This is a genomic window from Streptococcus sp. HN38, assembly GCF_028335765.1.
Taxonomy (GTDB): Bacteria; Bacillota; Bacilli; order Lactobacillales; family Streptococcaceae; genus Streptococcus; species Streptococcus suis_P.
This window is the reverse complement of record NZ_CP116604.1, coordinates 1,837,166-1,894,836: the sequence shown is the minus strand read 5'-3', so window position 1 is coordinate 1,894,836 and position 57,671 is coordinate 1,837,166. Positions and strand designations below refer to the sequence as shown.

Below are 57,671 nucleotides of genomic sequence, written 5' to 3'. Positions count from 1 at the left end.
GCTGGCTATTATTTGACTGGAGTTGGAACCATTCCAAGTCAAGAAGAAAAAGTGACTTTTGAGGTGGACAGTAAAGAGCATCACTTAGTTCTGATTAATGATAAAGTGAAAAATGGTCGCGTAACAAAATTAAAACTCTTGATTACACCACTGGAGAAAGAAGAAACCGATAAGGACTAGGGCAACCTAGTCTTTTAGCTTTTTTCTTGCGGAAGGTGATATAGTCAAGTGAATTAGAAACAGGACACATCTAAGTTTGTCAATTTAAGAACTCTAAAGTTATTTTAGGAGTGGGTTATTAACACTATAACTTAAAACTGTCCTTTTCCTAATTCAAACAGCTATAGTTATGAAAGAAAAAAAGTAAATGATAGAAGCGTTTTCATTTTTGTGGTATACTATTCTTATTAAGTGATGAGGTTGAGATGATGACAGAAATTGATTATCGTAAGGTTACTGGATTGGTTCATTCAACAGAGAGTTTTGGTTCTGTTGATGGACCTGGTGTGCGTTTTGTGATTTTTATGCAAGGTTGCCATATGCGGTGTCAGTATTGCCATAACCCAGATACTTGGGATTTGGTCAATCCTGCTGCAACAGAGAGGACTGCAGAAGATGTGCTCAATGAAGCCCTGCGTTTTCGTATGTTTTGGGGAAAAGAAGGTGGTATTACTGTTTCTGGTGGCGAGGCGACCATTCAGATAGACTTTTTGATTGCTCTCTTTACCTTGGCAAAAGAAAAAGGTATCCATACTACTTTGGATACCTGTGCGTTGACTTTCCGTAAGACAGAGCGTTACTTGGAAAAATATAGTCGGCTTATGGAAGTAACAGACTTGGTGCTCCTTGATATTAAGGAAATGAATCCTGAGCAACACCGCATTGTGACAGGTCATAGTAACAAGACTATTTTAGAATGTGCTCAATATCTATCAGACATTGGTAAGCCTGTTTGGATTCGTCATGTTTTGGTCCCTGGCTTGACAGACCGAGATGAAGACTTGATTGAGCTGGGAAAATTTGTCAAAACCCTTACCAATGTAGAGCGGTTTGAAGTCTTGCCTTATCACAATCTTGGCGAATTTAAGTGGCGTGAATTAGGAAGACCTTACCCACTAGAGGGGACCAAGCCACCGACAAAAGCACGTGTAGAAAATGCAAAAGCATTAATGGAAACGGAGTCCTATCAGGAGTACTTGAATAGAATTAAGGGATAAACGTGAGAGGTCGGAGATTGATGCGAAAAAGATTTAATGTGTTAGGGACAAGTATCGCCTGTCTCTTGTTTATTGGGCTTATGCTAGGCTTGTTCTTTTTGGGAGAGCGAACACAAAAGGAGCAAACCAAAGTTGTAACGACATCGTCTAGCCAAGAAATATCTGCAAGGGACAAAGTGATTGCAAATTATCTAAATCAGATGACCTTAGAAGAAAAGGTTGGACAGATGATTTTTGCTCGAATGCCATCTGCAGGACAAACTGAGGCATTGGAAACCTATCATTTTGGGGGCTATATCTTATTTGCAACTGATTTTGAAGGTAAGACACTGGAGCAGGTTAAAGAAGAAATTGCTTCTTATCAATCACTTTCAAAAGTGCCGCTATTAATGGCTTCAGATGAGGAAGGTGGGATGGTAACTCGGATTAGTCAACTTCTGGAAACACCTTTTGCATCACCTTTGGAATTGTACCAATCTGGCGGCATTGAGGCGATTTTGTCGGACGCCAAGCAGAAGACCAGTCTTTTAAAGGAAGAGGGAATCTGTGCAGGCTTCTACCCAGTTGCTGATTTATCCACCGATCCATCGTCTTTTATCTACGATAGGACCATTGGACAGGATGCGAAAACCACCGCAGACTATATTGGTCAATTGGTTTCATTGTTGAAAGTGGAACAATTTGCTTCGACCTTGAAACATTTCCCGGGTTATGGGGACAATGCAGATTCGCATACGGATTTGGTCTATGACAACCGTAGTTTAGAAGAATTACGGGCTAATGATTTTCTCCCCTTTAAGGCTGGTATTGAAGCAGGAGCTGATTCCATTATGGTCAGTCACAATATCGTACCTGCCATTGATGATGTCCCATCATCCATTTCACCTGAAATCAATAAAATCCTTCGGAATGAGCTTGGTTTTGAGGGTGTCATTATAACGGATGATTTTGATATGCAGGGATTGGTCCAATTTGTAGATCAAGATACAGGTGCCTTGCAGACCATTCAAGCTGGGACAGATATGATTTTGTCTTCAAGCTATGCCAGTCAAATTCCTTATATTATCGAACAAGTAAAGGCTGGAACTATAACAGAGGAGCGGATTGACCAATCCGTCAAACGGATTTTGGGAATGAAATATGATCTTGGCTTAATCAAATAAACAAAGAAAGGGAGCGGGAAAGAACTCGACTGGTCAAAAAAAGAGTTCGTCTTCCCGCCCCCGCACAGTTGATTAGGTTAGATTTGGAGTGTAAAACACGAACAAATCTACCAATCAACCACTGCGCTGAGATGTTGACACGAACCCTGAGAAGCGAGGTTGGTCTTTTTGCCCAGCCTCTTTTCGTATTATTCTAAAACAAGCTTAGTTTTTATACCATCCACATCGACAAAGGCTACGCTATTGTCTAGTCTTTGAAGGTTTAGGTTTGCAGCAATGGCACGATTCAAGGTTGCTTCAAAAGCTTCTTGATTGGAATAGATGACCGTATAGTAGGCAAGGCCTGGCATCCCTTCTGTCCGTGTTTGGAGATGTTTGCCACCCCATTCATTGACAGCCAGGTGGTGATGGTAGTCGCCAGAAGCTAACCAGGCTGCAGATGGGACGGAGAATTTATCCTCGACAGCTAGGACTTCTTGGTAAAATCGGCTTGAAGCAGCGCTTTCTCGGACGGACAGGTGGACATGCCCCATGCGACTGCCAGCAGGCATCTGATAGTCTGCGTCAGCTTTTTTCCCTAAAGCATAGATCGCTTCAGCGTCCATAGGCTCAGTAATGCCGACGATACGGCCGTCCGGGCGGACATCCCAAGAGTCTTGCGGCAGGTCGCGGTAAATTTCGATGCCGTTGCCTTCGGTGTCGGCTAGGTAAATGGCTTCGCTGTAACCGTGGTCGCTGGCCCCTTGGAGGGGAATCTTATTGTCGATAAAGTGGCGGAAAATGGTGCCTAAGTCCTCTCGGCTAGGTAGGACAATGGCCAAGTGGTAGAGTCCGTAGCTGTGGCTGACTTCGCCTTTCTGATCTGTTTGAATCAGGCGGACAAGGGTGGTTTTTCCAACGCCAAGATCAATCTGTTTAGAGTTTTCAGTCAGAACTTGGAGACCCAATACCTGCTGGTAAAACAGGCTTTGGAGTTCCAGATTGCGGACATTGAGGGCAACATGGCCCAGCTCAAATTGGGAATTGTACATAGGAATACCTGACTTTCTGATACAATTTATAGGAATTTTCGAGTTACTTAGTATCTTTTGGTGAAGTAATATGTGACGAATAGACTTTTGAAAATTGATTTTTATCTCATAGCTCTCTCAACAAGTGCGCTATCTACGATTTGGATAAAGTGTGTAATTCTATTTTCAGCATTAAAATCGTAAATATGGACAAAGTCTGCTTGAAAGGATTTCTCAGTAAGGTTGTAGGTTCCCTTGTAGTAGCCATAAACCATGACACGGTTTCCTGAAAAGGCGTAATCAACAGGTGTGGCACTATAATTGGTCCATTCAGAACCTAGTCTTGCATGGACGTTTTCAATCACTGCATCTGGACCGATGTAGGTACCAGCATAGGGAAAACCTGCAGCTTCTGTCCAAGAGATATCAGCAGCCAAATGGCTCTTGAAATCTTCTATTCGACCTTGAGCAGTAGCTAGATAAGTTTCATCTAAAATATTTTTATATAATTGATTGTTTGACATACATTACCCCCATGGTATTTCACCGGTTAAGACTTTAGCACTCAATTCCAAGACTGCCTCGTTACGAAGATTAGGGAATTTTTCTTTCATTTTAGCGATAAAAGTAGCTGAGTCTTTGACTTCTTTTTTTAATTTGATTGCTACTTCAATATAGGCGATTGAAAAATCAAGTGCTTGAGAATCAAATGAACTTTCACTATCTGCATGACCTGGAATAATGAGAGAGGCATCCAGTGCCTTCATATCTTTTAATCGATCTTGCCAGGCTTTCAATTGCTCGGTAGTTTGTGAATCTGCTAAGAAGAGATGAATTTGATTAAAGGTATTGATACCGCCAATAATGGTTTTGGTTTCTGCATTCCAAAGATTGATTTGACTTGGTTCACTACCGAAAAATTCCCATTTATCACCTTCAAATTCTAATGTAGACTCTTGAATGAGTGCTGGTAAAATAATATTTTTAGGAGCTTGGTCACCTAAAGAGCCTCCCCATACCTGTAATTTTTTTGATACAGTTTTTAAAATATGGTCGATAACATAAGACGTTGCATAGACAATGACTTCTGGGAATGATTTTTTGATAGGCTCAAGAGCAAAATAATAGTCTGGATCCCCTTGAATGATAAAGATTTTTTCTAATGTCAGTTGCGCGTCTTGTAAATAGCGAACAATTCGCTCTCCTTCTGATTGTTTAAACCCTGAACCTACAAGGAGAGCCTTGCCATTTTTAATGATTAAGGTCGCCGTAACCATAAAACTTGATTCGTCATTTGTAAAGATGTGTAATTCTGTTTCATTTTGTAGCTTATAATGTTTTTCCATAAATAGTTGCCCCTTCTATTGCGTAATAGCTGCTTGGAAATTTTTTTCCAAATCGTCTACTGTGCGAACTTTATTGATAAGATTAAAGAAGTTTCCGTCTTTTTCGAGTAACAAGGTTGGGAAAGAGGTTACCCCCATTTCATAAGCCTTGATAAAGTCTGGGTGTAGATTTTCTGGTTGATTCAAGATGCTTGATAGTTCTTCCATAGCCTTTGTAGGTAACTGATAGCTACCGATTAGGCTGATGTAACTGTCTGCTTGACTGAGATCTAACCCATCTTCAAAAAATAAGGCTTGAATATCTAATGTCAGCTGAGCAAGCTGGTGTGGTTCAACGTAGTTTTTCAAAACGGAGTAAGCCCTAGCAGGACCAAGGGAATCCATGATAAAGTCCTTCTCCTTAAACAATTGATTGTAGTTATCGCCAAAAGACATTTGGTAATAGCTTTCGATTTGTTTGTTGATGGTCTGTGCCTGCTGGAAATCAGCCATTTTCTTTTTATTATCTCCGACAAACAATCCTCCGTTAATGACCTCTATTTCTATGTCAGAATGGTCTTGCATGAATTTTGTGAAAATGTGGTTAAAGCCGTAGGTCCAACCACAATAAGCATCGATGATGTAATATAGTTTCATATTAAATTTCTTTCATTTCGATTTCTTGGTTTTTGATTAGAATTTACCATTGCTATTGGTAGCTTTGGAATCTTCCTCGATTGGTACAACAACATCCCAGAGTTCTGCAATTTTATCATCTTCAACTCGATAAAGATCTGTATTGACCTGTAGAGTCTAAGCTTCTAACAAAGCTTGAGCTTGAGCTTGCAGACCAGCGATGGCTTCCTCTGACAATACCAACTGTCCAGTTCCCCATGCTTCTGGATTGACAGTTGTACCTGTAAACTCACCAACGACTTGCATACGAACAAATGGTAGGAGTGTATGGTAGCTAGCGAACATTGGCTCGTGTCCAGCATTTGCTACAGATGATACAGTAACAATTTTATCTTGTAGTGCAGATGGGCCACGTGTTTCTGACAAGTCTAGGGCACGGCTGAGCCAGTCAATCAAGTTCTTCACAGTACCTGGAATAGCAAAGTTGTAAACTGGTGAGAAAATCCAGATAGCATCTGCAGCCATAATCGCATCGCGAGTAGCTTGGACAACTGGCAAGACTGGTGTTTCAAGATCTTGGTTCATAAGCGGGATTTCTTTATAGTTAAGATAAGATACAGTTGCTTGACCTTCTAAGATGCTTTCAGCTTGCTTTGCCATTTGGTGATTAAATGAACCTTCACGTAGTGAACCGACGATAAATAGAATGTTTTTCATGTTTTTTTCTTCCTTTTTTGTAAATATATTTTTGAAAACTGAGATTAGTGACATAGGGACTCCTTTGTATTATTTAGTGCAATTGATGTTCATTGTATCACTCCTTTTGAGAAAATACTTTCCTGCTCTCGCAGTTTATGGTATTATTGTATCAGGTACTAAAAATAAAACAAGTACGTTTTTTTTGAATAGTCACTATCTTTTTGTGAAGTAATGTGTAATATCAAGGGAAAATAAAGGAGAAATTATGGCAACTTTCACACAACATACGGTTCCGGAATGTCCTTTTGTGACCACTCAGAGTGTCTTATCTGGGAAATGGAGTATCTTATTACTACATCATATCGAAGAAGGTCCCATTCGGTTTAATGAAATGCACCGTCGATTGACCGGGATTTCCCAAGCAACCCTGACCAAGCAGCTGCGCCAGTTGGAAGAGGACGGCCTGATTGTCCGCAAGGTTTATGCACAGGTTCCGCCAAAAGTAGAATATGAACTGAGCGAGATTGGTCAGGAATTTAAATTGGTTTTGGAGCAAATTGAAGTTTTTGGGGATAAGTACATCGAATTTGTCAAAGCAAAAAAATCTGAATGAGTTTGAATCTCATTCAGATTTTTGTCTGTTATAGTTCGTCATCCTTAACTGCATTTAACCAATCGGCAGCAGCCTTGGCGGTGCTTTCGAGGGCACCTTCTTTGAACGGTGATTGGAGGTTTGCGGCTTCAACCACTTGCAAGAAGGACTTGGTGCCACCCAAATCACAGATGCGGATGTAGTCTTCCCAAGCATTTTCATCGTGATCCACCTGCGTGCGTTTCCAGAATTGGAGGGCGCAGACTTGAGCCAAGGTATAGTCGATGTAGTAGAATGGACTGGCAAATATATGACCTTGACGGTACCAGAAGATACCACGGTTGAGGGCTACTGACTCGGAATAGTCACGGTCTGGCAAGTAGAGGTCTTGGAGTTTTTTCCAAGTTGCCTTGCGTTCTGCTGGTGTCATCTCTGGGCGTTCATAGACTTCGTGCTGGAAGTGGTCTACCAAGACACCGTAAGGCAAGAAGAGAAGGGCACTTGCCAAGTGGGTAAACTTGTACTTATCCACCTGTTCCTTGAAGAAACGGTCCATCCATGGCCAGGTCATAAATTCCATAGACATGGAGTGGATTTCACAGGTTTCGTAGGTTGGCCAAACAACTTCTGGACTTTGAATCCAACGCGAACGATAGACTTGGAAGGCGTGACCTGCTTCGTGGGTCAAGACATCAATATCACCGCTGGTTCCGTTGAAGTTGGAGAAGATGAATGGGCTCTTGAAGTCAGGGATATAGGTGCAGTAGCCACCGCTGTTTTTGCCTGGTTTTGCAACCAAGTCCAAGAGTTCATGCTCAATCATGAAATCGAAGAATTCGCCTGTTTCTGCGGACAATTCACGGTACATGTCTTGGGCCTGGCTGACGATAAAGTCAGGGTCACCTTGAGGGACTGCGTTTCCGTCCAAAAACTCAAGATTGAGGTCGTAGTGTTTGAGGCTTGGCACCTGCAAGCGTTTGGCTTGGCGTTGACGCAGAGTTTGTACAATTGGTACGATATGTTTGAGGATTTCTTCACGGTATACCTTGACCATGTCACGATTGTAGTCGAAACGGTTCATCTTGAGGTAGCCGTATTCCACATAGTCCTTGAAGCCAAGTTTGTGGGCGATTTCTGTGCGGACTTTTACTAATTCATCGTAAACACGGTCAAAGTCGGCTTCCTTGCTTTCAAAGAAGGCAGTTGTGGCAGCAGAAGCAGCCTTGCGGACGTCACGGTCGGTTGATTGACCGAATGGCCCCATTTGTGCTAAGTTGTAAGTCTGTCCTTGGAAATCAATCTCTGCACCAGCAATCAGTTTGCTGTACTCATCGGTCAATTCATTTTCCTTTTGGAATAAGGGAATCACATCAGATGAGAAGGTCTTGAGCTTGTTTTCTGCCTGCATGAAGAAGGTTTTAGGCAAGATGTCTGATAACTCTTCCTTGTAAGGGGTCTGAACAATGACACGGTAGTAGTTGGTGGTCAATTCTTCAAAAAGTGGCGAATATTCATTCCAAAACTTGGTTTCTTCATTGTAAAACTCATCGTTCATGTCGATAGTATGACGGATCATCCAGAGGTTGTACTGGGTATCGATCAGGTTGAGTAATTTGGTAACGGCTGCCACAAGTGTACGAGTTGTTTCCAAGTCACTTGCTTGAGCCAACTGGTCGGTCAGGTCAGTAAATTGAGCCTTAATGGCTTCATAATCGGGACGGACATAGGTATAGTCTGAAAATTTCATATGTTTCTCCTTTTGCATTGTTACCTACTATCTTACTCTTTTTGAAAACGTTTGGCAAATCTGGACTCGTCCATGTTCACAAGTCTTTCTATTTATGGTAAAATGTAGGAGATTATTAGAAAAATGAGGTTTTAGAAATGTCAAAATTCTTAGTTTTTGGTCACCAAAATCCTGACACGGATGCTATCGCATCTTCATACGGTTGGGCCTACTTGGAGCGTGAGGCTTTCGGTCGCGATGCGGAAGCAGTTGCCCTTGGCACTCCTAATGAAGAAACAGCCTTTGCACTTGATTACTTTGGTGTGACAGCACCGCGTGTGGTTGAATCAGCTAAGGCAGAAGGCGTTAGCCAAGTTATCTTGACTGACCACAACGAATTCCAACAATCAATTGCAGACATCAAGGATGTGGAAGTGGCAGCTGTCATTGACCACCACCGTGTCGCAAACTTCGAAACGGCAAATCCATTGTACATGCGTTTGGAGCCAGTAGGTTCAGCATCATCAATCGTTTACCGTGCCTTTAAAGAAAACGGAGTAACACCTCCAAAAGAAGTAGCTGGACTTCTCCTATCAGGTTTGATTTCAGACACACTCTTGCTCAAATCACCAACCACTCACGCAACAGATCCACAGGTTGCGGCTGAATTGGCTGAAATTGCTGGTGTAAACTTGGAGGAATACGGCTTGGCACTCTTGAAAGCTGGTACCAACCTTGCCAGCAAGTCAGCAGAAGAATTGATTGACATTGATGCCAAAACATTTGGCTTGAATGGCAATGACGTGCGTGTAGCCCAAGTCAACACAGTGGATATTGCGGAAGTCTTGGAACGCCAAGCAGAAATCGAAGCAGCTATGACAGCAGCATCAGCAGCAAATGGCTACTCTGACTTTGTTTTGATGATTACAGACATCGTTAACTCAAATTCTGAAATCCTTGCGCTTGGTAGCAACATGGACAAGGTGGAAGCGGCCTTTAACTTCAAGTTGGAAAACAATCATGCCTTCCTTGCTGGTGCCGTTTCACGTAAGAAACAAGTGGTGCCACAATTGACAGATGCTTTCAACGCCTAATAAATTTTTCTACCGACCTCGAACCTGGAGTCGGTAGGAAGGCCTTATCTAGCACCTTCGGGTGCTTTCTTTATTGAAAGGAAAATCATGTCTTATACAGTAAATTTCAAAGAAGTCGAAACGACAGGCTTGGAAACTAGTCCAGTCGCAGAAGTCTTGGCCGGTCTGCGTGCCAATGAAGCCCGCTATTTCTGGAACAAATACAAGCAGGAGTTTGTGGTCTATACTCCAGAAGAGAAGCCTGAAATCCTGCCCTTCATCGAGAAGGTCTTGGCAGAGCGGGACATGTTTTTCTCTTATACGCCCCTCAACGTAGCCCAGCTTGAGGTAGACGGTATTCTCTGGTCATTTGTTTTTTATGACAATGGCCTGGCTGTCAATGTCCTCTATACGCTAGAAGAAGGAGGCAAACGAGCTGTCGGTTTCAAATTGTCAGACGGCATTGACATTCCCAAAGAATTTGAAGGCAAATTCAAGTTTGCCCGCCAACGCTCCAAACTGGCAGGCGAAATCCGTGGCAGCTTCTTTGTTGTCAAGGGCGAGTATTTATAGGATGGCAAATCTGGGGAAACCCAGATTTTTTATATAATGACTTGACTTAGAGTTGACTTCAAGGTGTATAATAAGCGAAAACAAAGAAAGGAGCCTGGAATGAATATCAAAGAAGTTAGTGATGTAACAGGCCTATCAGCAGATACCATTCGCTACTATGAGCGGATAGGACTTATTCCCAAAATTGCAAGAAAATCTTCTGGAGTAAGGAATTTTTCGGAAAGTGATGTAGCCATTTTGGAATTTATCCGCTGTTTTAGGAGTGCTGGTATGTCTATTGAGCGCTTGATTGAGTATATGGGCTTGGTGCAGGCAGGAGATAGTACAGTGGAAGCTCGGATTGATTTACTAAAAGAAGAGCAGGAAGAACTGCGGTCACGCTTGTCGGAAATTCAGCAAGCTCTAGATCGTTTAGATTATAAAATAGAAAATTACCAGACTATATTAAGAGGTGCAGAGAATCAATTGTTCACAGACGGCGGTAGTTCATTCAAAAAAGGCAGAGGATAACTTCTCTGCCTTTATAATTCATTATTCATTTTTTCTTATAACTTGTTTGGGTTTAAATTTCTTCTTTAGCCCAATTTGAACCAAACGTAGTCCAAGAAAACCCGTCGCACTTGCCAATATGATGGCAACAAAAACAGGAATGCCTACGGATAGATAGACATAACTAGCGATGACTGTTATCAAACTAAAAAATGCGATATTAACAAAAAACAACAATTCCTTTAGACGTTCTTTATTGGTATTTTTTGCCTGATAGGTTTGAAAATTAGCCTTTTTCTCTTTCGGGATATACTCTTCGTACCGGTACTCATGGGACTGATAGTGTCTTAATGCCATATCGTCTCCTTCTCTGCTCCCTAAAGAATACCATAACATTGCTGAATTTTTATGTCATTTATATTACAATAATGTTACAAGAGAAAAATTAGAAAAGTCTGAATATTAAAATACAGGTAGTCACTTATCAGATATTTCTCTTTTTGATATAATTATCTTTATGGAAAAAATTATCATTACAGCAACAGCTGAAAGTATTGAGCAGGTCAAAGAACTGCTTGCAGCAGGAGTTGACCGTATTTATGTTGGGGAAGAGGACCATGCCCTTCGCATCCCAACAAATTTTACCTATGATGAACTCAGGGAAATAGCAGAGCTAGTTCATAGCGCTGGGAAGGAATTGACGGTCGCTGCCAATGCCCTCATGCACCAAGATATGATGGACAATATCAAACCGTTTATGGAGCTAATGAGGGAAATCAAGGTTGATTATCTGGTTGTCGGAGATACTGGAATTTTCTATATCAATAAACGTGATGGCTACAATTTCAAGCTAATCTATGATACATCTGTCTTTGTGACTTCCAGCCGTCAGATTAACTTTTGGAAAGATCATGGAGCAGTAGAGGCTGTTTTGGCAAGAGAGATTCCATCAGAAGAACTCTTTGATATTGCTAAGAACTTGGAAATGCCAGCGGAAATCTTGGTCTACGGCGCCTCTGTTATTCACCATTCTAAACGAACCTTGTTACAGAATTACTACAATTTTACAAAGGCTGATGAGACAGATTTGTCACGTGGACGCGGACTTTTCTTAGCTGAGCCGAGCGACCCAGATAGCCACTATTCCATTTTTGAAGATAAGCATGGCACCCATATCTTTATCAACAATGACATTGATATGATGACCAAGCTATCAGAATTAGATGAACATGGTTATCATAATTGGAAACTTGATGGTATCTATTGCCCTGGTCAGAACTTTGTTGAAATTGTTAAGCTTTTTGTTCAAGCAAGAGATTTGATTGAAAAAGGCGACTTCACTTATGATCAGGCCTTCCTTTTGGATGAACAGGTTCGCAAGCTCCATCCAGCTGAACGTGGTTTGGATACAGGCTTCTACGAATTTGACCGTAATAAGGTTAAATAACAATATTTATAGTAGAATTTATTTACTTTAACCTGGCAGAGTTAGCTCTGTCACTTACTATGTAAAGTCAGAGCACGAAAACGCCTTTGGGCGATTTTCTAAACTCTGCACTAGGTTTCCGAGTGTAACAACATCGTTTACAGTATTCTATCCTGGCAGAGTTAGCTCTGTCACTTACTATGTAAGGTCAGAGCGCGAAAACGCCTTTGGGCGATTTTCTAAACTCTGCACTAGGTCTCCACATGAAAAAATATCGTTTCATGTGGAAACCGTCGCAAATAGAGGAGATTTTACATGACGTCAAAAACATTAAAGCGTCCCGAGGTCTTGTCACCTGCTGGGACTTTGGAAAAATTGAAGGTTGCCATTGATTATGGTGCTGATGCGGTCTTTGTTGGCGGTCAGGCCTACGGTCTGCGTAGCCGAGCTGGTAACTTTACCATGGACGAGATGCGGGAAGGGATTGAATATGCCCACGCCCGTGGCGCCAAGGTCTATGTTGCTGCCAACATGGTGACCCACGAAGGCAATGAAGAAGGAGCAGGAGCCTGGTTCCGTGAATTGCGGGACATGGGCTTGGATGCTGTTATCGTATCTGACCCGGCTCTCATCGTTATCTGTGCAACCGAAGCACCAGGCCTTGAAATCCACCTGTCTACTCAGGCTTCATCAACCAACTATGAGACCTTCGAGTTCTGGAAGGAATTGGGCTTGACTCGTGTCGTTCTGGCCCGCGAAGTGACCATGGAAGAAGTGGCTGAAATCCGCAAACGGACAGACGTTGAGATTGAAGCCTTTGTTCACGGAGCCATGTGTATCTCCTACTCAGGTCGCTGCGTCCTCTCCAACCACATGAGCAAACGCGATGCCAACCGTGGCGGATGTTCTCAGTCTTGCCGCTGGAAGTACAACCTCTACGACCTCCCATTTGGCGAAGAACGCCGTTCGATTAAGGGGGAAATACCAGAGGAGTTCTCTATGTCTGCGGTGGATATGTGTATGATCGACCATATCCCAGACATGATTGAAAATGGGGTTGATAGTCTGAAAATCGAAGGTCGAATGAAATCTGTCCACTACGTATCAACCGTAACCAACTGCTACAAGGCAGCGGTAGATGCTTATCTTGAAAGCCCAGAAAAGTTTGAAGCGATCAAACAAGACCTGATTGATGAGATGTGGAAGGTAGCCCAACGAGAATTGGCAACAGGGTTCTACTATAGCCCGCCGAGTGAAAATGAGCAGCTCTTTGGAGCCCGCCGTAAGATTCCAGAATACAAATTCATCGCCGAAGTAGTGGCTTTTGACAAGGAAACCATGACTGCAACCATTCGTCAGCGTAATGTTATCAACGAAGGTGACCAAGTAGAGTTTTACGGACCAGGTTTCCGTCATTTTGAAACCACTATTCAGGACTTGCATGATTCAAATGGAGAAAAGATTGACCGCGCCAACAAGCCAATGGAACTCTTGACGATCAAACTAGACCGTGAAATCTACCCTGGCGACATGATCCGTGCCTGTAAATCTGGCCTCATCAACCTCTACCAAGAGGACGGGCAATCCCTAACTATTCGTGCATAAAATAAAAAGGCCGAAATTTCAGCCTCAGAACGTAGATAAACTCTTAAAAATATAAAAAATTGAAGAAGTTTGCGAAAGATAGCAAGTCATTAAACTCTTAGAAACATTGATATTTCGGTGTTTCTGAGAGTTTTTAATTTTCAATATAAAGAAAAAAGATTGAAGAAAATTGTCCAAAATGGACTTTTTCTTCAATCTGCAAGGCCGAAATTTCAGCCTTTTGTTTGTTGTTGAGAAGTCTTGATGCTATCTGGAACCAAGGTAACTTTTTTTATGTCCTCGATTTTTATAATGCTGGTAACCTGACGTTTGAAATTTTTCATGATAATCCGTTGGCGATCGGTATCATATTTCACAATGTCACCTGTGAAACTACGATCACCATAGATGACATGGACTGCAGCTTTTTTATATAAAGCCAGCTCCAAGTTATTCTTGATATCTTCCTTGCTATCTGGCTCAATAGACTTAGGAGCTTTGCCATGTTCTAAAAAGACGGTAATCTGCTCGAAAATAACTTCTAAAAACTTCTTCATGGCATAATCCTTTCAAACTTGATATAATTATATTATCTAATTTTTATAAAAATGACAAGCTTTTTCGAATAGATAAGTGAGGAGGTAACAAATGGCAGAATTTACATTTGAAATTGAAGAAAAATTATTGGTCTTATCTGAAAATGATAAGGGCTGGACCAAGGAACTCAATCGTGTATCATTTAATGGTGCACCAGCCAAGTATGATATCCGTACCTGGAGTCCTGACCATACCAAGATGGGCAAGGGGATCACGCTCAGCAATGAAGAATTCCAAGTTCTCTTGGATGCCTTTGCTAATAAATAAATGAAAGAAGCCTAGGAGAAAAAGGCTTCTTTTTTGGTGATAGGTTGCAATAGGCGGTGGCATAGAGTAACAATGAAAATTTTGACCAAGTCTGGTAGGATAAATGGAAGGACTGTCCAGGCTAAGGTATCTGACCAGCTCGCTCCTGAAACAAACTTAAAGACCAAACAGCCTAAAAGGAAGCAACTTGCTGTTCCGAGAAGGCAAGCTGAGAAAACAGTCACAGGTGAGGAAGTTGACTTGGTGAGGACAGAAGTAATAGCAGCATAGACTAGGAAGCCCCATAAAAAGCCTGCAGTTGGTCCCACGAGAGCAGCAAATCCACCTGAGAATCCAGCAAAGACGGGAAGGCCGATAGCGCCTAGAGTTAGATAAAGGGCTAAACTTGCAATGGCTTCTTTCGGCTTGTATAAACAAGCTACTAAGCCGATAGCTAGGGTTTGTAATGTAAATGGTACAGGTCCGATAGACAGACTGATTTGTGAAAGGGTGGAAATTAAGGCTGTTCCAATAGCGATATAAACAAGTGATTTGATAGAAGTTGTTTTCATTTGTTACCCTCTTAAAATTTTATGGTTAACAAAAATTATAGTGAGATTGGATAAGAAAGTCAATGCTCTTTCATCGGCTGTAACAACTCTATAGGTGATTTTTATAACAGCTAATAAGAAACTCATATAGTAAAAAACAACAAATTATATGTAAAACAACCTATACCTATGCTAGAATAATAAAAAAAGAAAGTGAGAATTTCTATGACAGAATTACTTGATATTTACCGTACTCTTAAATCTAAAACTTGGGTAGACTTGACTCACCAAATCAATGAAAAGAGCCCGCATTTCCCTGCGCTACCAGCTCTCGAAAAGAAAGCCCTATTTACTCATAAGGATGGTTTCTTTGTCGAACAATTTACGGTTGTGGGGCAGTACGGAACCCATATTGATCCTCCGATTCATTTTGTAGAAGGAGCTCGTTATCTTGATGAGATTGATTTGAAAGATTTACTCCTACCACTCTACGTTATTGATAAATCATCTGCTGTTATAGCAAATAATGACTATGAGATAACTAAGCAGGATATTTTAGACTTTGAGGCTGAATATGGTCCGATAGCGCCAGAATCTTTTGTTGCCTTTCGTTCGGATTGGTCAAAGCGCTGGCCCAGTCAAGATGCCATTCGTAATCTAGACGAAGATGGAGTTCAACGTACACCAGGATGGAGTCATGAAGCTCTAGAATATTTGATTGAAGAACGTCAGGTGAAAGCAGTTGGTCATGAAACATTGGATACCGATTCAGGAGTATCTGCAGCCAAACACGGAGGAAGTTTACCAGAAGAATACTATCTCCTATCAAAAGATATTTATCAGTTGGAGGTATTGGCAAACTTGGATCAGGTACCGCCAACAGGTGCATTGATTTCAATCGCTTTTCCTCATTGGGAGAAGGCTTCGGGTTCACCAGTGCGAGCAATTGCTATATTACCATAAGAAAAAGTCCAGACAGTGCTGACCTTCATGTCTGGACTTTTTCAATTGAGTTAACGCATAGTAACAAATTCTTCAGAACCTGTCGGATGGATGGCGACAACGGCATCAAATTCTTCTTTTGTAGCTCCCATTTTGATAGCAACTGAGAATCCTTGAATCATTTCATCGACACCATAGCCAATGCCGTGCAGTCCAACGACTTTTTCATTTTCTCCTACAGTTACTAATTTAAACTTAGCCATTTGGCGATTGTTTTCTAGGGCAGTGTACATAGAAGTAAAGGCTGAAGTATAGACTTTTACATTGTCCTGACCGTATTGGGCAATCGCTTCGTCCTCAGTTAGACCAACGGTTCCGATAGCGGGGTGAGAAAAGACGACAGTTGGGATGGTTGTGTAATCCATTTTTGCGGTTGGTTTATTGTTAAATAAACGTTCTGCCAAAAGGCGACCTGCCTTGATTGCAACGGGTGTTAATTCTTTTTCACCCGTCACATCACCAAGAGCATAGATGCCAGGGACGCCAGTTTCTTGGTATTCATCCACAGCGATATGGCCAGACGGTGTCAACCGAACACCTGCTGCTTCAAGATTGAGCTGCTCCACATTTGGTTTACGACCAATTGCCCAGAGAACTTTTTGGGCAAGATGGCTACTTCCATCTTCAAAGTTAATTTGAATGAGGCCGTCCTCTGTTTTTTCAAGACTGACAGGAGTTTTCCCAGTATGGAGTGGAAGGTTGGTTCGTTGCATTTCTTCCATCAAGGCATCAACAATGTAGGTATCAAAGCTACGAAGAGGGCGATTGCCACGAACAAAGAGGTCAGTTTGGACACCGAGTCCATGTAGGAGACCGGCCATTTCCACAGCGATATAACCAGCACCAATCACAGCCACAGAAGAAGGTAATTCCTCCCATGCAAAGACATCGTCAGATACAATCCCTAGCTCACTGCCAGGAATAGCAGGGACTACCGGTTTGGCGCCAGTTGCGATGACAATGTGTTTTGCACGAATCAGTTCACCATTGACTTCAACCGTTTGATTATCCACAAAACGTGCGAAACCCTGGATAACTTCTACTCCGTTATTGTTAAAAGTATTACCGTAGGATGCGCGTGAACGCTCAATATAGGCTTCGCGATTTTTACGCAAGGTGGCAAAATCAAAGGTCACTTCTTGGCTAGTAAATCCATATTCAGGGCCATAGTGGTGAATGGCTTCAGCCACTTGAGAACCGTACCACATGATTTTTTTGGGAACACAACCAAGGTTGACACAGGTTCCGCCAAGGTGGCTTCCTTCGATCACAGCAGCCTTAGCCCCATAGATAGCAGCACGGTTCATAGTAGCAATACCGCCGCTGCCTCCACCAATGGCAATAATATCAAATTCTTTCATGAGTTTTTCTCCTCTAAATGATAATTATCTTCATTCTATCGTTTTTTTACTTATCAATCAAAAATCCGCTACGTTCTCTTACAAAATTGTAAGTAGGAAAAATACCGAACTTTTTGTAAAATGATTAAGAAAACACTTGCAAAAAAACGTGTATTTGTGTATTATAAAGACAATACAAAATAAATATGTTTTGAATTAGAGAAGGAGTATCATATGTTAAAGACAAAGAAGGCTAAAATTGCTTTGTTCAGTGGTCTCAGTGTTGCGGCTGTCGCCTTAATTGGTGGTGCCTTGGTATTTGGAGGCGTATTAGGTGGTTCCTCACCAACTTCTACAGAGCAAGTTGCGACCAGTTTGACCTATACAGTAGCTAAAGAGGGATCGATTGCTTCATCGACCTTATTGACAGGAACGATTTCTGCAGCAGATGAACAATACGTTTACTATGATCCTTCAAAAGGAGATTTGAGCGAGGTCTTGGTTGAGCCAGGAACTCAAGTTGAGGTAGGAACACCTTTGATTCGCTATGATGCTACAGAATTACAGTCTGCTTTGGATACTGCTGTTCGTGGGCGTGATAAGATTGGACGTCAGATTTATGATTTGAGAACCAATGGTCAAACTGTTCAAACAACGGGTGATGCAGAAACAGATGCTGCAGCAACAGCTGCAGCTCAACGTTCAGTCGATTTACAGTTGGCCGATTTGAATGATAGCTACGCAGATGCACAAGCTGCTGTGGATAAAGCTTACACAGCCTTGCAAGAAGCTACAGTTACAAGTACAGTAGCTGGTACGGTTGTTGAAGTGAATAAATCAGTTTCGAAGAGTTCAACTTCTAGTCAGACCGTTGTTCATATCGTCAACCAAGGTAGCCTACAAGTGACAGGAAATTTGACGGAATATGATTTGGCTAATATTGCAGTTGATCAAGAAGTGAAATTAACCAGCAAGGTATACCCAGATAAGTCATGGACTGGTAAGATTACCTATATTTCTAACTATCCATCAACTGAACAAGCAACAAGTGCAGTAGCAGGAGCAGGTGGTGGCTCAGGTGCCAAATATCCTTTCAAGGCTGCTTTGACCAGTGAATTAGGTGAGTTGAAACAAGGTTTCACTGTCAATATTGAAGTGGTTAATACTACCAACCATATTTTGATTCCTGTAACAGCAGTTGTACCAGAAGGCGATAAAAACTTTGTGTGGACCATTGTTGAAGGAAAAGCTAAAAAAGTGGAAGTAACGTTGGGAAATGCTGATGCTCTCAACCAAGAGGTGACAGGAGGTATTGCAGCAGGAGATCAGGTCATCACCATTCCAACTCCAGACCTTGAAGAAGGAAAAGAGGTTGAAGCCTATGAAGAACCAACTTATTAGATTAACCAATATAAACAAATCCTATAAAAACGGTGACCAAGAACTTCGTGTCCTCAAAGATATAGATCTCGAGGTGGAAGAGGGAGAATTTCTTGCTATTATGGGACCCTCTGGTTCAGGGAAATCAACCTTGATGAATATTATCGGGCTATTGGATCGTTCCAGTTCAGGGAACTATTGGTTAGAAGGTGAAGAAGTTAGTCAACTGTCTGAGAAGAAATTAGCCTCCGTCCGCAATGACCAGATTGGCTTTGTTTTCCAACAATTCTTTCTATTATCCAAACTCAATGCCCTTCAAAATGTTGAGTTACCTTTGATTTATGCAGGGGTTCCAGCCAATCAACGAAAAAAATTAGCCAAGCGATACTTAGAAAAAGTCGAATTGGCAGAACGGATGACCCACCTACCGTCAGAATTGTCAGGTGGTCAGAAACAACGGGTTGCCATTGCGCGTGCATTGGTCAATACACCAGCTATTATCTTGGCAGATGAGCCAACAGGTGCCTTGGATACTAAGACAGGCGAGCAGATTATGCAACTTCTGACAGAGTTGAATAATGAAGGAAAGACCATTATCATGGTTACACACGAGCCTGAGATTGCTGCCTATGCCAAACGTAAAATCGTTTTGCGTGACGGTATCATTACCGAAGATAGTAGAAGGGAGGAAGCCTAGATGGAAAATTGGAAATTTGCCCTCAAGTCTATCCTAGCCCATAAGATGCGTTCCCTCTTGACTATGTTAGGTATTATCATCGGTGTTGCCTCTGTTGTGATCATTGTAGCAATGGGAACAGGTATGTCTAAGAGAATTGAAAAGTCTCTGGCTGGTGATCAGAATAATGTACAGGTATACTTTACCTCCTATATTGCTCCAGAAGGTGCAGGAACAACTGGAATCTTCGGTAGTATTGGTGGCGGTGAAATGTCAATGGAAGAAGAGCCAGATTTAACGGATTCTATGTTGAAAGGGCTTTTGGAAATTGATGGCATCAGCAATTATTACGTTAGCATATCTAATATGGCTGAGGTCTCTTCTGGAAGTAAAAAAGCTGAAAATGTTTCTATCAATGGAGTCAGTCAAGCTTACTTTGATGTAAAGAAATTTGAAGTTCTTGCAGGTCGTCAATTTACTGCCAATGATTATAGTCGTTTTTCACGAATCATCATGTTGGATGTTGCACTTGCTGAGAAACTTTTTGGTTCAGCAGAAGCGGCCCTTAACCAAACTGTTAGCGTAAATACAAATTCCTATCTTGTAGTAGGTGTTTACAAAGATCCCAAAGCAGGAACGGCACTTTATGGTATGAATTCAGGTGGAAATGCTGTCATGACCAATACACAATTGGCTGCGGAGACCGGAATGAAAGAAAATAGCGGTCTTTATGTCCATGTGGAAGATGTGAGTAGAGCTGCCGAGGTTGGTCAGGCTGCTGCAGCATACTTGACCAACATTACAGGTCTAAAAGAAGCCCGCTATGATATCTATGACATGTCCGCTATGTTGGATACCTATAGGACTGAAATGGCAGGGGTTACCATGTTTATCGGTTCCGTTGCAGGAATTTCACTTTTTGTTGGTGGTATCGGTGTTATGAACATCATGCTGGTATCTGTGACTGAGCGGACCCGTGAAATCGGTCTTCGTAAAGCTCTGGGAGCTACTCGTGGGAATATCCTTATGCAGTTCTTGATTGAAGCCATGGTATTGACTACTTTAGGTGGAGCAATCGGTTTAGCTATCGCTCAAGCCATTGTGTTTATTCTCAACGCCACAAAGGTTATGGGAGAGATGACAGCTGAAATATCAATACCGGTTGTATTAGGAAGTTTAGCCTTTTCAGCAGCAGTCGGAATTGTCTTCGGCGTTCTTCCTGCTAATAAGGCTTCTAAGCTTGATCCAATTGAGGCATTACGTTACGAATAATATGATGAAACGATTAGGTTTTCCTAGTCGTTTTATTTTGAGCAAATTGATTGACTTTATCACTAGTTAGAGATAAAATAAACACATCAATTAAGAAAGAGTGATTTCAAAGGAGAACACATCATGGTAGAATTAGGTATTTCAACATTTGGCGAAACAACTCCACTAGAAAAAACAGGGGGAACTTACAGCCACGACGAGCGGATTCGTCAGCTAGTCAAAGAAATCGAGCTAGCCGATGCGGTGGGGCTTGATGTTTATGGGATTGGGGAGCATCACCGAGAAGATTTTGCGGTTTCTGCACCTGAGATTGTGCTGGCAGCTGGTGCCGTCAATACCAAGCATATCAAGCTAACATCAGCAGTTTCAATTCTTTCCTCCATGGACCCTGTACGACTTTATCAGCAGTACACCACCATTGATGCTTTGTCAAATGGCAGAGCGGAAATCATGGCGGGTCGTGGTTCCTTTACGGAGTCTTTCCCCTTGTTTGGCTATGATCTCCATGACTATGAAGAACTCTTCGATGAAAAGTTGGACATGCTTCTGGAAATTGACAAGGAAACCAATCTCAAGTGGAATGGGCATTTTACCCAGTCAGTCGATAATAAGCCAGTCTATCCACGTCCTGTTCAGGAAGATTTTCCCATTTGGGTGGCAACAGGGGGCAATGTAGAGTCCACCATCAAGATTGCTAAGAAAGGCCTGCCAATCGTGTATGCAGTCATTGGTGCAGGTGCCCATCGCTTTAAACCTTTAGTCGATGCTTATCGCAAGGTTGCTCGTAACTCAGGTCACGATCCGAAGAAAACAAAGGTTGCAGCCCATTCTTGGGGTTGGATTGCAGACGACCATGACAAGGCTGTGGAAGAATACTATCATCCAACCAAAGTAATTACGGACAATATTGCCAAAGACCGCCCACATTGGAGCGAGATGACCAAGGCGCAATATCTCTACTCTCTGACAGACGAAGGAGCAACCATCGTCGGAGATCCAAAACGAGTCGCTGAAAAAATTATCAAGACTATTGAAACACTTGACTTGGACCGTTTCTTCCTCCATCTCCCAATCGGCTCAATGCCACATGAAGATGTCCTCCGTGCTATCGAACTCTACGGAAAAGAAGTTGCGCCAATTGTCCGAGATTATTTTGCAAAAAAAGAAGAGAATCAGTCCCAAGACTGATGAGATAGTTGATAGGATGAGTTATACTATAGTCAATCCTAAATATTTTTCATAATCTCCTGAAAATCCTGACCATGTGGTTGGGATTTTTTGCATGCAAAAACACTCTTGGAATTTCCAAGAGTGTTTTACGTAACGGTGTTAAATAGTTTGTAATTTTTATTTCATCGTCGGGAGTGAAATAGGTCTGATAGACCTTGTCAGCTTGTCACCTATTTCATTGTAGGGAGTGAAAAGGTCTATCAGACCTTTTCAGCCAATCGCCAAGAAACTGGAAAGTGATTGGAATATCCTAGTGAAGACAATACTAGAAGGTTACTGTTTCTTACTTCATTGTAGGGAACAATAGTACATCCCGAATAGTAGTGGTATCTGTCAAGAGCATGCAGAGGCGGTCGATACCGATTCCAAGTCCACCTGTTGGTGGCATACCGTATTCGAGGGCTTCGATGTAGTCGTAGTCAACGCCTGTCGCTTCGTCGTCACCGAGTTCTTTAGCCTTAGCTTGGGCTTCGAAGCGTTCCAATTGGTCGATTGGGTCGTTCAATTCTGTAAAGGCATTTCCATATTCCTTGGTCATGATGAAGAGCTCGAAGCGGTCTGTGAAGCGTGGGTCTTCATCGTTTTTCTTAGCCAGTGGAGATACGGCTACTGGGTGACCATAGACAAAGGTTGGTTGGATTAGAGTTGCTTCAACGTATTCTTCAAAGAAGCTGTTGATGATTTGACCAACTTCTGTATGGTGTTTTTCCACAGGGACCTTGTGCTCAGCTGCAAGGGCTTTTGCTTCCTCGAAGCTCATCTCTTGCCAGAAGTCCACGCCAGTTTGTTCCTTAATAGCATCGACCATGTGGATACGCTTAAATGGCTCGTGGATGTTGATGACAGTATCCTGATAAGTCACAGGACCGTCACCGACAACAGCCTTGGCAGTGTGCTGGATAATACCTTCGGTCAAGTCCATGATGTCTTGATAGTCTGCATAGGCTTGGTAAACCTCAATCGAAGTGAACTCAGGGTTGTGGGTCGCATCCATACCTTCGTTACGGAAGATACGACCGATTTCATAGACGCGTTCCATACCGCCGACAATCAGGCGTTTGAGGTGGAGTTCTGTCGCGATACGAAGGACCATGTCAATATTTTGGGCATTGTGGTGGGTGATGAATGGACGAGCCGCTGCACCACCAGCTTCGTTGTGAAGGACAGGTGTTTCCACTTCCAAGAAACCAAGTCCGTCAAGGTAACGGCGGATTTCTGAGATAATTTTTGAGCGGGTCACAAAGCGGTCAAAGCTCTCGCGGTTAGTAATCAAGTCCAAATAACGTTTGCGGTAGCGGGTCTCGATGTCTGTCAAACCGTGGAATTTTTCTGGCAATGGGCGGAGCGCTTTAGAAAGGTGAGTCAACTTGCGAGCATGGATAGACAACTCACCAACGTTTGTCTTGAAGACATCTCCCTCGACACCGATAAAGTCACCAAGGTCTGCTTTTTTGAAGATTTCATAATTTTCTTCGCCAACATCATCCTTACGAACGTAGATTTGAATCTGGCCTTCGCGGTCTTGAATGTGAGCAAAACCTGCCTTACCCTTACCACGCTTGGTCATGATACGACCTGCGATGATGGCTGTTTGCCCTAATTCTTCCAAGTCTTCTTTTGATTTGTCTTCGTACTGGGCCTTCAATTCAGCTGAATTTGCAGAACGCTCAAAACGTTTTCCAAATGGGTCAATGCCCTGTTCAGCAAGAGCCGTCATTTTCTCACGACGGACAATCTGTTGGTCATTTAATTCTTCAAAATGTTCAGTTGACATAAAAATTTTATTCCTCCAAAGTCTGTTCCTTCTATTTTATCATAGAATAGGTAAAAAATCAGCAAAAAAGAAAGCAAGAAACTGCTTTCTTAGTGAGATTTGTAGCGGGTATCATTCCAAGCCAGTTCGGTAAAGTGTTCAAAGTCTCTCGTTTCCAAAATGGAAATGGAAGCATTATCCAAACCACCTCGGTGACGCAGTTGGGCAGGTGGAAAACCAAGCAGGCGATGAATAGAGGCAGTTAGAAAGGCACCATGACTGACGATGAGGACTGTTTCCAGGTTTTCTTCTTGAAGAGACTGGATAAAATCGACCATTCTCTGTGTGACCTGATGGACAGATTCGGCATCAAAGACATCGTGTTTAAATCGTGCTAGATTATGTTTGAGTGCACAGGCTTGTTTGGGGTAGATGGCACGAAAAATTGCCATCTTGCTTCCTTCTAGTCTTCCAAAATTCCATTCACGTAATTGTTGTGTGGTTAGAACGGTTTGGCAATGGTGATTGGCTTTTGCAATTTCTACGGCAGTGCTATGTGCGCGCTGCAAATCACTAGAATAAATAGCATCAAAGGGGATTTCAGCAAGGTATTTGCCTAGTTTTTCTAAATCCTGATAAGATTCAGGCAAAAGAGCTGAATCACCAGAATAGCCTTGAAAGCGCCCCTCCAAATTCCATTCGGTTTTACCGTGACGGACAAAGTAGATTTTCAAGTCTAGTCCCTCCCCTCAATCAAATCGGCAAAGTCAGCTTTTACAAAATCAGCTAAAACCTGGCTATCGATTTTAATCGAGCGACCAATTTCACCAGCAGAGACAATCAAGTGACCGAGTTCAAGGGCAGATTGATCAATGTAGATTGGGAAATTATGCTTCTGACGAATGCCGACGGGATTGTTGGCACCATGAACATAGCCAGTTGTCTTTTCCAAGTCTTTTTGTGGAATCATGCTGACTTTTTTATTGCCAGAGATCTTGGCTAATTTTTTCTCAGACAGGTGCTCAGTAATAGGCACAATACCAATGACAGGTCCTGTCTTATCACCTGTTAATGCCAACGTTTTGTATATATCTTTTTCTTCAATTCCTGGTGGTAATTGGCCTTCAAGGGCATTTAAAACAAGGCTATCATGATCGATCTTAGCCTTGTCCAATATTTGGTCCACCAAGGTTTTCTTTATTTTAACCTTTTTTGCCATTATTTATATTTTTCCTCAAGTTTACTCATCCAAAGCCCTAACCATGCTCCTAGTATAAATAGGACAATAGCAGCAATCCATGTAACAAAGTTCGCTCCAGCATAGGAAATTGACTCTTTATTACTTGCTTGTGGAATCAAAATTAGGAGAGTAGAAGATGAAACGATACCAATAATAAAGTGATAAACACGTGAATGGTATACTTTCAGAGCGTGGTCCATTGCTTTTGAAAATGCAACCATTGCAAGAACACCACCAATTGCGATTGGTAGGAAGGTACCGAATAGATCAAGTGACTTGAAACCATTTAGCATTGGCGTGTAGATACCCAAAATCAATAGTAAGTTTGAAGGGCTGAGTCCAGGGACAAGTACCCCTAAAGCAATCAAGGCACCTGCCAATACAAAACTAGCAAAAGTAGCTGGAAGTGTCCCGACAAGATCGCTCAAATTGTAAAGTAGGAAGCCAGAAATAATGAATGTCCCAATCAACCAAGCCAAATCAATGCTATCTCGTTTACTCTTTTGAGTTGATTCTTTAAGTAGGCTAGGAATAGTTCCCACGATTGCTCCCGCAAAGGCCCACAAAACTGGGACTTGGAAATGTTGCAATAAAAATTCTACAGGGAAAGAGAAAAGGGCGATTCCCAAAATTCCACCAATTCCTACAGGAACAAAATAAAGAAAGTTTTCCTTGAAATCTTTTCGAATATTTGCTAAAAATCCAATTAGTCGCTCATAGATTCCGAGGATAGCAGCGAGTACCCCCCCAGAGACACCAGGTAAGATAAAGCCGAGTGCGATAATCATACCTTTAATAATTCTTGAAATCCAAGAAGCCATAATTTCCTCCAAAATGTATTATAACGCTCCTATTATAGCATAAAGCAAGTAAAAATAATTAAAAAGACTGCCTGTTAGATAAAATCCAGCAGGCAGTTTTGGTTAAATATTGTAAAAACCTGGTCTTGCTCTATAGAGTAAAATGAGCAGAATAGAGGCAATTGCAGTGGAAGGAAGAATATAGCTGATATTGTAGGTAAAGGAATAGAGCCAGACAGGCATACCAGGTGTAGCGTAGTCTGCATAGAAGATAATGCCAGATAAGAAGGTGGCTAACAATCGGATGCTTCCTCCTAGAAAACTAGCCAGAGTAATGATGAGAGTAGCATTTTTTAGATTTTTTTGTTTGGATAGGGTGGGTGCCACTAAACCTGCTAAACCAATTCCGGCGTAAGAAAGTGCGTAGTCAAGAAAAACTTGAAAAACGTTTAGGAAGTAGCCACCGTAGAAAAGTTGAATGGTTCCTACAATACCACCAGTAAGAACCCCTACCCCTAGTCCGTGGCGCAGAGCAAGCAGTAAGATTGGAAGCATGACTAAAGACACAGATCCACCTTGGGGCATTGTAAAGAGCGGGATTTTGTCAAAGACGAGGGCAATGGCAGAAAAGATAGCAACTTCGGCTAGGATGGGTAATTTTGATGTGGACATAAAAAGACTCCTTTGTAGATGGTCAACAAAGGAGTGTTTATAGCAGAGTATAGTATCATTCTATAAAGCACACAATTCCTACGCTAGTTTTAACTAGATCAGGTTCGAGGATTTCGCAGTTGCGATCTCAGCCGAAGCACTCCTTTGTGTATATGTAATTGGTGGGATTATAACATTTTATTCAGGTGTTGTAAATAGCTTCTGATAAACTTCATTAGGATCCTTCAGGGTAGTAATAATGTTGAGGTCTAGGTGGTGCTCAAAGCCGTTTACATAACCACGTGAGGTATATTGGTGAAGATCGTAGTCCAAGTCAGTATTTGGAGCGGCATTGTAGTAGCCAGAATCATCACCGTATGTAGGAATCCAAATGGCGTCAAATTTATCTACATTGATGCTGTGGTCTTCCATGAAATAGGTTCCGACGTAAATTCCAATGTTTTTAGCACCGAGAGTTTCTAACTCTTTTCGAAAAGCCTCCACTCCAGCATTCATATCATCCATGGTATATTCTTCAACGTCTAACCAATAGAAGGTTGGCTTGTACTTATTTGCGGCCTTATAAAAGCTTTGAGCTTCCTCCTGCATGCTCTCAATGCTATTTCCTGTGACATAGGCATAGACAGCAACAGGTATATTTCTTGCCTGGAATTCTTTAATATGGGTATCAAAGGATTTATCTAACCCATTTTTATCAGTCGCTGTATTTTCGTTTTTAGTGTGTGAGCCACTTTGAATACGAACGATTGCGCCAGAAATATTTTTGCTAAGTGTATCGTAGTCAATTTCAGACGGTCTCTGCCAAGCAGAAACGTCGACGATAGGTTTCATTTCGAGCGCATTTGCAATGTAATAACTTGAACTAGAATTTGTTGTTTTAGAACTTGTACTGGTGTTTGATTGTGTGACTGCGGGTTCGTTAGCTGCCTCCGTCTTATTTACAGTATTTCCAGTCACCCCAGTGATGAAAATAAGAGCAAAGAAGGATAGGAAAAAAACAACAACAATCATCGGATTTAGTTTCTTTCTCATCTCCTCAATTCTACCGTAAAATCATGAAAAAATCAAAAAAATACGATTCAAGAAATAGTAAAGGGGACCTCTAAAAACTCCCAAAATTGCGAATTTGGAGTTACAAAAACCTTGTTAAATCAACATTTTAAATTTTAGAAAATTAGTTTTTAGAGGTCCCCTAAAAGATTATCTGAACTTGACATAATAAAGGGAATAGGGTAGGCTAAATTGGTATGCATGACAAAAGTGAAAAAGTAAGACGTGTTAGTCAGCTAGTTGTTCTGTCCTCTTTGACGATTGTTTTAAGGGTGGTTTTTGGGCCATTTCCCAATATAAAGCCTCTCACGGCTATTTTCCTCATTGTTCTGTCCTATTTCAGTTTGCTGGAGAGCTGGATATTGATGATACTAGTGATGGTAGGGAGTGGCTTGCTTTTTGGATTTGGCACAGTTGTTTTGTGGCAAGTTCTTAGTTTTGCTTTTATCCAATTTATATGGTGGTTGGCAATCGGTCCTTTTATCAAAAAAGAGAACATTCCCTTGTGGCTACAGAGTCTTCTGGCGGGGATTCTTGTCTTTTTGTATGGGCTAACGATAAGTTTTTTATCTGCTACACAGTTTGGGACTTCCCCTATCGTCTTTTGGCTTAATGGTCTAGTCTTTGATGGTTTACACGCTGCTTCAACAGTTTTGTTTTATCCAATTATTGATTATATTTTTAGGAGATTTTATAAATGAAAAAAATTAGTATTATGTTGATGGTTGTCTTCTCGCTCTTCTTGGCTGCTTGTACAAACACTACTGAGAAACAGAGTGAATCAGCTATCGAAGTCACTTTGCAGATTACAACCAAGGACAAAGAGAATCGTCAGGAAGTCACTGCGGAAGAAGGTGATAGTGTCATGGATGTGCTTAAAGAACACCACGACATTGTAGAAGACAATGGTTTGATAACAGAAATTGATGGTGTTAGCCAAGATGCGAGTACCAATACATACTGGATGTATAAAGTTAATGGCCAAATGGCTGATAAAGGGGCGAAAGACCTTACAGTTGCGAATGGGGATGAAATTGAATTTTATCTTGAAACATTTGAATAGATATGAAAGGCTTCGGCCTTTTTCTTGTCGACAAAAGTTAGTTCCGAATGTTTGCAGAGCAACTTAGAAAGTGATAAGTATTTTTATACAAAGTATGCTATAATAAGAGCTATACTCGAAGAAGGTTGGATAAGCAATGAAGATTGACAAACGCCAGTTGTTGAATTACTCCATACTGATTCCCTATCTCATCTTATCGGTGATTGGGTTGGTCATGGTCTATTCGACAACCAGTGCTACGCAAATTATTAATGGTAGAAATCCATTTAGAACAGTGATTAACCAGGCAGGATTCTGGATTGTCAGCTTGGTAGCAATCTATACGATTTATCGTATGAAATTAAGTTTTTTACGCAAGAAAGCCGTTATCTATTCGGTTATTTTGGTAGAAGTATTTCTGTTAGCTATTTCTCGGTTGTTTACTCCGATTAACGGGGCTCATGGCTGGATTCCTCTGCCAATCGCAGGAACCTTGCAGCCGGCAGAATATTTGAAATTAATTATCATTTGGTATCTGGCACATGAGTTTGCAAAACAACAGGCGGATATTCGGACTTATGACTATGTATCGTTGATTAAAGGAAGTTGGATTCCGAAAGAGTTTACAGATTGGCGGGTGGTCAGTCTGCTCCTCCTAGGTCTAGTTGCGACACTGCCAGACTTGGGAAATGCGACGATTATTGTGCTGATTATGGTCGTGATGATTAGTGTGAGTGGGATTGCCTATCGCTGGTTTTCAACAGCGGTTTTGGGAATTGTAGCCGCCTCAACAGTTATTCTAGGGACGATTCGTATTTTGGGTGTAGAAACGGTGGAAAAAATTCCGCTCTTTGGTTATATTGCTCGTCGTTTTGCTGCCTATTTTGATCCATTTGGTAATGCCACCAATGCAGGTCTTCAATTGACTCATTCTTACTATGCGATGAGTAACGGTGGATGGCTTGGACGTGGCTTGGGAAATTCGATTGAGAAAAAGGGGTATCTACCAGAGGCCCACACCGACTTTGCATTTTCGATTGTCATTGAAGAACTCGGTTTTGTCGGAGCTAGTTTAATTCTAGCCTTATTGTTCTTTTTGATTATTCGAATTATTATTGTAGGCGTCCGTGCTCGTAGTCCATTTAATGCGATGATGGCACTTGGAATGGCAGGTATGCTTCTAATTCAAACATTTGTCAATATCGGAGGAATTTCAGGAATTATTCCTGCAACGGGGGTAACTTTCCCCTTCTTGTCACAGGGTGGATCGAGTCTTTTGATTATTTCCATCGGGATAGGGTTTGTTTTGAATATTGATGCTAGTGAAAAACGTCGATTAATTGAAGAAGAAATAGAGCGTACGCTAATTTAGAGATAGGAAAGAGGTAGGAGATGGCTATTCAAAAATTAGAAAACTATAACAACAAGGAAGCAATCCGTGAAGAAGTAACGATTCTGACATCTATTTTGGAAGAAGTAGCAGCCCAAATGATGCCTGCAGAGACTTTTGCTAAAATTGTAGAATTATCTCAATTGTCTCGTCAGGATGATTATCAGGCATTGATTGCTATTATCAGTCAGTTGAATAATGATGAACTAGCAGTTATTTCTAGATACTTTGCTGTTTTGCCACTTTTGATTAATATATCAGAAGATGTTGACTTGGCCTATGAAATCAACCATCAAAACAATATTGATCAAGATTATCTTGGTAAGATTTCAACAACAATTGATATGGTTTCCAAACAAGAAAATGCAGCTGAAATCCTTGAAAAGTTGAATGTTGTTCCAGTCTTGACAGCCCATCCTACTCAGGTTCAACGCCAGTCTATGCTGGATTTAACCAAGCATATTCATGAGTTGCTTCGTCGTTATCGCGATGTAAAATTGGGCTTGCTCAATAAAAACAAATGGGAAGATGAGCTCCGTTGTTACATTGAAATTATCATGCAGACGGATATGATTCGTGAGAAGAAGTTGAAGGTAACCAACGAAATCACAAACGTTATGGAGTATTACAATTCTTCCTTTATTAAGGCTGTCACTAAGTTGCAGCGGGAATACAAACGTTTGGCCGCTGAGAAAGGAATCGTCTTAAATAATCCTCGTCCAATTACAATGGGTATGTGGATTGGGGGAGACCGTGATGGAAATCCATTTGTTACTGCAGAGACCTTGAAGCTGTCAGCCTTGACTCAGTGTGAAGTCATTATGAATTATTACGATGAGCAACTCTATAAACTCTATCGGAATTTTTCGCTCTCGACTTCCATTGTAAAGGTATCTACAGCGGTTAAGATGCTGGCGGATTTATCTGAAGATAGTTCTGTCTACCGTGAAAATGAGCCTTATCGTCGTGCTTTTCACTATATTCAGATGAAACTTGCAAATACAAGAGATTATCTAGTTCACAATAAGCCGTCAGCTGTCCGCTATAGTAATGTAGCTGAGTTTAAAGCTGATTTATTAGCCATCAAACAATCTTTGGTCGAAAATAAATCTATGGCGCTATTGAAAGGTGATTTTACAGAATTGCTTGAAGCGGTTGAAGCGTTTGGTTTCTACCTAGCTAGTATCGATATGCGCCAAGACTCTTCTATTCATGAAACAAGTGTTGCGGAACTATTGGCTTCTGCCCGTATCGTAGAAGACTACTCCAGTTTATCTGAGGAAGCTAAATGCCATGTTCTTTTGAAACAGTTGGAAACAGATCCACGCATTCTTTCTGCAACGCACATACCAAAGTCAGAACAATTAGAAAAAGAATTGGCTATCTTTGCTGCTGCGCGTGAATTGAAAGATAAGCTAGGTGAGGAAATCATCAAGCAACATATTATTTCACACTCGGAGAGTGTTTCTGATTTGCTGGAATTAGCTGTCCTATTAAAAGAAGTTGGTCTAGTAGATGTCGATAAGGCCCGTGTTCAGATTGTTCCACTTTTTGAGACAATCGAGGACTTAGATAATGCACCTGATACCATGCGTCAATATCTGCAATTAGATTTAGCGAAACGTTGGATTGCAGGCAATAAATATTACCAAGAAATCATGCTTGGCTACTCAGATTCCAACAAGGATGGTGGCTACCTATCCTCCGGCTGGACACTCTACAAAGCACAGAATGAATTGACGCAAATCGGTCAAGACTACGGAGTAAACATCACCTTCTTCCACGGTCGCGGAGGTACTGTTGGTCGTGGTGGTGGTCCTTCCTACGATGCGATTACATCTCAGCCATTTGGTTCTATCAAGGACCGGCTTCGTTTGACAGAACAAGGCGAAGTGATAGGCAATAAATACGGTAACAAAGACGCAGCCTACTATAATTTAGAAATGCTGGTATCTGCAACGCTTGACCGTATGGTTACACAAATGATTACCGATCCAAATGAAATCGATGGCTATCGCGAAACCATGGATGAAATTGTATCAGATAGCTATCGTATTTATAGAGATCTTGTGTTCAACAATCCACATTTTTATGATTATTTCTTTGCCGCTAGTCCAATTCGTGAAGTATCAAGCCTGAACATTGGCTCACGTCCCGCGGCTCGAAAAACCATCACAGAAATCGGTGGTTTGCGTGCGATTCCATGGGTATTCTCCTGGTCACAAAACCGTGTCATGTTGCCAGGTTGGTATGGAGTTGGTTCAAGTTTCAAACGCTTTATTGATAAGCACCCTGATAATTTGTCTAAGTTACAAAAAATGTACGAATCTTGGCCATTCTTCCGTTCACTTCTATCAAACGTGGATATGGTATTGTCTAAATCTAATATGAATATCGCATTTGAATATGCTAAAATGTGTGAAAGCGAAGAGGTACGAAATATCTTCCATGTCATTTTAGATGAATGGCAGTTGACCAAAGAAATCATTTTATCAATCGAGCAAAATGATGAGCTTTTAGCAGAACTACCGTTCCTAAAAGCCAGTCTTGATTATCGCATGCCGTATTTCAACGTACTTAACTATATTCAGATTGAATTAATTCATCGTCTTCGTCGTGGAGAATTGAGCAAAGAACAAGAGAATCTCATTCACATCACCATCAACGGTGTGGCGACAGGTTTGCGCAACTCAGGTTAATGATTAAGAAACAACTTCTTCGGAGGTTGTTTTTTTGAATACTTAAAATGATATAATATTTTTAAAAATGTGTAACCAAACACATTTTCATTCGTTTTATCAGTGAAGGGAGGGGATAAGTATCAAACTAGATCAATATGAAAAAGAAATTATTGGTATTGCAGAGGAGATTTCCTACTATTTGCAAAAATCAGGAGCCGGCCCAGCTGACAGTCAGGATATTGCCCAAGATGTTCTAGTCAAATTGCTTGAATCTGATATTGTCCTTCCTTTCGAAAAACTAAGAGCTTGGCTTTACCGATCTGCAGTTCGGGCTTACATTGACAAATACAGGCGAGACAAGCGCTACCATGAAATTTTACAAAAGGAGTTTTTTACACCTGAAAATTTTTTGGTCTATGACCAAGAAGATTATGAGGAACTCTATCAAGCTGTTGCAGACCTGCCAGAAAAATACCAGCAAGTGATTGACTTATACTACTTCCAAGATATGAGTGTCAAAGAGATTGCGCATATTTTAGGTGCTGGTCAAAGTTGGGTGAAAATCAGCCTTTACCGTGGACGCAAACAGTTGAGGAAAGCACTAGAAGAGAGAGGATATGACTATGAAGACTTTTGAAGAAGTGACAAAAAAGAGTAAGCGGAAGAATTTATGGAAGACCGTTGGGCTTAGTAGTATAGTGGGAATTGTTTTACTATTATCCAGTCTCTATGCCCTCCGTTTGTTTTCTAACTATCGGAGTCAGCAGGCACAGGAGCATTTTAATCGTGTCCTTCAGGTAACCTATCCAAATGTAGATGTGGAACGATTCTATGTTAATGAAATAGGAATTGTTTCAGGCTATGTTGATTATAATTTGTCAAAGGATTTGGCAGGTGTGCCTTTTGCGTTTGGGCATCTGGAAGTAGATTATAACTTATATGGAATCTTTGCTAATTTTGGTCAGTATTTCCCAGAGGGTTCTGAAGAATATTACTACCACCAAGATAGCAACAGCAAGTTACCGATCTTTTACAATACTAAAACAGCTTCTGGCCGTCAGGAATTATCCTATACTAAGGAGATGAAAGGGCAGCTAATAGAAGTGGCCATTACCTTTGATAAGAAATATACATTAGCAGAGATAAGGAACATGGTCCCAAATAACCTCAAAAAGAATTGGTATTGGATTGGGACGGAAAAATCTCAGCTGAGAACAGAATACTTATCCCTAGTCAGTCTATTCGGCATGGATTCCGAACAACTACAAGCAGTGACAGCAGAAGTAGCCACAGATGACCTTGTTCCTTATACAAGCCCCCTTACTGTGATGAAAGAATTGGTGGACTACCAAGGCGATTACGCCCTCTCTCCTGAAATCAAGGGTGATGTACAAGCTTATGTCAACAAATTCGGCGACACCGACTTCACCCAGCAAGCAGAGATTGATAGATTAGAATTCGCAGGCATTATTCTCACAGGCAGAGCAGAAGACTTTGTAGAGCTAGAAAATGCCGACTGGATCTACGCTTCCAGCATCGGAGCCAGTGTCCAAAATCAGCCCTATTATCAGCTAGATGTGGAATAAATCAGAAAAACGGTAGAAAATGCTTGCAATTCTGCTACAATTTGATAGAATAGTAAGGTAAAGTTAGACCGTATTGCCTACTGTCTATCTATAAAATATATTTTATTGGAGGCTTTTACCAAAATGGCAAAAGAAAAATACGATCGTAGTAAACCCCACGTTAACATTGGTACAATTGGACACGTTGACCACGGTAAAACTACTTTGACAGCAGCTATCACAACTGTATTGGCACGTCGCTTGCCTTCATCAGTTAACCAACCTAAAGACTATGCGTCTATCGATGCTGCTCCAGAAGAGCGCGAGCGCGGTATCACTATCAACACTGCACACGTTGAGTACGAAACTGAAAAACGTCACTATGCTCACATCGACGCTCCAGGACACGCGGACTACGTTAAAAACATGATCACTGGTGCTGCTCAGATGGACGGTGCGATTCTTGTAGTAGCTTCAACTGACGGTCCAATGCCACAAACTCGTGAGCACATCCTTCTTTCACGTCAGGTTGGTGTTAAACACCTTATCGTCTTCATGAACAAAGTTGACTTGGTTGACGATGAAGAATTGCTTGAGTTGGTTGAAATGGAAATCCGTGACCTTCTTTCAGAATACGATTTCCCAGGTGATGATCTTCCAGTTATCCAAGGTTCAGCTCTTAAAGCTCTTGAAGGTGACACTAAGTACGAAGACATCGTTATGGAATTGATGAACACTGTTGATGAGTACATTCCAGAACCAGAACGCGACACTGACAAACCATTGTTGCTTCCAGTCGAAGACGTATTCTCAATCACTGGTCGTGGTACTGTAGCATCAGGACGTATCGACCGTGGTACAGTTCGTGTTAACGACGAAATCGAAATCGTTGGTCTTCAAGAAGAAAAATCTAAAGCAGTTGTTACTGGTGTTGAAATGTTCCGTAAACAACTTGACGAAGGTCTTGCCGGCGATAACGTTGGTGTGCTTCTTCGTGGTGTACAACGTGATGAAATCGAACGTGGTCAAGTTATCTCTAAACCAGGTTCTATCAACCCACACACTAAATTCAAAGGTGAAGTTTACATCCTTACTAAAGAAGAAGGTGGACGTCACACTCCATTCTTCGACAACTACCGTCCACAGTTCTACTTCCGTACAACTGACGTAACTGGTTCAATCAAATTGCCAGAAGGTACTGAAATGGTAATGCCTGGTGATAACGTTACTATCGACGTTGAATTGATCCACCCAATCGCCGTTGAACAAGGTACTACTTTCTCTATCCGTGAAGGTGGACGTACTGTTGGTTCAGGTATGGTTACAGAAATCGAAGCTTAATTCGATTGAGTTCCCAGAAATAACAATTATAGTCAGACAACTTAATTGTAACTCTCTACTTTCGGGTAGAGAGTTTTTCTGTAAGTATTCATAAAATGCACAGAAATTCTTTAATCTTAGCTAAGTTTATGCTATAATGTACCTTGTACAATAAATATAGAAGAGGTAAGTGAAATGTCACGTAAACCAATCATTGCCGGTAACTGGAAAATGAACAAAAACCCTCAAGAAGCACAAGCTTTCGTTGAGGCAATTGCAGGAAAATTGCCTGCAGGCGACAAAATTGAAGCAGCTATCGCAGCTCCAGCTGTAGATTTGAACGCTCTCTTATGGTTCGCTAAAGATTCTGAATTGAAAGTTGCTGCTCAAAACTGCTACTTTGAAGATGCTGGTGCCTTCACTGGTGAAACATCTCCAAAAGTATTGGCTGAAATGGGTGTTAACTATGTTGTTATCGGTCACTCAGAGCGTCGTGATTACTTCCACGAAACTGATGAAGATATTAATAAAAAAGCTCATGCAATCTTCCGTAACGGTTTGACTCCAATCATCTGTTGTGGTGAGTCACTTGAAACTTACGAAGCTGGTAAAGCGGTTGAATTCGTAGGTGCTCAAGTTTCTGCAGCTTTGAAAGACTTGACTGCTGAACAAGTAGCATCACTTGTTATTGCTTACGAGCCAATCTGGGCAATCGGTACTGGTAAATCAGCTACTAAAGACGATGCACAAAACATGTGTAAAGCTGTCCGTGACGTTGTTGCTGCTGATTTCGGTCAAGAAGTTGCAGACAAAGTTCGCGTTCAATACGGTGGTTCTGTAAACCCATCAAACGTTGCGGAATACATGGCATGTCCAGACGTTGACGGTGCGCTTGTTGGTGGTGCATCACTTGAAGCAGAAAGCTTCTTGGCTTTGTTGAACTTCTAATATAGTCATTTAGTTTTTCTTTTATTACTTCGACGTAAGAGGAAACTCCGTTTCCTTATTTCCAACTTCAAACACTCCACTGGATTGTTTGAACTCGCTTTGCCGTACTTTGCAGGGGTGACTTGATCCGCAAGTGCTATCTCCAACCTTACACAGTCACTCGACTGTACAAGCTGTCTGCAGCTCGTTGCCTAGTACTAAAAGTAAACTAAAAGACTATAACAAAAAGCATCGGATTTTGAATTCGATGCTTTTTTTGATATTTTAAGAGGCTATTCCAGTACCCATTCTCTAAGAGCGTGGGCGACACCGCTCTCATCATTTGACTTCGTAATGTATTTGGCGATTTTCTTCAATTCAGGATTTCCGTTTTCCATGACAACAGGATTACCAACAACTTCCAACATTGGACGGTCATTTTCTTGGTCACCGATGGCCATAGTTTGATCCATAGTTAGTCCAAGCTTCTCAGCTAGATGAATGATAGCTTGTCCCTTGTTAACAGTTTTAGGGGTGATTTCCAAATAAAATGGTGCTGATTTTGCTACGTTGTACTTCTCAGTCAAGCTGGTCGGTAGAAGTGGAATAGCAGCATCAAGAATTTCTGGCTCATCAACCATCATTGTTTTGATGATTTCCTTGTCAGCCATTTCTTCAGGAGTGCGATAGAAAATGGGTGCACTTACTAGTGTGGATTCGTAAATGGTGTATTTACCGATGTTACGGTTAGCAGTATAGATGCCTTCCTTGGTGCTGGCATGCATTGGGAGCTTGAGTTTACGGGCAGCAGATTCGATGTCGAGATAATCCTCATAAGTCAAGGTATCTTTGACAATATCCTCACCAGTTGCTGCATCTTGGACTAAGCCGCCGTTAAAAGTGATGACGTAGTCACCTGCTTCTGTAAGATTGAGTTCTTCTAAAATTGCTTGAACACCGGAAATGGGGCGACCAGTAGCAATAACAATTTTAACGCCTGCTTTTTTTGCTTCTTGGATTGCTGAGTGTACTTCAGCTGTAATTTGGTGTTGACTATTTAGTAGTGTACCATCAATATCGATGGCGACAAGTTTAATGCTCATTTGATTCTCCAATTATAAAGTGATCGTTATGTATGTGGCTGTTAAAATCAGCTATTTGAGGTGCGAAAATTCCTGTTTCTTCTAACATTTCTTTTGGGAAATAGAAGCGGCTATCGCCATGGATTGTGCCTGATAAGGAATGGACAATTGGTGACAGAGAGGATAGTTCTACCAAGGTTTCATCTTTGCGATAAATCTCAATTTGAGTCCGTTTCTTTTCTGCATTCGGTCGGTAAATGTCATACGGCAAATCAAAGTTGTGGTGAATAGCAGTATAGTATTCTGGGTCGAACCCGACATCTGCGACTAGGCTACGCAGGCGGTCCAAAGCTTCCCCTTCTTCGGCCTTAAAAGTGATGGATTTGAGTACTTTCCTATTGATATAGCGCTGGGCTAAGTCAGATAAAATACGATCTGGTCCATCTATCCATGATTGAAAGTAAGTATTCATAACTCCATCATCAAGACTGAGGTAGTCGGTTAGATGGATACGATGCTCAAAAAAAGGTAATAGCCGAGGTGAAGTTCGTGCAAAAAACTCCTGTTCACTAGTATATAGTAGTTTGGCACGATTGAGTAAATTCTGCAATAGGACTTCCATAGAGCGACTTGCTGGATGAAAATAGACTTGCATGTACATCTGGTAGCGGCTGAGAACGTAGTCTTCTACTGCATGCATACCAGATTCTTTGAAGGCAATTCCATTTTCTGTCGGGCGAATGACACGTAATATCCTAGTTAGGTCAAATTCACCATAGTTCGCACCTGTGAAGTAGGAATCTCGTAATAGATAATCCATCCGGTCAACATCAATCTGACTCGAAATGAGTTGAACGACCTGCTTATTTGGATAGGTGTGTTTGATAACACTAGCAACCTTGTCTGGAAACTCAGGTGAAACTTGTTTCAACAGAGCATTGATTTCCGTTTCTGGACTAGTAATAATAGCACAGGTCATTTCCTCATGGTCTGTATCAAATAGACGCTCGAAGGTATGAGAATAGGCTCCGTGTCCGACATCATGGAGTAACGCAGCAACCATGGTCAGTAGGGACTCGTTTGTATCCCAGATTTGTGGATACTTGTCTTCAAATTTTTGAGTAATCCGTCTGGCAATTTCGTAGGCGCCAAGGCAGTGTGAAAAGCGGCTATGCTCGCCACCATGGAAGGTATAGGAAGTAGTCCCTAGTTGCTTGATGCGGCGTAGTCGCTGAAATTCTTTTGTATTGATAAGTTTATAAATCAGCTCATGATCAACATGAACATAGTTATGGACAGGGTCACGAAAAACTTTTTCTATCATAGTTTCATTATAACAAAAAAGGGAGATAAATTCCTGATTTTTCTAAAACACAAGGATATTGCTATGTACCCAATGGAATCTTTTGGTATAATGGAGAAATGAATAATCAAATTATCTTATTAACTATTCAGGTCTTTATTGTAGCCCTTATTCTTTGGATGCTTTACACAATTTTATCCTATGCTAAAAAGCACGATATTTCTCTAAAAGAGAAATTTTGGACAGGGTTTGGTATCGGTTATGTTACTGATTTGCTAGACACCTTGGGGATTGGAACCTTTGCAACGACAACCACTATGTTTAAACTAACAAAGTTGGTGGAAGACGATCGTAAAATTCCTGCGACCATGACAACGGCGCACATCATACCAGTCTTAGTAGAGGCGCTATTGTTTATTACGATAGTTGAGGTTGATATGGTCACTCTGATTGCTATGGCAGCAGCGGCATTTACGGGTGCCTTTGTTGGTGCCAAGGTAACTCAAAAATGGGATACAAAGAAAGTTCAACGAATTCTTGGGATTTTATTAATTATTGCAGCCTGTTTCATGGTCTATCGCATGATTACTAACCCTGGCGCAGATCTTACCAATGAAGTAAAGGGCTTAACTGGTTGGAAACTGGCTGTTGGTATTGTCTTTGATTTTATGGTGGGGATGCTGATGAGTATGGGACTGGGTAACTATGCTCCTGAGTTAATTTTCTTCTCATTGATGGGAATTAGTCCAGCGGTTGCTCTTCCAGTTATGATGTTGAATGCTGCTATGATTATGACAGCTGGTGCCAAGCAGTTTATCCAATCAGGACGAGTAAACTGGCCAGGAGTTCCAGGAATCATTGTCGGTGGGGTGCTAGGTGTTTTGACAGCTGCTTTCTTCCTATCAAATTTGGATATTAATAATTTGAAAATTTTAGTTGTCTTCGTTGCAGCGTATACAGGCTTTACTCTGCTTCGTTCATCCTTTGTTACTAGGATTAAAAAATAGTAGGAGGAACTATGGATATTCATTTACGAAATGAAATTGATCTGGACGGGCAGATTGAGGTAGTGGATCAGCAATTTCAAGTGGAAATTAAGGAAAAAGATGGGAATCTTTATCTCATTTATAGTAACGATGAAGCTGAAAAAGTTGTCATAAAATGTGACGAAGAAGAGTTAGTGATGACACGTTTTTCCACTCCAAAGTCTATTATGCGATTCATTTCTGGTAAAGAAGCTATTGTGACCATTCCTACACCGTTAGGAATCCAGCATTTTGTGACCGATACAAAACGTTACCAATTAAACCGTTCGGATCAAAGTGTCCAGTTGCAATATGAATTAAAGGGATTGGAAAACCAGCAGCTTTTTGCTTCCTATGATTTGGAAATCTCATGGAAATAATCTCTTATTTCCAGAAAAATATTCTTGAATTTCTCGGGATTTTTGATATAATAGTTAACAAATCGAGGGAGTAGCTAGCGGAAAATTCCGTGATATTGTCGTCAATCCGACTTGTTTCCGGCAATATATTAAATAGCGAGACTTGTTTTAGAACCTGTCTTCGCAAGTAAGGTATTTTTAGATAAGAGATAGTTTTTTGTCTATCAAGGCAGTTTTTTGAAGGAATAATGACTGTATTTCAAAAAAACTAATACTCAATGAAAATCAAAGTCAGGCTAGGCGACGCCGATGCAGATTGAACTAAAGTTCATCAATTCAAGTCAACAACGCCTGAGTTTGATTTTCGAAGAGTATAAAGATGAGTGACAGAAAACTAGCCCTAGATAGAAGTGCCGAGCTGTGAAGAGAGGTTCTCATTAAACAGGTCTCTTTTTTATTTGTTAGGTAAAAAAGGGACCGAGAAGGAGAAGGAAATTGTCAAAAGAACAAAAACGCGATTTGTTTTATACACAAAGCGAAGAGCAAGTATTGTCAAGCATGGAGTCTTCTTTAGACGGTTTGTCTAGTAGTGAAGCTAGCAAACGTCTGGCAGACTATGGTCGTAATGAATTGGATGAGGGTGAAAAACGCACACTCTTAGCTAAATTCTTGGATCAGTTCAAAGACTTGATGATTATTATTTTGATTGCAGCAGCAATCTTGACGGTGATTACAGAAGGTTCACACGGTTTGACAGATGCCATTATCATCTTGGCCGTAGTTATCTTGAATGCTGCCTTTGGTGTTTATCAAGAGGGTCAAGCTGAGGCAGCCATTGAGGCGCTAAAAAACATGTCAAGCCCAGTTGCGCGTGCGCTTCGTGACAATCATGTAGTCGAAGTTGATTCTAAAGACTTGGTACCAGGTGACATCGTCTTGCTTGAAGCAGGTGATGTTGTCCCTGCCGATATGCGTTTGTTGGAAGCTAACTCCCTCAAAATCGAAGAAGCTGCTCTTACAGGTGAGTCTGTACCAGTTGATAAAGATTTGTCAGCAGTTTTGGCTGAAGATGCACCGATCGGTGACCGTGTCAACATGGCCTACCAAAACTCAAACGTTACTTACGGACGTGGTCTTGGTGTGGTTACAAACACAGGTATGTACACAGAAGTCGGTCACATCGCAGGCATGCTTGCTAATGCTGATGAGACTGATACACCATTGAAGCAAAACCTCAACCAATTGTCTAAGGTCTTGACTTATGCAGTTCTTGTAATTGCAGCGGTAACGATGGCTGTTTCAATCTTCGTACGTGGAGAAGGTATCTTGCCTGCTCTTATGACTTCTGTAGCTCTTGCGGTTGCTGCCATTCCAGAAGGTTTGCCTGCAATCGTTACGGTTGTCCTTTCACTTGGAACTCAAGTCTTGGCTAAGCGTAACTCCATCATCCGTAAGTTACCAGCCGTAGAAACACTTGGTTCAACTGAAATCATCGCATCAGATAAAACTGGTACTTTGACTATGAACCAGATGACTGTTGAGAAAGTTTATACAAATGGTCAGCTCGTCGATGCTAAGGAAGCCTTTGACGCAAGCAATTCAACCCTTCGTGTTATGAATTTTGCCAACGATACCAAGGTAGATCCTTCTGGTAAATTGATTGGTGATCCAACAGAAACTGCACTTGTTCAATTTGGTTTGGACCAAAACTTTGATGTTCGTGAAGTCTTGGTTTCTGAGCCTCGTGTGGCTGAACTGCCATTTGACTCAACACGTAAATTGATGTCAACTGTTCACCAACAAGCTGCTGGAAACTTCTTTGTTGCTGTTAAAGGTGCTCCGGACCAGTTGCTCAAACGTGTAACGCAAATTGAAGAAAATGGTACAATCCGTCCGATTACCGATGCGGATAAACAAGCCATTCTTGCCACTAACAAGGACTTGGCTAAGCAAGCCCTTCGTGTCTTGATGATGGCATACAAGTATGTTGATGCTATTCCTGAGTTGGAATCTGACGTTGTTGAAAATGACCTTGTCTTCTCAGGTTTGGTTGGTATGATTGACCCTGAGCGTCCTGAAGCGGCAGAAGCTGTTCGTGTTGCTAAGGAAGCGGGTATCCGTCCAATCATGATTACGGGTGACCACCAAGATACAGCGGAAGCGATTGCCAAACGTCTTGGTATCATCGATCCAAATGATACAGAAGACCATGTATTTACAGGTGCAGAGCTCAACGAATTGACGGATGAAGAGTTCCAGAAAGTCTTCAAGCAATACTCTGTGTATGCGCGTGTATCTCCAGAACATAAGGTTCGTATCGTTAAGGCTTGGCAAAATGATGGTAAGGTTGTTGCCATGACTGGTGACGGTGTTAACGATGCGCCATCACTTAAGACAGCCGACATCGGTATCGGTATGGGTATCACAGGTACGGAAGTTTCGAAAGGTGCCTCTGATATGGTCCTTGCAGATGACAACTTTGCGACTATTATCGTTGCGGTGGAAGAAGGACGTAAGGTCTTCTCAAACATCCAAAAAACCATCCAGTATCTCTTGTCAGCTAACACTGCTGAGGTATTGTGTATCTTCCTTGCAACCCTCTTCGGTTGGGACGTGTTGGAGCCAGTTCATCTTCTTTGGATCAACTTGGTAACAGATACTCTTCCAGCGATTGCCCTTGGTGTTGAACCTGCTGAACCAGGTATTATGACACACAAACCTCGTGGACGCAATTCAAGCTTCTTCTCAGGTGGTGTCCTTAGCTCTATCATCTATCAAGGTATTCTACAGACCGCTTTGGTATTGGGTGTCTATGGATTTGCCCTGCTTTACCCAGAACACAGCATTTATGAAGAAATCCATGCAGATGCTTTGACAATGGCTTACGTGACATTAGGTTTGATCCAACTGGTTCATGCATACAATGTTAAGTCTGTTTATCAGTCCGTTTTCACAGTTGGTTTGTTCAAAAATAAACTCTTCAACTGGTCAATTCCATTTGCTTTCCTTTTGTTAATGGCGACAATCGTTGTTCCAGGATTTAGCAATTTCTTCCATGTATCCGTTCTCTCTCCAACCCAGTGGTTGGTAACCATTATTGGTTCAGGCCTCATGGTTGTCGTTGTAGAAATTGTTAAATTTGTTCAACGTAAAATGGGATTGGATGAAAAAGCTATCTAATATAGTTATTCAGCTTATCTTTTATTACTTCGTTAACTCGCCTTGGGAGTGGGAAAGAACTCAACTAGTCAAAAAAGAGTTCGTCTTCCCACCCCCGCACAGTTGATTAGGTCAGATTTAGAGTGTGAAACACGAACAAATCTGCCAATCAACCACTGCGCTGAGATGTTGACACGAACTCTGAGAAGTGGCTTTGGACTTTTTGCCCAGCCTCCTGCGCCTCGTTGCCTTGTACTAAAAGAATATCATTTGAAAAAGCTCAGATTTAGTGGTCTGAGCTTTTTTCTGTACTGATAATGTATTTTGGGAAGATTGCTTGTCCCAACAAAGTAATGGCTAGTGCTAGTATGAGGAGGATGGTTTTGACAAGAGTTGGTAAGTTAAACAGTAATACTCAACAAAAATCAAAAGCAAACCAGTCAAGTGTTTTTAAACCATTGTCTACTAACAATTGGTTTTAAAATAGACCAATCTAACTCTCGTATTACTTCTTGAAGCTTGTTTATCACATCGTCTAGTGTTTTAAAAGCTTTATTCTTAAACCCTCTCTTTCGAATCTCAGCCCAAACTTGTTCAATTGGATTCATTTCAGGAGTATAGGGAGGAATAAACTCAAAACCAATATTATGTGGTTTCTCTAAGGTACTTGATTTATGCCAAACGGCATTGTCCATCACTAATAAAATATAATCGTCAGGATAAGCTTCAGATAGTTGTTTGAGAAAAACATTCATCCAATCTGTATTACAGCCCCCAGCGATAATGAAGAAGGACTCTCCTGTATGGGCATCAACAGCACCATAGCAATAGCGATACTCACGAATATAGTGACTATGTACATGCGGTCTCACCCCTTTTGGTGCCCAGGCCTTCCCAATTTTACTGATCCGACCGAAACCCGCCTCATCTTGATACATTAGCCTGACTTTATGATAGCGACGACTATTCTTGAAGCGCTTTCCTGTTTTCGTGAATGAAGATTTTATTTTTAGACGCTAGAATCGTTTCGGCGTCTGCTTTTTTAGGGTGTTCTGGTCTTGGCGTCACTTTGCGCCAACCATGGCGTTTAAGAATGGCATAGAATCCTTCCTTGGTCGTAGGGTGTCCAACCCGTTTCTGATAAGCTTCATAGAGAGAGTTTATCGTCACAAATTCGCCATTTAGTGAGGCTGTTAACTGTTCTTTTAGAAACGCTTCCTCTTCTTGAAGGGTTAAATATTGACGGTTCCGTCCACCTCGCGTTTCTCTTACTAGAGCTGAAATCCCCTCAAGTTCGTACTTGCGCTGTAAGGACCAGATTGTATACTTTGAATAGCCGATGAGGTTAGTGATTTCCTTATAGCTAAGACCTTCTGCTCTGAACAAGATAACTTGAAGTCGTCTATGAAATGGAGAATAGGTTTTATCTTTCAAATAAGTTTTTAATTCTTTCGTTTGTTCGATAGTAAGTTTCATAAATCTATTATAGGTTAGTTTTTGTTTTTTGAATAGTATAAGGCGATTGGTACGATAGCCAAGCTGAAATAGTGGAGAGTGAAGTACCTGCTATTTTCCATAGTCATCTGAATTAGCTTTGATACATCGTCACTTTCGCCTTGCCGTACTTCAGTACAGCCTGCGCCTCAGTTCCTTGTCTGAAAGCTAATTCATTCGACTATATTATTTGGACCCTATCGCCGTCTTTAACTTGAATGCTCGATTTTTTATCGCCTCGAATGCTTAGTATAACAGATGGTTGTGTAATTGGTAAGCTTAGAATTTTACCTTGAGTAACTGTCCCAGCAATTTTTCCATCTACCAGAAGCGGAAGTTTTTGGGAGGATAGTTGTTTGATAGTTTTTGGATAATGAATAATAACTCTCATATGAACCTCCTTGTAATCTAGTTTCATTATAGCAAAAAAGAAAAAAATGTAAACGATTTCTGACACTGTTTTCCTCTACAGGCTTGCTTGAAGAATAAGAAACTGCTATAATTTTGAAGAGGTAGGAGTTTATATGAATTATCTTCAGAATTATATTTTAAGTAAAAGCAGTTATTTGCCATCTGATAAGTTATTCATTCTGCAAAAAGAACTAGAAGATTTAGATGATGAGGCTTTAAACGTTCTTATGATGGTTGAGATGCGTCAACCTCTTGTCGCTCTTATTTTGGCTATTTTTTTCGGTGAGTTTGGTGTCGACCGTTTTTATGTTGGGAATAAAGAATTGGGATTTGCCAAGCTGATTGCTTTTGCAGTATCTTTTGTTACGCTATTTATCTTGATTGGGTTCTTGTTATTTTTGGGACTTTATTTGTGGAAGTTTATTGATTGCTTCTTAATCATGCGAGCATGTAAGGAGGCGAACTTTGAGCGTTTGATGCTACAAATCCATCAATATAAGGCTTTTCAGCATAGCAATCAGACATTTTAATAAGATATTTTTGGGAATAAGGGGAGGCTTGGTAGCAATGTCATTAAGTTAACTAACCTATCACATTTTGTGGTGGGTTAGTTTTTATGTTACACTAAAAATAAAAGGGGAAAAGTCATGCTAGATCAGATTAAAGCTCATTTACTTGATAGTATTAACGACATCGTTTCTAGTGCCAATCAGTTTGTGCTTCATCCTGAAAAAGATTTTAGTCGGCAAAGTCAGCTAACGATGAAAACCATGATTCAAGCTATACTGACCATGGGTGGTAATACCTTAGCCAAAGAGCTACTTGATTTAGATTTGCCTGTCTCTCAATCTGCCTTTGTCCAACGGCGGTATCAGATTAAACACCAAGCTTTTAAAGCCCTGTTTACCAATATTACTTCTAAAATTCCAATCTCTGATAATCTCCCTATCCTGGCTGTTGATGGCAGTGATGTGATTCTACCAAGAAATCGTTTTGATAAAACGACCTCTTTTCAAACTGGACCACATCACACTCCTTACAATCTTATTCATATCAATGCTCTTTACAATCTTGAACAAGAAATGTATCATGATTTACGGATCCAAGATAATCGAGAGGTTGATGAACGTGCAGCTTTTATTGACATGATGAAGAACTCTTCTTTCAAACAAGCTCTGGTAATAATGGATAGGGGGTATGAATCCTACAATGTCATGGCTCACTGCCAAGAAAGAAATTGGTCCTATATTATTCGTATTCGTGACGGGAATCATTCTATGAAATCAGGATTTAACCTCCCTGACACCCCTTGTTTTGATGAAAAATTTGACCTAAACATCTGTCGGAAACAGACCAATGAGATGAAGCAACAGTATCAAAATTTTCCTAATCACTATCGCTGTTTACCTAATCACACATCCTTTGACTTTCTACCAAGCTCTAGCCGAAAAAGCGACCCAGTTCAGTTTTACGAACTTCATTTTCGAATGGTGCGTCTCGAAATCAAGCCAGGTTTCTTTGAAACTTTGGTGACAAACACCGATTATTCTCCAGAAAAATTAAAAGATCTCTATGCCTACAGATGGGGCATAGAGACCAGTTTTCGTGACCTAAAATACAGTATCGGTCTGACTCATTTTCATGCAAAAAAGAAGGAAGGGATTCTCCAAGAAATCTACGCTCGCTTTATCAATTTTAATGTTTGTAAATGGCTAACCTCACACGTTGCTATTAAAACATCAAAGTTAAAACAGGCTTATAAAATTTGTTTTTCAGACGCTGTTTATGCCTGTCGAAAATTTCTTAGAAACAAACTCACTTCCTTCCAATTGGAAACCTACATTGCCAAACATTTATCCATCATCCGACCCAATCGAACGTTCCAAAGAAAGATAAAAAGCAAGGCACCTGTAAGCTTCACTTATAGAGTAACATAATAGTTGAAAAATAGGGTTAAGAAACCTCCTTTTTGTGCGCCCTAAATACAAAAACTATTCCCGTTTGGTCATCAATTGCTCGGACGGGAATAGTTCCTTTAATTGTTTAAATGCTTAACTTAATGACATTGGGCTTTTTGCCCAATGTCATTAAGTTAACTAACCTATCACGTTTTGTGGTGGGTTAGTTTTTATGTTACACTAAAAATAAAAAGGGAAAAGTCATGCTAGATCAGATTAAAGCTCATTTACTTGATAGTATTAACGACATCGTTTCTAGTGCCAATCAGTTTGTGCTTCATCCTGAAAAAGATTTTAGTCGGCAAAGTCAGCTAACTATGAAAACCATGATTCAAGCCATACTGACCATGGGAGGCAATACCTTATCTAAAGAGTTACTTGACTTACATTTACCAGTTACCCAATCTGCCTTTGTTCAACGGCGGTATCAGATTAAACACCAAGCTTTTAAAACACTTTTTAGGGATATTACTTCTAAAATTCCAATCTCTGATAATCTCCCTATCCTGGCTGTTGATGGCAGTGATGTGATTCTACCAAGAAATCGTTTTGATAAAACGACCTCTTTTCAAACTGGACCACATCACACTCCTTACAATCTCATTCATATTAATGCTCTCTACAATCTCGAACAAGAGATGTATCATGATTTACGGATCCAAGATAATCGAGAGGTTGATGAACGTGCGGCTTTTATTGATATGATGAAGAACTCTTCTTTCAAACAAGCTCTGGTAATAATGGATAGGGGGTATGAATCCTACAATGTCATGGCTCACTGCCAAGAAAGAAATTGGTCCTATATTATTCGTATTCGTGACGGGAATCATTCTATGAAATCAGGATTTAACCTCCCTGACACCCCTTGTTTTGATGAGGCATTTGACCTAAACATCTGTCGCAAACAAACCAATGACATGAAAGAACTGTATCGAGACTTCCCTAATCAGTATCATTTTTTACCTCATAATGCTTCCTTTGACTTTTTACTAAACTCTAGCCGAAAAAGCGACCCAGTTCAGTTTTACGAACTTCATTTTCGAATGGTGCGTCTCGAAATCAAGCCAGGTTTCTTTGAAACTTTGGTGACAAACACCGATTATTCTCCAGAAAAATTAAAAGATCTCTATGCCTACAGATGGGGCATAGAGACCAGTTTTCGTGACCTAAAATACAGTATCGGTCTGACTCATTTTCATGCAAAAAAGAAGGAAGGGATTCTCCAAGAAATCTACGCTCGCTTTATCAATTTTAATGTTTGTAAATGGCTAACCTCACACGTTGCTATTAAAACATCAAAGTTAAAACAGGCTTATAAAATTTGTTTTTCAGACGCTGTTTATGCCTGTCGAAAATTTCTTAGAAACAAACTCACTTCCTTCCAATTAGAAACCTACATTGCCAAACATTTATCCATCATCCGACCCAATCGAACGTTCCAAAGAAAGATAAAAAGCAAGGCACCTGTAAGCTTCACTTATAGAGTAACATAATAGTTGAAAAATTGGGTTAAAAAACATCCTTTTTGTGCGCCCTAAATACAAAAACTATTCCCGTTTGGTCATCAATTGCTCGGACGGGAATAGTTCCTTTAATTGTTTAAATGCTTAACTTAATGACATTGGGCTTTTTGCCCAGCCTCTTTTATCAATACAGTCTATTCATACAGCCAATATTAACTGCCAGTCTATTTTTTACGCCCAGTTAATTCTTTGGTCCGATGTTGTTTTTTATGCTCTTTGTGTGGGTGACGGTTCTTTTTCGAACGATCTTTCTTTCGTTCTTTGCCTTCATTCTTTTTCTTCTCTTTAGGAACCTTCTCTGTTCGTGGAGCCACTACCTCTAATCCCGCAGCAGAAGCAATTTGGTCACCATAAATATAGTGAGTATACTTATTAAAATTCTTTATCACTGCGATGAGTGAGAAGGTTTTTTCTGATTGTTTTTCTATTTCTGTCTCTAATTTATAAGTAACGGTCTGTACATCTCTGCGGTAGTCTCGAAAGAGAATTTTTGAGAAACGATTTTCTTCCTTCCATTTATTAAATATAGCATTGTCCATAAGCCCAGCAGACCAGCCCCATTGCGCATCAAATTCTCCCTTTCCTTTTTCAAACGCCCTATACTCATCCCCACCAGCACCTTCTGACTTATAGACAATATGTAAAGACCCCCAGTTGAGAATTCGTGGATTTACCTGTACACTAGAATAAAAAAAACAATCAACTTCTAACAGGAATTACCACACTCAATTGGAGGTCTTATATGTTTCATTTTACCACACTTTTCATCGGAATGGATGTTCACAAAGAAAGTTTTTCACTCTGCTATTATGATATGATGGCGAATCAATTCAAACATAGCACTAAAGTTGGTCCAAATGTTAGCTATATTGTGAACTATGTGAATGAGCTTCGTCGTTTATATGGTCAAGATGCAGAAGTGTTATGTGGCTACGAAGCCGGATGTCTTGGATTTACCCTATATCACCAGCTACAAGCTCACGGGATTCCCTGTATCGTGATGGCGCCTACAACGGTGATGAAGGAAGGATCTAAGCGTGTTAAGACTGATAAAAAAGATGCAGCTCAGCTCGCAAAAGCTCTGGCCTTTCGTAGCTATCGGCCTGTTCATATTCCTACTGTTGAGGATGAACAAGTCAAAGAATATATCCGCATGAGAACAGACCACAAAGTGGCTCTGAAGAAAATCAAACAACAAATTCTTGCCTTCTGTCTCCGACATGATTTTCGCTATACCGAGGGAAGCAGTAATTGGACACAGAAACATGTTCGCTGGCTCCGTTCCCTAAATCCTGATGGACTTTACGCAGAGATTTTGACAGAATATCTATTGACCTATGAGAAATTAGTAGATCAAATAGAACGGTATGATGCACGAATTGAGCAACTGGGTCAAAGCGACAGTTATCAAGAGAAGGTCTCACGGCTTTCTTGCTTTATTGGCATTAAAACACTAACTGCTCTTTCCATTGTGACAGAAATCGGTGATTTTAATCGCTTTGCGACAGCTCAACATTTTGCTTCTTATCTTGGGCTAACTCCTAGCGAAAATTCTAGCGGCGACAAGGAGAGAAGAGGTGCTATCACCAAAGCTGGGAATAGCCATGTGAGACGACTTCTGATAGAAGCTGCACAATCATTGGCTAAGGGGACGATTGGGTATAAATCCAAAGAATTGAAAAGGAGACAAAGTGGAAACCGAGTGGAGGTGATTGCTTATGCGGATAAGGCTAATGAACGCTTAAGAAGACGTTATCGCACACTTGTTCTAGGAAAAAATAAGAAACAAAATGTTGCTAAAACAGCTATTGCACGAGAATTGTCTGGTTTTATTTGGGGGATGATGACAGGAAGAATAGCTTGAAGTTAGCGCTTGTTTTCATGTACACTTTTGACCATTAAGTTTTATCATCGCAGAGCGATGAGGAATCCCTATTTCTATCCAAAATCACTGGGTGAATTTGGACAGAAATAAGGATTGAAATCATGTTTGAATGGAAAGTATCTTGAAGGAGTTTAGGACTTCAAGGTTTGAGTCATCTACGAAACGACTAAGTGGCACAATTGTGATCCACGCTTATAGAGAGTAGGACTCGCGGCAGAACCATTGACCTGTAGGTAACCAATCCACGAATATCAGAGTGGCCAATGCCCGAAGCTAAGAACTAGGCTCTTTCTAGATACTTTTCATTTTTTTATCAGTTCGATTGTTTTTACTTGACAAAGGGCTTTACATATCAGTCGATTGAGGAAATCAGTGGAGACTGTATTTTCTAGTTTAGAGCAGTTTGGAATGGAGGCTTTACGTTGTCGAAACATTCAGGCGCTCAAATTTAAGACAGAGGCAATATTACTTATTTATTCTCTTTTGCTTAAAAGCAGTCATACTGAATTTGGTATCAGTTTAAAATACTCCCTTGCTTACGCTTGATTAACTAGCACAACGGGTAGAGAGCATGTAAATCTATCCACTCACTCCTTCCTCCAGTATACTGTTATAAAAAACAAACAGGAGGGATTTCAATTTTTATCCCAAAATAATAAAAATACAAAGGGAAGTGCTTGCTAAAAAGATTTTAGAAGATTTTTTGATTAAAATGGAAAAACAAAAGAATTAACTCTAAGAAAAGTTTTGATAAGTCTAAAAAATGCTGTTAAAAAGTGTATTAAACTTGAAAATAATCAAACAAATTGTACACAAAAGTTTCAGATTCGAAGCTAGCTTTAATTATGTTTTACCCATTTTCTTCAATCCATTCCAGTTTTTGTTTTTGCGATAGTCATGAACTTACTTTGAGAATTTTGGAGAATAATCTTTCTCAGCAAAAACCTTTACATATTTTACAAAGCGTGCTAAAATAGGGTGGTGAGACTAAATTCAAGGTCTTAAGGCCTCAATTTCTAAAAAGTCATTAAAAGTTAGAATAGGAGAAATTAGTGAAAAAGAAATCTTTGTTATTTTTATCTTTGTGCGCTTGGACACTACAAAGTCATCTAGTTCATGCCAATACTTTATCTGAAACTTCTAATCAGGTTTCACAAGGTACGGAATCAGAAAGTCAGTCATCAAACTCTAATACAGCAACAGTCAGCTCAACATCTGTTTCTCCAGCTGTTGCTTCGACTGGAACAGCTCAATCAAATAATGTTGTATCTGATACAGGTTCGGAGGATACCACGACAATTTCAAGTTCAACAGTATCTAATACTTCAGCATCTGTACCTGCTAGCTCAATCAAACCTTCTACAAATGCAGTAGCATCATCAATCAAAAAGACTACTAGTTCCACAAATACTGTAACTTCGGCGACACAAGCGAGAAGTGCATCAATTTCGGCAGCAACTAGTCAGGTAAGTAATACAAATAGTGTTGCAACAGCGTCTACCACCGTAGCACCCTCAGTTGCAACGAATAATTCGACAACAGCATCATCTACTTCTGTAGCATCCTCTGTTGCAACGAATAATTCGACAACAGCATCTACTCAATCAAATTCTTCAACAGTTTCGGATACTACTCCAAACCTAGTTTCAGTTTCAAATATCGACTCACAAAAAGGTACCTATGATGTACGAATTACGAATGTATCATCTTCTAAAGAAATAAAGACAGTTTTCGTACCAACTTGGACCGAAGTAAATGGTCAGGATGATATTATTTGGTACGAAGCGAAGCGTCAACTTGATAATAGTTATAGATTAACGGTTAATAAAGCTCAGCATAACAATATAACTGGTAAATATCATTCCCATGTATATTATTTAGCAAAAGATGGCAGCCTTACAGGAGTTGGTACAACTTCAGCAACATTACAAGCACCGAAACCAACTGGAACTGTTTCGGTTGCTAATGTAAATACGAAAACAGGTACCTATGATGTTGTTGTAAAAAATGTCTATTCACCTACATCTATTGATAAAGTGTTAATTCCAACTTGGACGTCAAACAAAGGTCAAGATGATATCGTTTGGCACGAAGCCAGTCGTCAGGCTGATGGAAGTTACAAATATACAGTTAAGAAAACTGAGCACAAAAATGAGACAGGGACTTATATTTCCCATGTTTATTATAGAGGGAAAGATGGTAAACAAACCTATATTGGTGCAACAACAGCTGATTTATCATCGTCAAGTTCACAATCCAATACCTCTAATAAGCTTTCAGGAACAATTACTATTTCAAACATCAATGCTGAAAATGGTTCTTTTGTAGTAAAAATTACAAATGTATCTTCACCAAATGGTGTTAAATCTGTATCGGTTCCAACTTGGACTGAAAACAAGAGTGTAGATGATATTGTTTTCCATGAAGCCATTCGCCAACCAGATGGAAGCTATGAAGCGGTCATAAAGAAATCGGAACATAAGAATGAAATTGGAAAATATATTACTACTGTTTATTATCATGGAAATGATGGAAGTCGTACATTTGTAGGTACAAAAACAGTTACATTACCCGCTGCCCAAACTGTAGTCAAGACCTCGGAAAAAGCAAGTGGTAAAGTAACAGTTTCCAACATCAACGCCAATACAGGTACATATGATGTAGTCATTTCTGATGTGAAATCCCCAGTTGCTCTTGATAAAGTATTGGTACCAACTTGGACTTCAAACAAAGGTCAAGATGATATCATTTGGCACGAAGCCAGTCGTCAGGCTGATGGCAGTTACAAATATACTGTTAAGAAAACTGAGCACAAAAATGAGATCGGGGCTTATATTTCACATGTATATTACCAAGGAAAAGATGGAAAAAGTACCTTTATAGGTTCAACGACTGCAAATATACCAGCAGCACCAACACCTGTGAAAGCAAGTGGTAAAGTAACAGTTTCCAACATCAACGCCAATACAGGTACATATGATGTAGTCATTTCTGATGTGAAATCCCCAGTTACTCTTGATAAAGTATTGGTACCAACTTGGACTTCAAACAAAGGTCAAGATGATATCATTTGGCACGAAGCCAGTCGCCAGGCTGATGGTAGTTACAAATATACAGTTAAGAAAACTGAGCACAAAAATGAGACAGGAACTTATATTTCACATGTATATTACAAAGGAAAAGATGGAAAAAGTACCTTTATAGGTTCAACGACAGCAAATATACCTGCTGCACCAGCACAATCAACAATTTCTGATAAACTTTCTGGTACAATCACTGTATCTAATATAAATGCAGAAAACGGTTCATTTGTTGTAAAAATTACAAACGTTGCATCTCCGAATGGTGTAAAATCTGTTATTGTGCCAACCTGGACTGAAAACAAGAGTGTTGATGATATTGTTTTCCATGAAGCCGTTCGCCAGTCAGACGGAAGTTACGAAGTGACGATTAAAAAATCTGAACACAAGAATGAAACTGGTAAGTATATTACAACAGTCTATTACCAAGGAAAAGATGGAAACCGAACATTTGTTGGGACTACAAACGTAACATTACCAGCTTCAGAAACTGTTGAAAAATCCACTGAAAAAGCAAGCGGAAAAGTAACGGTCTCAAATGTCAATAGCAACTCAGGTACCTATGATGTTGTCATTTCAGAAGTGAAATCGCCAGTAGCTATTGATAAGGTCTTGGTTCCAACCTGGACAGAAAATAAAGGACAGGACGATATCATCTGGCATGAAGCAAGTCGTCAACCAGATGGTACTTACAAATATACTGTTAAAAAGTTTGAACATAATAACGAAATCGGGAAATATGTCTCTCACGTATACTACCGTGGAACTGATGGTAGTATGACTGGAGTTGGAGCTGTCACTGCTGAATTAAAAGGTTCTACTACACCAGCGAAAGCTTCTGGAACAATTTCAGTAACAAACATTAATTCTCAAACAGGTTCATTTGATGTAATTATTAAAAATGTCTATTCGCCTGTAGCGTTAGATAAAGTTTTAGTCCCAACTTGGACTGATAATAAAGACCAGGATGACATTATTTGGCATGAAGCAAGCCGTCAGGCAGATGGTAGCTATCGTTTAACAGTTTTAAGTTCACAACATAAAAACGAATCTGGGCGCTATACTTCCCATGTTTATTACCGCGGAAAAGACGGTAGTATGGCAATGGTAGGTGCTACGTCAGCCAATCTACCTGCAGGGGCATATTCACAACGTTCGCCTCAGCGTTCATATACTGTATATATTGATCCAGGGCATGGTGGTGCTGATTCAGGTGCTTCTTATGGAGGAGTTCATGAGAAAAATCTTGCTATGAATGTTGCAAATAAGCTAAAAGCTAATTTGTTAGCACTTGGTATTAATGTATTGATGACGCGTACTGGGGATTACAATGTAGATTATGTCACTGAACGCTCTCGAATGGTCAATAGTAGTAATGCCGATTTATTTATCAGTCTACATTTCAACGCGACTGGTGCTGGTACTACAACGGCTAGGGGTATTGAAACTTATTGGTATCAAAGTAATCCATCCTATCCATCAAAAATTAATCAGGCATATCACAATAATCCAACTAGACTTGCTGAGAGTCAAACATTAGCAAATCAGATTCAGTCGAGCTTGATAAAGGAAACAGGTGCCTATAATCGCGGTGTCAAACGAGAGACATTTGCTGTTCTTCGTGAAACAAAAATCCCTGCTGTTTTAGTTGAGATGGGCTTTATGGATAATCCATCAGAGTTGCAAGTGATTAAGCAAGATTCTTACCAAACAAAACTTGCTAAAGCTTTGGCTGACGGAATTGTTAATTGGTATGGTGCTGTAGGGGGAAAGTAAGTACAAATGGAGCGACATCTACCACAAATACAGTGAGTCAGTCAAATCAAGTTCAAATGACTGATTCACAGCGTCGCTTCATCAATACAATTGCTCCAGCAGCCCAAGTAGTTTCAAAAACATCAGGTATCTTACCAAGTGTTATGGTCGCACAAGCGATTTTAGAAAGTGGATGGGGTAGCTCTACATTAGCCAAACAAGCAAACAACTATTTTGGAATAAAAGCTGATTCGAGTTGGAAAGGAAAAACTATTACAATACCAACAACTGAGTATAGAAATGGGGTTTCTAGAACTGAGAATGCAGTTTTTAGAGCTTATGATTCACCAACTGCTAGTTTGAGCGACTATAGCAAATTCTTCACTTCAACCCCTTGGCGAACAAAAAATTATCAACAATTTAGACAGTCTCGTACCTATATTGAAGCTGTAAATGCACTCCAAAAGTCAGGCTACGCAACTGATCCAAATTATGCTAATAAATTGAAGTCACTTATTGAGAGATACCAACTTCATTCTTATGATTATATATTGATTTCAGACTAAACTAATTTTATTTAAATATGTAAAAGACGTCTCAGAATTGATGTCTAATTGAATGTTTGCTATTGGAAATTATGGGCTCTTTCTCAACTGTAGTGGGTAGATGAAGAGTAGCTCGATAATTACCTTAATGGAGTTGTATACCAAACTCTTAATGAGTCTTGAAACAAGTTGGTCTAGTGCCCAATGTCATTAAGTTAACTAACCTATCACGTTTTGTGGTGGGTTAGTTTTTATGTTACACTAAAATAAAAGGGGAAAAGTCATGCTAGATCAGATTAAAGCTCATTTACTTGATAGTATTAACGACATCGTTTCTAGTGCCAATCAGTTTGTGCTTCATCCTGAAAAAGATTTTAGTCGGCAAAGTCAGCTAACTATGAAAACCATGATTCAAGCCATACTGACCATGGGAGGCAATACCTTATCTAAAGAGTTACTTGACTTACATTTACCAGTTACCCAATCTGCCTTTGTTCAACGGCGGTATCAGATTAAACACCAAGCTTTTAAAACACTTTTTAGGGATATTACTTCTAAAATTCCAATCTCTGATAATCTCCCTATCCTGGCTGTTGATGGCAGTGATGTGATTCTACCAAGAAATCGTTTTGATAAAACGACCTCTTTTCAAACTGGACCACATCACACTCCTTACAATCTCATTCATATTAATGCTCTCTACAATCTCGAACAAGAGATGTATCATGATTTACGGATCCAAGATAATCGAGAGGTTGATGAACGTGCGGCTTTTATTGATATGATGAAGAACTCTTCTTTCAAACAAGCTCTGGTAATAATGGATAGGGGGTATGAATCCTACAATGTCATGGCTCACTGCCAAGAAAGAAATTGGTCCTATATTATTCGTATTCGTGACGGGAATCATTCTATGAAATCAGGATTTAACCTCCCTGACACCCCTTGTTTTGATGAGGCATTTGACCTAAACATCTGTCGCAAACAAACCAATGACATGAAAGAACTGTATCGAGACTTCCCTAATCAGTATCATTTTTTACCTCATAATGCTTCCTTTGACTTTTTACTAAACTCTAGCCGAAAAAGCGACCCAGTTCAGTTTTACGAACTTCATTTTCGAATGGTGCGTCTCGAAATCAAGCCAGGTTTCTTTGAAACTTTGGTGACAAACACCGATTATTCTCCAGAAAAATTAAAAGATCTCTATGCCTACAGATGGGGCATAGAGACCAGTTTTCGTGACCTAAAATACAGTATCGGTCTGACTCATTTTCATGCAAAAAAGAAGGAAGGGATTCTCCAAGAAATCTACGCTCGCTTTATCAATTTTAATGTTTGTAAATGGCTAACCTCACACGTTACCATTAAAACATCAAAGTTAAAACAGACTTATAAAATTTGTTTTTCAGACGCTGTTTATGCCTGTCGAAAATTTCTTAGAAACAAACTCACTTCCTTCCAATTAGAAACCTACATTGCCAAGCATTTATCCATCATCCGACCCAATCGAACGCTCCAAAGAAAGATAAAAAGCAAGGCACCTGTAAGCTTCACTTATAGAGTAACATAATAGTTGAAAAATAGGGTTAAAAAACCTCCTTTTTGTGCGCCCTAAATACAAAAACTATTCCCGTTTTGTCATGAACTGCTCAGACGAGAATAGTTTCTTTAGCTGCTTAAATGCTTAACTTAATGACATTGGGCTTGGTATTGTCTTCCTTTTCTGTTTTTTAGCAGGATGTAAAGTACTTGTAATATGGAACGAGCTTTGTCACAGAAGTGACATTTTATGGAACGGCATTTATGATATAATGATAAAATATGCTAGTTGAGAGGAGAATT

At 40.5% G+C, this 57,671-nt stretch carries 53 protein-coding genes, 3 pseudogenes and 1 riboswitch (1 of these 57 cut by a window edge); of the genes and pseudogenes, 34 read left to right on the top strand and 22 right to left on the bottom strand.

Going from position 1 to position 57,671, the window contains the following annotated elements; genetic code table 11:
- From PHA78_RS09195 to PHA78_RS09185, 3 genes are all read left to right on the top strand, one after another.
- Positions 1 to 180, top strand: the 3' end of a protein-coding gene (locus PHA78_RS09195; protein ID WP_024375864.1) for a hemolysin family protein. Its footprint begins 1,158 nt before the window's first position; only the last 180 of its 1,338 coding nucleotides appear in the window; the start codon falls outside the window, past its left edge; it ends in the stop codon at positions 178 to 180.
- Positions 181 to 425: 245 nt separating this feature from the next.
- Positions 426 to 1,217: a pyruvate formate-lyase-activating protein gene (gene pflA / locus PHA78_RS09190; protein WP_272158063.1), complete on the top strand. Its 792-nt coding sequence runs from the start codon at positions 426 to 428 to the stop codon at positions 1,215 to 1,217.
- A 20-nt stretch (positions 1,218 to 1,237) separates the two neighbouring features.
- Positions 1,238 to 2,380: a glycoside hydrolase family 3 protein gene (locus PHA78_RS09185; protein ID WP_272158062.1), complete on the top strand. Its 1,143-nt coding sequence runs from the start codon at positions 1,238 to 1,240 to the stop codon at positions 2,378 to 2,380.
- Between the two features lie 188 nt (positions 2,381 to 2,568).
- Here PHA78_RS09185 and PHA78_RS09180 read toward each other — a convergent pair whose 3' ends face one another.
- From PHA78_RS09180 to PHA78_RS09160, 5 genes are all read right to left on the bottom strand, one after another.
- Positions 2,569 to 3,411, bottom strand: a complete 843-nt coding sequence (locus tag PHA78_RS09180; RefSeq protein WP_272158061.1) for a VOC family protein — start codon at positions 3,409 to 3,411, stop codon at positions 2,569 to 2,571.
- A 101-nt stretch (positions 3,412 to 3,512) separates the two neighbouring features.
- Positions 3,513 to 3,914: a nuclear transport factor 2 family protein gene (locus tag PHA78_RS09175; protein WP_272158060.1), complete on the bottom strand. Its 402-nt coding sequence runs from the start codon at positions 3,912 to 3,914 to the stop codon at positions 3,513 to 3,515.
- Positions 3,915 to 3,917: 3 nt separating this feature from the next.
- Positions 3,918 to 4,736 carry a cytoplasmic protein gene (locus PHA78_RS09170; RefSeq protein ID WP_272158059.1) on the bottom strand — a complete coding sequence of 273 codons (819 nt, stop codon included), beginning with the start codon at positions 4,734 to 4,736 and terminating at the stop codon, positions 3,918 to 3,920.
- Between the two features lie 15 nt (positions 4,737 to 4,751).
- Complete coding sequence (locus tag PHA78_RS09165) at positions 4,752 to 5,372, bottom strand: DsbA family protein (RefSeq protein ID WP_002942879.1); 621 nt, start codon at positions 5,370 to 5,372, stop codon at positions 4,752 to 4,754.
- 156 nt (positions 5,373 to 5,528) lie between these two features.
- On the bottom strand, positions 5,529 to 6,068 hold the full coding sequence (locus PHA78_RS09160; protein WP_024375872.1) for an NADPH-dependent FMN reductase: 540 nt from the start codon (positions 6,066 to 6,068) through the stop codon (positions 5,529 to 5,531).
- Between the two features lie 247 nt (positions 6,069 to 6,315).
- Between PHA78_RS09160 and PHA78_RS09155 the strand changes: the two genes are divergently transcribed.
- Positions 6,316 to 6,663, top strand: a complete 348-nt coding sequence (locus PHA78_RS09155) for a winged helix-turn-helix transcriptional regulator (protein WP_024375873.1) — start codon at positions 6,316 to 6,318, stop codon at positions 6,661 to 6,663.
- A gap of 28 nt (positions 6,664 to 6,691) precedes the next feature.
- Here PHA78_RS09155 and PHA78_RS09150 read toward each other — a convergent pair whose 3' ends face one another.
- Positions 6,692 to 8,389 (bottom strand): M3 family oligoendopeptidase, encoded by a 1,698-nt coding sequence (locus tag PHA78_RS09150; RefSeq protein ID WP_024375874.1) that lies wholly within the window; start codon positions 8,387 to 8,389, stop codon positions 6,692 to 6,694.
- A 137-nt stretch (positions 8,390 to 8,526) separates the two neighbouring features.
- Between PHA78_RS09150 and PHA78_RS09145 the strand changes: the two genes are divergently transcribed.
- The 3 genes from PHA78_RS09145 to nmlR all read left to right on the top strand — a co-directional run bounded on the left by PHA78_RS09145 (position 8,527) and on the right by nmlR (position 10,524).
- Positions 8,527 to 9,462, top strand: a complete 936-nt coding sequence (locus PHA78_RS09145) for a manganese-dependent inorganic pyrophosphatase (protein ID WP_024375875.1) — start codon at positions 8,527 to 8,529, stop codon at positions 9,460 to 9,462.
- An 87-nt stretch (positions 9,463 to 9,549) separates the two neighbouring features.
- Positions 9,550 to 10,014: a hypothetical protein gene (locus PHA78_RS09140; protein ID WP_024375876.1), complete on the top strand. Its 465-nt coding sequence runs from the start codon at positions 9,550 to 9,552 to the stop codon at positions 10,012 to 10,014.
- Positions 10,015 to 10,113: 99 nt separating this feature from the next.
- Positions 10,114 to 10,524, top strand: coding sequence for a stress response transcriptional regulator NmlR (gene nmlR, locus PHA78_RS09135; protein ID WP_002942889.1), 411 nt, complete (start codon positions 10,114 to 10,116; stop codon positions 10,522 to 10,524).
- Between the two features lie 21 nt (positions 10,525 to 10,545).
- Here nmlR and PHA78_RS09130 read toward each other — a convergent pair whose 3' ends face one another.
- Positions 10,546 to 10,860 (bottom strand): DUF3270 domain-containing protein, encoded by a 315-nt coding sequence (locus PHA78_RS09130; protein ID WP_024375877.1) that lies wholly within the window; start codon positions 10,858 to 10,860, stop codon positions 10,546 to 10,548.
- Positions 10,861 to 11,020: 160 nt separating this feature from the next.
- On the opposite strand from PHA78_RS09130, the gene PHA78_RS09125 reads away from it, so the two are divergent.
- Both PHA78_RS09125 and PHA78_RS09120 read left to right on the top strand, forming a co-directional pair.
- Positions 11,021 to 11,950, top strand: coding sequence for a peptidase U32 family protein (locus PHA78_RS09125; RefSeq protein ID WP_002942891.1), 930 nt, complete (start codon positions 11,021 to 11,023; stop codon positions 11,948 to 11,950).
- A gap of 294 nt (positions 11,951 to 12,244) precedes the next feature.
- A complete protein-coding gene (locus PHA78_RS09120; protein WP_024380353.1) occupies positions 12,245 to 13,534 on the top strand; it encodes a peptidase U32 family protein in 1,290 nt (429 codons plus the stop codon).
- A 212-nt stretch (positions 13,535 to 13,746) separates the two neighbouring features.
- On the opposite strand, the gene PHA78_RS09115 is transcribed toward PHA78_RS09120, so the two are convergent.
- A complete protein-coding gene (locus tag PHA78_RS09115; protein ID WP_029185168.1) occupies positions 13,747 to 14,070 on the bottom strand; it encodes a hypothetical protein in 324 nt (107 codons plus the stop codon).
- 91 nt (positions 14,071 to 14,161) lie between these two features.
- On the opposite strand from PHA78_RS09115, the gene PHA78_RS09110 reads away from it, so the two are divergent.
- A complete protein-coding gene (locus PHA78_RS09110) occupies positions 14,162 to 14,377 on the top strand; it encodes a YdbC family protein (protein ID WP_004194749.1) in 216 nt (71 codons plus the stop codon).
- 11 nt (positions 14,378 to 14,388) lie between these two features.
- On the opposite strand, the gene PHA78_RS09105 is transcribed toward PHA78_RS09110, so the two are convergent.
- The gene (locus PHA78_RS09105) at positions 14,389 to 14,928 is read right to left on the bottom strand and encodes a biotin transporter BioY (RefSeq protein WP_024375880.1); all 540 of its coding nucleotides are present in this window, start codon (positions 14,926 to 14,928) and stop codon (positions 14,389 to 14,391) included.
- Positions 14,929 to 15,132: 204 nt separating this feature from the next.
- Between PHA78_RS09105 and PHA78_RS09100 the strand changes: the two genes are divergently transcribed.
- Positions 15,133 to 15,870, top strand: a complete 738-nt coding sequence (locus PHA78_RS09100) for a cyclase family protein (RefSeq protein ID WP_024375881.1) — start codon at positions 15,133 to 15,135, stop codon at positions 15,868 to 15,870.
- Between the two features lie 50 nt (positions 15,871 to 15,920).
- Here PHA78_RS09100 and gorA read toward each other — a convergent pair whose 3' ends face one another.
- Positions 15,921 to 17,270, bottom strand: coding sequence for a glutathione-disulfide reductase (gorA, locus tag PHA78_RS09095; RefSeq protein ID WP_024375882.1), 1,350 nt, complete (start codon positions 17,268 to 17,270; stop codon positions 15,921 to 15,923).
- Between the two features lie 213 nt (positions 17,271 to 17,483).
- Here gorA and PHA78_RS09090 point away from each other — a divergent pair, with 213 nt between their 5' ends.
- From PHA78_RS09090 to PHA78_RS09075, 4 genes are all read left to right on the top strand, one after another.
- Positions 17,484 to 18,650, top strand: coding sequence for an efflux RND transporter periplasmic adaptor subunit (locus PHA78_RS09090; RefSeq protein WP_024375883.1), 1,167 nt, complete (start codon positions 17,484 to 17,486; stop codon positions 18,648 to 18,650).
- The gene (locus tag PHA78_RS09085) at positions 18,631 to 19,326 is read left to right on the top strand and encodes an ABC transporter ATP-binding protein (protein WP_272158058.1); all 696 of its coding nucleotides are present in this window, start codon (positions 18,631 to 18,633) and stop codon (positions 19,324 to 19,326) included. The genes PHA78_RS09090 and PHA78_RS09085 overlap by 20 nt, the downstream gene beginning before the upstream one ends.
- Positions 19,327 to 20,577, top strand: coding sequence for an ABC transporter permease (locus PHA78_RS09080; RefSeq protein ID WP_272158057.1), 1,251 nt, complete (start codon positions 19,327 to 19,329; stop codon positions 20,575 to 20,577). It begins immediately after the preceding gene.
- Positions 20,578 to 20,700: 123 nt separating this feature from the next.
- Positions 20,701 to 21,765, top strand: coding sequence for an LLM class flavin-dependent oxidoreductase (locus tag PHA78_RS09075; RefSeq protein ID WP_272158056.1), 1,065 nt, complete (start codon positions 20,701 to 20,703; stop codon positions 21,763 to 21,765).
- A gap of 325 nt (positions 21,766 to 22,090) precedes the next feature.
- Here the strand turns inward: PHA78_RS09075 and lysS are convergent, their stop codons facing one another.
- The 6 genes from lysS to PHA78_RS09045 form a co-directional block, all read right to left on the bottom strand.
- Complete coding sequence (lysS, locus tag PHA78_RS09070) at positions 22,091 to 23,581, bottom strand: lysine--tRNA ligase (RefSeq protein ID WP_024408184.1); 1,491 nt, start codon at positions 23,579 to 23,581, stop codon at positions 22,091 to 22,093.
- 89 nt (positions 23,582 to 23,670) lie between these two features.
- Entirely contained in the window at positions 23,671 to 24,294 is a 624-nt protein-coding gene (locus PHA78_RS09065; protein WP_272158055.1) for a histidine phosphatase family protein, read from the bottom strand.
- 2 nt (positions 24,295 to 24,296) lie between these two features.
- Entirely contained in the window at positions 24,297 to 24,779 is a 483-nt protein-coding gene (locus tag PHA78_RS09060; RefSeq protein WP_029184917.1) for an aminoacyl-tRNA deacylase, read from the bottom strand.
- Positions 24,779 to 25,621, bottom strand: a complete 843-nt coding sequence (locus tag PHA78_RS09055; RefSeq protein WP_029178740.1) for a DUF368 domain-containing protein — start codon at positions 25,619 to 25,621, stop codon at positions 24,779 to 24,781. The genes PHA78_RS09060 and PHA78_RS09055 overlap by 1 nt, the downstream gene beginning before the upstream one ends.
- Before the next feature lie 102 nt (positions 25,622 to 25,723).
- The gene (gene thiT / locus PHA78_RS09050; protein WP_272158054.1) at positions 25,724 to 26,272 is read right to left on the bottom strand and encodes an energy-coupled thiamine transporter ThiT; all 549 of its coding nucleotides are present in this window, start codon (positions 26,270 to 26,272) and stop codon (positions 25,724 to 25,726) included.
- A gap of 58 nt (positions 26,273 to 26,330) precedes the next feature.
- Positions 26,331 to 26,426, bottom strand: a riboswitch (TPP riboswitch).
- Between the two features lie 23 nt (positions 26,427 to 26,449).
- Positions 26,450 to 27,304: a glycoside hydrolase family 25 protein gene (locus PHA78_RS09045; RefSeq protein ID WP_105128945.1), complete on the bottom strand. Its 855-nt coding sequence runs from the start codon at positions 27,302 to 27,304 to the stop codon at positions 26,450 to 26,452.
- A gap of 215 nt (positions 27,305 to 27,519) precedes the next feature.
- Between PHA78_RS09045 and PHA78_RS09040 the strand changes: the two genes are divergently transcribed.
- The 8 genes from PHA78_RS09040 to tpiA all read left to right on the top strand — a co-directional run bounded on the left by PHA78_RS09040 (position 27,520) and on the right by tpiA (position 36,268).
- Positions 27,520 to 28,023: a hypothetical protein gene (locus PHA78_RS09040; RefSeq protein ID WP_029174828.1), complete on the top strand. Its 504-nt coding sequence runs from the start codon at positions 27,520 to 27,522 to the stop codon at positions 28,021 to 28,023.
- Positions 28,020 to 28,385, top strand: coding sequence for a DUF4430 domain-containing protein (locus tag PHA78_RS09035; protein WP_029175897.1), 366 nt, complete (start codon positions 28,020 to 28,022; stop codon positions 28,383 to 28,385). Before PHA78_RS09040 ends, PHA78_RS09035 begins: the two co-directional genes overlap by 4 nt.
- A gap of 136 nt (positions 28,386 to 28,521) precedes the next feature.
- Positions 28,522 to 29,736: a cell division peptidoglycan polymerase FtsW gene (ftsW, locus tag PHA78_RS09030; RefSeq protein ID WP_024409525.1), complete on the top strand. Its 1,215-nt coding sequence runs from the start codon at positions 28,522 to 28,524 to the stop codon at positions 29,734 to 29,736.
- 20 nt (positions 29,737 to 29,756) lie between these two features.
- Positions 29,757 to 32,453, top strand: a complete 2,697-nt coding sequence (ppc, locus tag PHA78_RS09025; protein ID WP_272158053.1) for a phosphoenolpyruvate carboxylase — start codon at positions 29,757 to 29,759, stop codon at positions 32,451 to 32,453.
- 115 nt (positions 32,454 to 32,568) lie between these two features.
- Complete coding sequence (locus tag PHA78_RS09020; protein ID WP_024397986.1) at positions 32,569 to 33,072, top strand: RNA polymerase sigma factor; 504 nt, start codon at positions 32,569 to 32,571, stop codon at positions 33,070 to 33,072.
- Positions 33,059 to 34,021, top strand: a complete 963-nt coding sequence (locus tag PHA78_RS09015) for an anti sigma factor C-terminal domain-containing protein (protein WP_024378089.1) — start codon at positions 33,059 to 33,061, stop codon at positions 34,019 to 34,021. Before PHA78_RS09020 ends, PHA78_RS09015 begins: the two co-directional genes overlap by 14 nt.
- Positions 34,022 to 34,144: 123 nt before the next feature.
- Positions 34,145 to 35,341 (top strand): elongation factor Tu, encoded by a 1,197-nt coding sequence (gene tuf, locus PHA78_RS09010; RefSeq protein WP_004298711.1) that lies wholly within the window; start codon positions 34,145 to 34,147, stop codon positions 35,339 to 35,341.
- A gap of 174 nt (positions 35,342 to 35,515) precedes the next feature.
- The gene (gene tpiA, locus PHA78_RS09005; RefSeq protein ID WP_004298713.1) at positions 35,516 to 36,268 is read left to right on the top strand and encodes a triose-phosphate isomerase; all 753 of its coding nucleotides are present in this window, start codon (positions 35,516 to 35,518) and stop codon (positions 36,266 to 36,268) included.
- A 272-nt stretch (positions 36,269 to 36,540) separates the two neighbouring features.
- On the opposite strand, the gene yidA is transcribed toward tpiA, so the two are convergent.
- On the bottom strand, positions 36,541 to 37,350 hold the full coding sequence (gene yidA, locus PHA78_RS09000; protein WP_105127703.1) for a sugar-phosphatase: 810 nt from the start codon (positions 37,348 to 37,350) through the stop codon (positions 36,541 to 36,543).
- The gene (locus tag PHA78_RS08995; RefSeq protein ID WP_105127704.1) at positions 37,340 to 38,653 is read right to left on the bottom strand and encodes an HD domain-containing protein; all 1,314 of its coding nucleotides are present in this window, start codon (positions 38,651 to 38,653) and stop codon (positions 37,340 to 37,342) included. The genes yidA and PHA78_RS08995 overlap by 11 nt, the downstream gene beginning before the upstream one ends.
- A gap of 98 nt (positions 38,654 to 38,751) precedes the next feature.
- Here PHA78_RS08995 and PHA78_RS08990 point away from each other — a divergent pair, with 98 nt between their 5' ends.
- The 3 genes from PHA78_RS08990 to PHA78_RS08980 all read left to right on the top strand — a co-directional run bounded on the left by PHA78_RS08990 (position 38,752) and on the right by PHA78_RS08980 (position 43,196).
- Positions 38,752 to 39,639: a sulfite exporter TauE/SafE family protein gene (locus PHA78_RS08990; RefSeq protein ID WP_024377427.1), complete on the top strand. Its 888-nt coding sequence runs from the start codon at positions 38,752 to 38,754 to the stop codon at positions 39,637 to 39,639.
- 11 nt (positions 39,640 to 39,650) lie between these two features.
- Positions 39,651 to 40,037: a DUF1934 domain-containing protein gene (locus tag PHA78_RS08985; RefSeq protein WP_024377428.1), complete on the top strand. Its 387-nt coding sequence runs from the start codon at positions 39,651 to 39,653 to the stop codon at positions 40,035 to 40,037.
- Positions 40,038 to 40,511: 474 nt separating this feature from the next.
- Positions 40,512 to 43,196 (top strand): cation-translocating P-type ATPase, encoded by a 2,685-nt coding sequence (locus PHA78_RS08980; protein ID WP_272158052.1) that lies wholly within the window; start codon positions 40,512 to 40,514, stop codon positions 43,194 to 43,196.
- Positions 43,197 to 43,615: 419 nt separating this feature from the next.
- Here PHA78_RS08980 and PHA78_RS08975 read toward each other — a convergent pair.
- The 3 genes and pseudogenes from PHA78_RS08975 to PHA78_RS08970 form a co-directional block, all read right to left on the bottom strand.
- A pseudogene (locus PHA78_RS08975) lies at positions 43,616 to 44,462 on the bottom strand (IS630 family transposase); the annotation flags it as partial.
- Positions 44,463 to 44,651: pseudogene (locus PHA78_RS12615) on the bottom strand (helix-turn-helix domain-containing protein); the annotation flags it as partial.
- A gap of 199 nt (positions 44,652 to 44,850) precedes the next feature.
- A complete protein-coding gene (locus tag PHA78_RS08970; RefSeq protein ID WP_004298731.1) occupies positions 44,851 to 45,060 on the bottom strand; it encodes a hypothetical protein in 210 nt (69 codons plus the stop codon).
- Between the two features lie 133 nt (positions 45,061 to 45,193).
- Here PHA78_RS08970 and PHA78_RS08965 point away from each other — a divergent pair, with 133 nt between their 5' ends.
- The 3 genes from PHA78_RS08965 to PHA78_RS08955 all read left to right on the top strand — a co-directional run bounded on the left by PHA78_RS08965 (position 45,194) and on the right by PHA78_RS08955 (position 48,531).
- Complete coding sequence (locus PHA78_RS08965) at positions 45,194 to 45,610, top strand: TM2 domain-containing protein (RefSeq protein WP_004298733.1); 417 nt, start codon at positions 45,194 to 45,196, stop codon at positions 45,608 to 45,610.
- A gap of 117 nt (positions 45,611 to 45,727) precedes the next feature.
- Positions 45,728 to 47,017 carry an IS4 family transposase gene (locus PHA78_RS08960; protein ID WP_272158049.1) on the top strand — a complete coding sequence of 430 codons (1,290 nt, stop codon included), beginning with the start codon at positions 45,728 to 45,730 and terminating at the stop codon, positions 47,015 to 47,017.
- 224 nt (positions 47,018 to 47,241) lie between these two features.
- On the top strand, positions 47,242 to 48,531 hold the full coding sequence (locus PHA78_RS08955) for an IS4 family transposase (protein WP_272158048.1): 1,290 nt from the start codon (positions 47,242 to 47,244) through the stop codon (positions 48,529 to 48,531).
- Between the two features lie 194 nt (positions 48,532 to 48,725).
- Here the strand turns inward: PHA78_RS08955 and PHA78_RS08950 are convergent, their stop codons facing one another.
- Positions 48,726 to 49,100 (bottom strand): hypothetical protein, encoded by a 375-nt coding sequence (locus PHA78_RS08950; RefSeq protein ID WP_105097258.1) that lies wholly within the window; start codon positions 49,098 to 49,100, stop codon positions 48,726 to 48,728.
- A gap of 203 nt (positions 49,101 to 49,303) precedes the next feature.
- On the opposite strand from PHA78_RS08950, the gene PHA78_RS08945 reads away from it, so the two are divergent.
- From PHA78_RS08945 to PHA78_RS08925, 5 genes and pseudogenes are all read left to right on the top strand, one after another.
- Positions 49,304 to 50,425 (top strand): IS110 family transposase, encoded by a 1,122-nt coding sequence (locus tag PHA78_RS08945; RefSeq protein WP_015445098.1) that lies wholly within the window; start codon positions 49,304 to 49,306, stop codon positions 50,423 to 50,425.
- A 372-nt stretch (positions 50,426 to 50,797) separates the two neighbouring features.
- Positions 50,798 to 50,992, top strand: a pseudogene (locus PHA78_RS08940) (transposase); the annotation flags it as partial.
- 506 nt (positions 50,993 to 51,498) lie between these two features.
- Entirely contained in the window at positions 51,499 to 55,302 is a 3,804-nt protein-coding gene (locus tag PHA78_RS08935) for a GBS Bsp-like repeat-containing protein (protein WP_272158046.1), read from the top strand.
- 56 nt (positions 55,303 to 55,358) lie between these two features.
- Positions 55,359 to 55,847 (top strand): glycoside hydrolase family 73 protein, encoded by a 489-nt coding sequence (locus tag PHA78_RS08930; RefSeq protein WP_079267785.1) that lies wholly within the window; start codon positions 55,359 to 55,361, stop codon positions 55,845 to 55,847.
- A gap of 262 nt (positions 55,848 to 56,109) precedes the next feature.
- Positions 56,110 to 57,399, top strand: a complete 1,290-nt coding sequence (locus tag PHA78_RS08925; protein WP_099809121.1) for an IS4 family transposase — start codon at positions 56,110 to 56,112, stop codon at positions 57,397 to 57,399.
- The last annotated feature ends 272 nt before the right edge of the window (positions 57,400 to 57,671 follow it).

Excerpts from the sequence above, each read along its gene's own strand:
- pflA (WP_272158063.1), top strand. The coding sequence starts at position 426 with ATGATGACAGAAATTGATTATCGTAAGGTTACTGGATTGGTTCATTCA.
- PHA78_RS09185 (WP_272158062.1), top strand. The coding sequence starts at position 1,238 with ATGCGAAAAAGATTTAATGTGTTAGGGACAAGTATCGCCTGTCTCTTG.
- PHA78_RS09180 (WP_272158061.1), bottom strand. The coding sequence starts at position 3,411 with ATGTACAATTCCCAATTTGAGCTGGGCCATGTTGCCCTCAATGTCCGC.
- PHA78_RS09175 (WP_272158060.1), bottom strand. The coding sequence starts at position 3,914 with ATGTCAAACAATCAATTATATAAAAATATTTTAGATGAAACTTATCTA.
- PHA78_RS09170 (WP_272158059.1), bottom strand. The coding sequence starts at position 4,736 with ATGGAAAAACATTATAAGCTACAAAATGAAACAGAATTACACATCTTT.
- PHA78_RS09165 (WP_002942879.1), bottom strand. The coding sequence starts at position 5,372 with ATGAAACTATATTACATCATCGATGCTTATTGTGGTTGGACCTACGGC.
- PHA78_RS09160 (WP_024375872.1), bottom strand. The coding sequence starts at position 6,068 with ATGAAAAACATTCTATTTATCGTCGGTTCACTACGTGAAGGTTCATTT.
- PHA78_RS09155 (WP_024375873.1), top strand. The coding sequence starts at position 6,316 with ATGGCAACTTTCACACAACATACGGTTCCGGAATGTCCTTTTGTGACC.
- PHA78_RS09150 (WP_024375874.1), bottom strand. The coding sequence starts at position 8,389 with ATGAAATTTTCAGACTATACCTATGTCCGTCCCGATTATGAAGCCATT.
- PHA78_RS09145 (WP_024375875.1), top strand. The coding sequence starts at position 8,527 with ATGTCAAAATTCTTAGTTTTTGGTCACCAAAATCCTGACACGGATGCT.
- PHA78_RS09140 (WP_024375876.1), top strand. The coding sequence starts at position 9,550 with ATGTCTTATACAGTAAATTTCAAAGAAGTCGAAACGACAGGCTTGGAA.
- nmlR (WP_002942889.1), top strand. The coding sequence starts at position 10,114 with ATGAATATCAAAGAAGTTAGTGATGTAACAGGCCTATCAGCAGATACC.
- PHA78_RS09130 (WP_024375877.1), bottom strand. The coding sequence starts at position 10,860 with ATGGCATTAAGACACTATCAGTCCCATGAGTACCGGTACGAAGAGTAT.
- PHA78_RS09125 (WP_002942891.1), top strand. The coding sequence starts at position 11,021 with ATGGAAAAAATTATCATTACAGCAACAGCTGAAAGTATTGAGCAGGTC.
- PHA78_RS09120 (WP_024380353.1), top strand. The coding sequence starts at position 12,245 with ATGACGTCAAAAACATTAAAGCGTCCCGAGGTCTTGTCACCTGCTGGG.
- PHA78_RS09115 (WP_029185168.1), bottom strand. The coding sequence starts at position 14,070 with ATGAAGAAGTTTTTAGAAGTTATTTTCGAGCAGATTACCGTCTTTTTA.
- PHA78_RS09110 (WP_004194749.1), top strand. The coding sequence starts at position 14,162 with ATGGCAGAATTTACATTTGAAATTGAAGAAAAATTATTGGTCTTATCT.
- PHA78_RS09105 (WP_024375880.1), bottom strand. The coding sequence starts at position 14,928 with ATGAAAACAACTTCTATCAAATCACTTGTTTATATCGCTATTGGAACA.
- PHA78_RS09100 (WP_024375881.1), top strand. The coding sequence starts at position 15,133 with ATGACAGAATTACTTGATATTTACCGTACTCTTAAATCTAAAACTTGG.
- gorA (WP_024375882.1), bottom strand. The coding sequence starts at position 17,270 with ATGAAAGAATTTGATATTATTGCCATTGGTGGAGGCAGCGGCGGTATT.
- PHA78_RS09090 (WP_024375883.1), top strand. The coding sequence starts at position 17,484 with ATGTTAAAGACAAAGAAGGCTAAAATTGCTTTGTTCAGTGGTCTCAGT.
- PHA78_RS09085 (WP_272158058.1), top strand. The coding sequence starts at position 18,631 with ATGAAGAACCAACTTATTAGATTAACCAATATAAACAAATCCTATAAA.
- PHA78_RS09080 (WP_272158057.1), top strand. The coding sequence starts at position 19,327 with ATGGAAAATTGGAAATTTGCCCTCAAGTCTATCCTAGCCCATAAGATG.
- PHA78_RS09075 (WP_272158056.1), top strand. The coding sequence starts at position 20,701 with ATGGTAGAATTAGGTATTTCAACATTTGGCGAAACAACTCCACTAGAA.
- lysS (WP_024408184.1), bottom strand. The coding sequence starts at position 23,581 with ATGTCAACTGAACATTTTGAAGAATTAAATGACCAACAGATTGTCCGT.
- PHA78_RS09060 (WP_029184917.1), bottom strand. The coding sequence starts at position 24,779 with ATGGCAAAAAAGGTTAAAATAAAGAAAACCTTGGTGGACCAAATATTG.
- PHA78_RS09055 (WP_029178740.1), bottom strand. The coding sequence starts at position 25,621 with ATGGCTTCTTGGATTTCAAGAATTATTAAAGGTATGATTATCGCACTC.
- thiT (WP_272158054.1), bottom strand. The coding sequence starts at position 26,272 with ATGTCCACATCAAAATTACCCATCCTAGCCGAAGTTGCTATCTTTTCT.
- PHA78_RS09045 (WP_105128945.1), bottom strand. The coding sequence starts at position 27,304 with ATGAGAAAGAAACTAAATCCGATGATTGTTGTTGTTTTTTTCCTATCC.
- PHA78_RS09040 (WP_029174828.1), top strand. The coding sequence starts at position 27,520 with ATGCATGACAAAAGTGAAAAAGTAAGACGTGTTAGTCAGCTAGTTGTT.
- PHA78_RS09035 (WP_029175897.1), top strand. The coding sequence starts at position 28,020 with ATGAAAAAAATTAGTATTATGTTGATGGTTGTCTTCTCGCTCTTCTTG.
- ftsW (WP_024409525.1), top strand. The coding sequence starts at position 28,522 with ATGAAGATTGACAAACGCCAGTTGTTGAATTACTCCATACTGATTCCC.
- ppc (WP_272158053.1), top strand. The coding sequence starts at position 29,757 with ATGGCTATTCAAAAATTAGAAAACTATAACAACAAGGAAGCAATCCGT.
- PHA78_RS09015 (WP_024378089.1), top strand. The coding sequence starts at position 33,059 with ATGAAGACTTTTGAAGAAGTGACAAAAAAGAGTAAGCGGAAGAATTTA.
- tuf (WP_004298711.1), top strand. The coding sequence starts at position 34,145 with ATGGCAAAAGAAAAATACGATCGTAGTAAACCCCACGTTAACATTGGT.
- tpiA (WP_004298713.1), top strand. The coding sequence starts at position 35,516 with ATGTCACGTAAACCAATCATTGCCGGTAACTGGAAAATGAACAAAAAC.
- yidA (WP_105127703.1), bottom strand. The coding sequence starts at position 37,350 with ATGAGCATTAAACTTGTCGCCATCGATATTGATGGTACACTACTAAAT.
- PHA78_RS08995 (WP_105127704.1), bottom strand. The coding sequence starts at position 38,653 with ATGATAGAAAAAGTTTTTCGTGACCCTGTCCATAACTATGTTCATGTT.
- PHA78_RS08990 (WP_024377427.1), top strand. The coding sequence starts at position 38,752 with ATGAATAATCAAATTATCTTATTAACTATTCAGGTCTTTATTGTAGCC.
- PHA78_RS08985 (WP_024377428.1), top strand. The coding sequence starts at position 39,651 with ATGGATATTCATTTACGAAATGAAATTGATCTGGACGGGCAGATTGAG.
- PHA78_RS08970 (WP_004298731.1), bottom strand. The coding sequence starts at position 45,060 with ATGAGAGTTATTATTCATTATCCAAAAACTATCAAACAACTATCCTCC.
- PHA78_RS08965 (WP_004298733.1), top strand. The coding sequence starts at position 45,194 with ATGAATTATCTTCAGAATTATATTTTAAGTAAAAGCAGTTATTTGCCA.
- PHA78_RS08960 (WP_272158049.1), top strand. The coding sequence starts at position 45,728 with ATGCTAGATCAGATTAAAGCTCATTTACTTGATAGTATTAACGACATC.
- PHA78_RS08955 (WP_272158048.1), top strand. The coding sequence starts at position 47,242 with ATGCTAGATCAGATTAAAGCTCATTTACTTGATAGTATTAACGACATC.
- PHA78_RS08950 (WP_105097258.1), bottom strand. The coding sequence starts at position 49,100 with ATGGACAATGCTATATTTAATAAATGGAAGGAAGAAAATCGTTTCTCA.
- PHA78_RS08945 (WP_015445098.1), top strand. The coding sequence starts at position 49,304 with ATGTTTCATTTTACCACACTTTTCATCGGAATGGATGTTCACAAAGAA.
- PHA78_RS08930 (WP_079267785.1), top strand. The coding sequence starts at position 55,359 with ATGACTGATTCACAGCGTCGCTTCATCAATACAATTGCTCCAGCAGCC.
- PHA78_RS08925 (WP_099809121.1), top strand. The coding sequence starts at position 56,110 with ATGCTAGATCAGATTAAAGCTCATTTACTTGATAGTATTAACGACATC.